The sequence below is a fragment of the Mesorhizobium sp. M0227 genome, from assembly GCF_040321855.1.
Classification (GTDB): domain Bacteria; phylum Pseudomonadota; class Alphaproteobacteria; order Rhizobiales; family Rhizobiaceae; genus Mesorhizobium.
In genome coordinates this window covers 1-57671 of record NZ_JAMYSJ010000020.1, presented here as the reverse complement: position 1 = coordinate 57671, position 57671 = coordinate 1, and the positions used below count along the sequence as shown (strand labels likewise).

The 57671-nt window shown below is 58.3% G+C and carries 45 protein-coding genes and 5 pseudogenes; 18 read left to right on the top strand and 32 right to left on the bottom strand.

Going from position 1 to position 57671, the window contains the following annotated elements:
- The first annotated feature begins 448 nt into the window (after positions 1–448).
- From NKJ00_RS23350 to NKJ00_RS23340, 3 genes are all read left to right on the top strand, one after another.
- On the top strand, positions 449–3013 hold the full coding sequence (locus tag NKJ00_RS23350) for a UvrD-helicase domain-containing protein (RefSeq protein WP_352631408.1): 2565 nt from the start codon (positions 449–451) through the stop codon (positions 3011–3013).
- A gap of 184 nt (positions 3014–3197) precedes the next feature.
- A complete protein-coding gene (locus NKJ00_RS23345) occupies positions 3198–3656 on the top strand; it encodes a Ros/MucR family transcriptional regulator (RefSeq protein ID WP_352631406.1) in 459 nt (152 codons plus the stop codon).
- Positions 3657–4225: 569 nt separating this feature from the next.
- Positions 4226–5017: a hypothetical protein gene (locus tag NKJ00_RS23340; RefSeq protein ID WP_352631404.1), complete on the top strand. Its 792-nt coding sequence runs from the start codon at positions 4226–4228 to the stop codon at positions 5015–5017.
- A 91-nt stretch (positions 5018–5108) separates the two neighbouring features.
- On the opposite strand, the gene NKJ00_RS23335 is transcribed toward NKJ00_RS23340, so the two are convergent.
- Entirely contained in the window at positions 5109–6428 is a 1320-nt protein-coding gene (locus NKJ00_RS23335) for a hypothetical protein (RefSeq protein ID WP_352631402.1), read from the bottom strand.
- A gap of 435 nt (positions 6429–6863) precedes the next feature.
- Between NKJ00_RS23335 and NKJ00_RS23330 the strand changes: the two genes are divergently transcribed.
- Positions 6864–7049 carry a hypothetical protein gene (locus NKJ00_RS23330; RefSeq protein WP_352631400.1) on the top strand — a complete coding sequence of 62 codons (186 nt, stop codon included), beginning with the start codon at positions 6864–6866 and terminating at the stop codon, positions 7047–7049.
- 19 nt (positions 7050–7068) lie between these two features.
- Positions 7069–7590, top strand: coding sequence for a hypothetical protein (locus NKJ00_RS23325; protein WP_352631398.1), 522 nt, complete (start codon positions 7069–7071; stop codon positions 7588–7590).
- 299 nt (positions 7591–7889) lie between these two features.
- On the opposite strand, the pseudogene NKJ00_RS32240 reads toward NKJ00_RS23325, so the two are convergent.
- From NKJ00_RS32240 to NKJ00_RS23290, 8 genes and pseudogenes are all read right to left on the bottom strand, one after another.
- Positions 7890–8018 (bottom strand): annotated as a pseudogene (locus tag NKJ00_RS32240) (IS110 family RNA-guided transposase); the annotation flags it as partial.
- Positions 8019–8172: 154 nt separating this feature from the next.
- The gene (gene istB, locus NKJ00_RS23320; protein ID WP_352631396.1) at positions 8173–8901 is read right to left on the bottom strand and encodes an IS21-like element helper ATPase IstB; all 729 of its coding nucleotides are present in this window, start codon (positions 8899–8901) and stop codon (positions 8173–8175) included.
- A pseudogene (gene istA / locus NKJ00_RS23315) lies at positions 8834–10400 on the bottom strand (IS21 family transposase). The gene istB and the pseudogene istA overlap by 68 nt, the downstream one beginning before the upstream one ends.
- A gap of 424 nt (positions 10401–10824) precedes the next feature.
- The gene (locus tag NKJ00_RS23310; RefSeq protein WP_352631394.1) at positions 10825–12321 is read right to left on the bottom strand and encodes a septum formation inhibitor-activating ATPase; all 1497 of its coding nucleotides are present in this window, start codon (positions 12319–12321) and stop codon (positions 10825–10827) included.
- Positions 12321–14666, bottom strand: a complete 2346-nt coding sequence (locus NKJ00_RS23305) for a phospholipase D-like domain-containing protein (RefSeq protein ID WP_352631392.1) — start codon at positions 14664–14666, stop codon at positions 12321–12323. The genes NKJ00_RS23310 and NKJ00_RS23305 overlap by 1 nt, the downstream gene beginning before the upstream one ends.
- A gap of 118 nt (positions 14667–14784) precedes the next feature.
- A complete protein-coding gene (locus tag NKJ00_RS23300; RefSeq protein ID WP_352631390.1) occupies positions 14785–14970 on the bottom strand; it encodes a family 16 glycosylhydrolase in 186 nt (61 codons plus the stop codon).
- Between the two features lie 366 nt (positions 14971–15336).
- A pseudogene (locus tag NKJ00_RS23295) lies at positions 15337–15614 on the bottom strand (HAMP domain-containing protein); the annotation flags it as partial.
- A gap of 117 nt (positions 15615–15731) precedes the next feature.
- Positions 15732–16498 (bottom strand): annotated as a pseudogene (locus NKJ00_RS23290) (IS5 family transposase).
- A gap of 109 nt (positions 16499–16607) precedes the next feature.
- Here NKJ00_RS23290 and NKJ00_RS23285 point away from each other — a divergent pair.
- From NKJ00_RS23285 to NKJ00_RS23270, 4 genes are all read left to right on the top strand, one after another.
- Positions 16608–16862 carry a hypothetical protein gene (locus NKJ00_RS23285; RefSeq protein WP_352631388.1) on the top strand — a complete coding sequence of 85 codons (255 nt, stop codon included), beginning with the start codon at positions 16608–16610 and terminating at the stop codon, positions 16860–16862.
- A 70-nt stretch (positions 16863–16932) separates the two neighbouring features.
- A complete protein-coding gene (locus tag NKJ00_RS23280) occupies positions 16933–20292 on the top strand; it encodes a WD40 repeat domain-containing protein (protein ID WP_352631387.1) in 3360 nt (1119 codons plus the stop codon).
- 8 nt (positions 20293–20300) lie between these two features.
- The gene (locus NKJ00_RS23275; RefSeq protein ID WP_352631386.1) at positions 20301–21341 is read left to right on the top strand and encodes a hypothetical protein; all 1041 of its coding nucleotides are present in this window, start codon (positions 20301–20303) and stop codon (positions 21339–21341) included.
- On the top strand, positions 21329–21913 hold the full coding sequence (locus tag NKJ00_RS23270) for a hypothetical protein (RefSeq protein ID WP_352631384.1): 585 nt from the start codon (positions 21329–21331) through the stop codon (positions 21911–21913). The genes NKJ00_RS23275 and NKJ00_RS23270 overlap by 13 nt, the downstream gene beginning before the upstream one ends.
- Positions 21914–21915: 2 nt before the next feature.
- Here the strand turns inward: NKJ00_RS23270 and NKJ00_RS23265 are convergent, their stop codons facing one another.
- On the bottom strand, positions 21916–22584 hold the full coding sequence (locus NKJ00_RS23265) for a hypothetical protein (RefSeq protein ID WP_352631382.1): 669 nt from the start codon (positions 22582–22584) through the stop codon (positions 21916–21918).
- A 409-nt stretch (positions 22585–22993) separates the two neighbouring features.
- Between NKJ00_RS23265 and NKJ00_RS23260 the strand changes: the two genes are divergently transcribed.
- Together NKJ00_RS23260 and NKJ00_RS23255 are read left to right on the top strand one after the other, a co-directional pair.
- The gene (locus NKJ00_RS23260) at positions 22994–24013 is read left to right on the top strand and encodes an IS110 family RNA-guided transposase (protein ID WP_352631380.1); all 1020 of its coding nucleotides are present in this window, start codon (positions 22994–22996) and stop codon (positions 24011–24013) included.
- A gap of 189 nt (positions 24014–24202) precedes the next feature.
- Positions 24203–25392 (top strand): IS3 family transposase gene (locus NKJ00_RS23255; protein ID WP_352631378.1). Its coding sequence is split into 2 segments (ribosomal slippage): positions 24203–24455 and positions 24455–25392, totalling 1191 coding nucleotides; the frame shifts between segments, so codons are not numbered across the junction.
- A 161-nt stretch (positions 25393–25553) separates the two neighbouring features.
- Here the strand turns inward: NKJ00_RS23255 and NKJ00_RS23250 are convergent.
- The 17 genes from NKJ00_RS23250 to NKJ00_RS23170 all read right to left on the bottom strand — a co-directional run bounded on the left by NKJ00_RS23250 (position 25554) and on the right by NKJ00_RS23170 (position 45574).
- Positions 25554–27245, bottom strand: a complete 1692-nt coding sequence (locus NKJ00_RS23250) for a Dyp-type peroxidase (RefSeq protein ID WP_352631376.1) — start codon at positions 27243–27245, stop codon at positions 25554–25556.
- Positions 27242–28627, bottom strand: coding sequence for a DUF8225 domain-containing protein (locus tag NKJ00_RS23245; RefSeq protein ID WP_352631374.1), 1386 nt, complete (start codon positions 28625–28627; stop codon positions 27242–27244). Before NKJ00_RS23245 ends, NKJ00_RS23250 begins: the two co-directional genes overlap by 4 nt.
- Positions 28628–28899: 272 nt before the next feature.
- The gene (locus NKJ00_RS23240) at positions 28900–30450 is read right to left on the bottom strand and encodes a tyrosinase family protein (protein ID WP_352631372.1); all 1551 of its coding nucleotides are present in this window, start codon (positions 30448–30450) and stop codon (positions 28900–28902) included.
- A 29-nt stretch (positions 30451–30479) separates the two neighbouring features.
- Complete coding sequence (locus tag NKJ00_RS23235; RefSeq protein WP_352631370.1) at positions 30480–31460, bottom strand: hypothetical protein; 981 nt, start codon at positions 31458–31460, stop codon at positions 30480–30482.
- Positions 31461–31473: 13 nt separating this feature from the next.
- A complete protein-coding gene (locus NKJ00_RS23230) occupies positions 31474–32490 on the bottom strand; it encodes an iron-containing redox enzyme family protein (RefSeq protein WP_352631368.1) in 1017 nt (338 codons plus the stop codon).
- A 53-nt stretch (positions 32491–32543) separates the two neighbouring features.
- Complete coding sequence (locus NKJ00_RS23225) at positions 32544–32723, bottom strand: hypothetical protein (protein WP_352631366.1); 180 nt, start codon at positions 32721–32723, stop codon at positions 32544–32546.
- Between the two features lie 399 nt (positions 32724–33122).
- On the bottom strand, positions 33123–34979 hold the full coding sequence (locus NKJ00_RS23220; protein WP_352631364.1) for a pYEATS domain-containing protein: 1857 nt from the start codon (positions 34977–34979) through the stop codon (positions 33123–33125).
- Positions 34980–35022: 43 nt separating this feature from the next.
- Positions 35023–36099: a caspase family protein gene (locus NKJ00_RS23215; RefSeq protein ID WP_352631362.1), complete on the bottom strand. Its 1077-nt coding sequence runs from the start codon at positions 36097–36099 to the stop codon at positions 35023–35025.
- Positions 36100–36107: 8 nt separating this feature from the next.
- A complete protein-coding gene (locus tag NKJ00_RS23210) occupies positions 36108–37634 on the bottom strand; it encodes a hypothetical protein (RefSeq protein WP_352631360.1) in 1527 nt (508 codons plus the stop codon).
- A gap of 138 nt (positions 37635–37772) precedes the next feature.
- Positions 37773–39266: a S8 family serine peptidase gene (locus NKJ00_RS23205; protein WP_352631358.1), complete on the bottom strand. Its 1494-nt coding sequence runs from the start codon at positions 39264–39266 to the stop codon at positions 37773–37775.
- Between the two features lie 17 nt (positions 39267–39283).
- Positions 39284–39613: a hypothetical protein gene (locus NKJ00_RS23200; RefSeq protein WP_352631356.1), complete on the bottom strand. Its 330-nt coding sequence runs from the start codon at positions 39611–39613 to the stop codon at positions 39284–39286.
- Between the two features lie 15 nt (positions 39614–39628).
- Positions 39629–40723: an FAD-dependent monooxygenase gene (locus NKJ00_RS23195; protein WP_352631354.1), complete on the bottom strand. Its 1095-nt coding sequence runs from the start codon at positions 40721–40723 to the stop codon at positions 39629–39631.
- Positions 40720–42198 carry a LodA/GoxA family CTQ-dependent oxidase gene (locus NKJ00_RS23190; protein WP_352631352.1) on the bottom strand — a complete coding sequence of 493 codons (1479 nt, stop codon included), beginning with the start codon at positions 42196–42198 and terminating at the stop codon, positions 40720–40722. Before NKJ00_RS23190 ends, NKJ00_RS23195 begins: the two co-directional genes overlap by 4 nt.
- A 26-nt stretch (positions 42199–42224) precedes the next feature.
- A complete protein-coding gene (locus NKJ00_RS23185) occupies positions 42225–43679 on the bottom strand; it encodes a ferritin-like domain-containing protein (RefSeq protein ID WP_352631350.1) in 1455 nt (484 codons plus the stop codon).
- A gap of 98 nt (positions 43680–43777) precedes the next feature.
- Positions 43778–44080: a hypothetical protein gene (locus tag NKJ00_RS23180; protein WP_352631348.1), complete on the bottom strand. Its 303-nt coding sequence runs from the start codon at positions 44078–44080 to the stop codon at positions 43778–43780.
- A 26-nt stretch (positions 44081–44106) separates the two neighbouring features.
- Positions 44107–44766, bottom strand: a complete 660-nt coding sequence (locus NKJ00_RS23175; RefSeq protein WP_352631347.1) for an acyl-homoserine-lactone synthase — start codon at positions 44764–44766, stop codon at positions 44107–44109.
- Positions 44767–44851: 85 nt separating this feature from the next.
- Positions 44852–45574 carry a LuxR family transcriptional regulator gene (locus NKJ00_RS23170; protein WP_352631345.1) on the bottom strand — a complete coding sequence of 241 codons (723 nt, stop codon included), beginning with the start codon at positions 45572–45574 and terminating at the stop codon, positions 44852–44854.
- Between the two features lie 322 nt (positions 45575–45896).
- Between NKJ00_RS23170 and NKJ00_RS23165 the strand changes: the two genes are divergently transcribed.
- Positions 45897–46256, top strand: coding sequence for an HAD family hydrolase (locus NKJ00_RS23165; protein WP_352631344.1), 360 nt, complete (start codon positions 45897–45899; stop codon positions 46254–46256).
- Between the two features lie 96 nt (positions 46257–46352).
- Here the strand turns inward: NKJ00_RS23165 and NKJ00_RS23160 are convergent.
- Positions 46353–47348, bottom strand: a pseudogene (locus tag NKJ00_RS23160) (aldehyde dehydrogenase family protein); the annotation flags it as partial.
- A 12-nt stretch (positions 47349–47360) separates the two neighbouring features.
- On the opposite strand from NKJ00_RS23160, the gene NKJ00_RS23155 reads away from it, so the two are divergent.
- Positions 47361–48284, top strand: coding sequence for a RecB family exonuclease (locus tag NKJ00_RS23155; protein WP_352631342.1), 924 nt, complete (start codon positions 47361–47363; stop codon positions 48282–48284).
- The gene (locus tag NKJ00_RS23150) at positions 48284–48901 is read left to right on the top strand and encodes a UvrD-helicase domain-containing protein (RefSeq protein WP_352631482.1); all 618 of its coding nucleotides are present in this window, start codon (positions 48284–48286) and stop codon (positions 48899–48901) included. Before NKJ00_RS23155 ends, NKJ00_RS23150 begins: the two co-directional genes overlap by 1 nt.
- A 119-nt stretch (positions 48902–49020) precedes the next feature.
- On the opposite strand, the gene NKJ00_RS23145 is transcribed toward NKJ00_RS23150, so the two are convergent.
- Complete coding sequence (locus NKJ00_RS23145) at positions 49021–49659, bottom strand: hypothetical protein (RefSeq protein WP_352631340.1); 639 nt, start codon at positions 49657–49659, stop codon at positions 49021–49023.
- Positions 49660–49716: 57 nt separating this feature from the next.
- On the opposite strand from NKJ00_RS23145, the gene NKJ00_RS23140 reads away from it, so the two are divergent.
- From NKJ00_RS23140 to NKJ00_RS23130, 3 genes are all read left to right on the top strand, one after another.
- Complete coding sequence (locus NKJ00_RS23140; RefSeq protein WP_352631339.1) at positions 49717–50916, top strand: IS256 family transposase; 1200 nt, start codon at positions 49717–49719, stop codon at positions 50914–50916.
- Between the two features lie 475 nt (positions 50917–51391).
- Positions 51392–51829 carry a toxin-antitoxin system HicB family antitoxin gene (locus NKJ00_RS23135; protein WP_198032244.1) on the top strand — a complete coding sequence of 146 codons (438 nt, stop codon included), beginning with the start codon at positions 51392–51394 and terminating at the stop codon, positions 51827–51829.
- Complete coding sequence (locus NKJ00_RS23130; protein ID WP_023760395.1) at positions 51826–51960, top strand: hypothetical protein; 135 nt, start codon at positions 51826–51828, stop codon at positions 51958–51960. The genes NKJ00_RS23135 and NKJ00_RS23130 overlap by 4 nt, the downstream gene beginning before the upstream one ends.
- A gap of 571 nt (positions 51961–52531) precedes the next feature.
- Here the strand turns inward: NKJ00_RS23130 and NKJ00_RS23125 are convergent.
- Both NKJ00_RS23125 and NKJ00_RS23120 read right to left on the bottom strand, forming a co-directional pair.
- Positions 52532–53254 carry a thermonuclease family protein gene (locus tag NKJ00_RS23125; protein ID WP_352631480.1) on the bottom strand — a complete coding sequence of 241 codons (723 nt, stop codon included), beginning with the start codon at positions 53252–53254 and terminating at the stop codon, positions 52532–52534.
- Positions 53255–53322: 68 nt separating this feature from the next.
- The gene (locus NKJ00_RS23120) at positions 53323–53709 is read right to left on the bottom strand and encodes a hypothetical protein (protein WP_031260607.1); all 387 of its coding nucleotides are present in this window, start codon (positions 53707–53709) and stop codon (positions 53323–53325) included.
- A 1971-nt stretch (positions 53710–55680) separates the two neighbouring features.
- Between NKJ00_RS23120 and NKJ00_RS23115 the strand changes: the two genes are divergently transcribed.
- Positions 55681–56616 (top strand): ImmA/IrrE family metallo-endopeptidase, encoded by a 936-nt coding sequence (locus tag NKJ00_RS23115; RefSeq protein WP_352486900.1) that lies wholly within the window; start codon positions 55681–55683, stop codon positions 56614–56616.
- A 589-nt stretch (positions 56617–57205) separates the two neighbouring features.
- Here NKJ00_RS23115 and NKJ00_RS23110 read toward each other — a convergent pair.
- The gene (locus tag NKJ00_RS23110) at positions 57206–57292 is read right to left on the bottom strand and encodes an NUDIX domain-containing protein (protein WP_245266724.1); all 87 of its coding nucleotides are present in this window, start codon (positions 57290–57292) and stop codon (positions 57206–57208) included.
- Between the last annotated feature and the right edge of the window lie 379 nt (positions 57293–57671).

Below are 57671 nucleotides of genomic sequence, written 5' to 3'. Positions count from 1 at the left end.
CACACAGATTCGCATCATTGGCGCGGCAGGACGTAAAATGAAAGTCCGGCGTTTGGTAGGGTGTAACTCGCCGCAACAATCTAGTGAGACCGTTGACGCGCCGACCAGGTTGCGTTGTTTCCCTTGATGGTCGACGAAAGAGAGCCGCGGCTTGCATCGCGGCCCGAGCAATGTCCAACCACGATGATTTGGAACATCTCAATCTGTTGCTGATATTCGCTCCTGAGGAGCTCTTGCCGACCGAGCGTATTGAACGTGGCCTTGACCAAATTGCTATCTGCTCGCTCGCGGATCTACCGCCCAGGTTTCTTTGCGCGGCTGTTTCCGGCGGGAAAATGGAAGCTGACCCTAGACCCGAAAAAAATCGGGACGTTTCCGGCTGGCTCAAGATAGCGAGGTAGAGCTTAGCTGCCTCGATATTGTGTCGATTTCCGTAAGCAAGGCCCTCTTGTGGCACACAGTGGAGATTCGCGCTCGTGGCAGAACAGATTCATTATCGGCATTGTCGGGTGACGCGGCCACACAACTGGCCGGAGACCTTCATTCCTTCATCAACACTCACCTCTTTGGGCTGATCGCCACCGAGAAGGATCGCCTGCACGAGGTCGACGAAAGGCTTCGTGAGCTTACCGAAGGCAACAGACAGTATCTTGCACAGGTCGATCTGGGCAGGGCTGTCGCCGAAGTCCCTGGCGCCGCAGCGGCGGCCCTATCTCACCCGCTTCTAAACCCGGACATGATCCCGGCAGGACTGAAGGCCTCCCTTCCGGCCTCGTTCGCGATGATAACCGACCCAGGCGTCCGCCATGCCTACAACGAGGCTTTCGTCCGCTCGGAATTTATCAAGTTCCAGTCGTTCTTCGACGATCTCGACCGGCGCTCGTTTTCCAACCAGCAGCGCGAGGCCTGTATTCGCCTAGAGGACAACAACCTGCTGGTGGCCTCGGCAGGGTCAGGCAAATCCGCGACGATGGTCGGCAAGGTCGCATACGTCCTGGACAAGCAACTCTATCGGCCCGACGAGATTCTGCTCCTGGCCTTCAACAGAAACGCAGCCGATGAACTCAGGACAAGGATCGCCGCCCAGTTACAGGTCGCGGAGGACGCCCTGGAGTGTCGGGTCACTACATTTCATGCGCTGGGACGCGGAATCATTGAGGAGGTCGAGGGTCGGCCACCGCAGCTCGCCAACTGGGTGGATCATCCCGCAGGCGAAACCAGGGTTATCGAGGCGATAATCCAGAACCTTGTCGAGAGCGATCCGGAATTTGCCCGGATGTGGGCCGAGCTTCTCGTCGTGCATCCCAAGGCCGACATCCCGATAGAGGTATTTGACGGGGAGGCCGACTACCGGCGCTACGTATCGGACACCCTTGGAAAGGGTAGCGCCACGATCGGTTCCTTGTCCGCGGTGATCGTAAAGTCGTTGCAGGAGAAGAAGATCGCCAACTGGCTTTGGCTGCATTCAGTCGCCTTCGAATACGAACGGCAAATTGACGATGGCAGCGTCCGCCATCTACATCCAGATTTCTACTATCCGCAGACCGAAACCGTGCATGAGCATTTCGCGCTCGATGCGGACGGATGCTCACCCCTTGCGGACTACGCCAACCACGCCGAGAACAAGCGGCAGGCATATCGCCGCAATGAGATCGATTTCTTCGAGACCACTTCGGCTCAAGCCAGCGACGAGACGCTGCTCAGCACGCTAGAATCCGAACTGGTGCGTCGCTCAATACCTGTCGAGCGCAAGAGCTATGCCGAAATCACCAAGGCGCTCGATCCGGTCGTTATCAAGCATTATCACCAGCTGATATCGACCTGCTTGAAGCACATACGTGCTAGCCACCTCACGCTCGACATACTGCTCGAACGCGCCAAGACCCTGCATGACAAGGAGCGCGCTAAGCTATTCGCTCGGTTGGTCTGGGCGATCACCCAGGGATATTCCCGAAAGCTCGAGGAAACCAGGCGGATCGATTTCGATTCGATGATCGCGGACGCGGTGCAGTTGGTTGAGAGCGGACGGTATCGAAGCCCCTATTCCCTCATTCTCGTGGACAAGTTTCAGGACATTTCCGAGCCTCGCGCTAACCTCGTCAAGGCGCTCAAACAGCAAAAGGCGTTCAGCAAGGTGTTCGCGGTCGGAGACGACTGGCAGTCAATTTATCGTTTTGCCGGATCGGACATCACCATCTTCACACGGTTCGAGGCGAACTTCGGGACCAGTTGGCAGGGGCGCCTGGAGCAGACGTATCGCTGTAACCAGCTCATTGCCGAGACAGCCGCCAAGTTCGTCCAGCGCAATCCCGAACAGATCAAGAAGTCCGTCCGCTCGACGCGTCCGGCCGTCTCGCGATCAATCCGTGTAATTCCCATCGATGATAAACGCGACAAGCCGGACTTTGCGGTGGCATGTCAGCGCCTGCTCGAACGGCTTGATGGCGCTCTGGGGGGTATTGCCAACCGGTGGCGCGACGAAAAGCGCGACAAGCTTAAGGTTCTGGTTTTGTGGCGCTACAACGTCCTCGATCCTTTTGAAGGAAGGCCGCCGTCCTTTGCCAACATTGAGGTGGCCGGGCTGTCGTTTCACCGGGCAAAGGGCCTTGAGGCCGACTACACGGTCCTGCTCGACGTCAGCGAGGGCAATTACGGCGTACCAAGCCGCATCGAAGACGATGAGCTGCTGAACTTGGTCATTCCCCGACCCGAGACCTTCGCCTACGCGGAAGAACGACGCCTGTTCTACGTAGCGCTCACGCGTGCCAGCCGAGGCGTCTACATGCTTACCAATCGCCGTCAGCCATCCCGCTATATTAAGGAGCTTTGCGAGATCGCCGGCGACGAAGTTCGCTTCGAGACGGTTGAGGGAGCGGAATTGAGCCAATGTCCAGCCTGCCTCGTCGGCCAATTGGTGGAGCGGCGCAACGAAGACGGATCGAAGTTTCGTGGGTGCAATCAATTCCCGGATTGCAAACACACTGAACCGAAAAGCGTAGTCCGTAGACGGTAACCGCCTGCACTCATTGTGACGGCGAACAGGGACCCTTTACGACTTCGCGCTCCTAACGAGCATTGAGCTGAGATGTGGCCGGACGGGGAAAGGAGGGGCTGGTAGATTTATCTCGGCATCGCTCAAAATTGCGATATACGAAAAGTGGGCGATGCGGATTTGACCCCATACCAGGAGCGGATACTTGAGTGATCAAAACGAAGCCGTAACGGCTGATCTGGTCGGGCTGACTGCAGACATTGTCTCTGCCTATGTCAGCCAAAACCCCCTGCCCGTCGCTGGGTTGCCGGACCTCATCGCGTCGATACATTCGTCGCTTACAGGCCTTGGTCAGCCGAATGTGCCCGAGCCGTCTCAGCATGAACCCGCCGTCAATCCGAAAAGGTCGGTGACGCCAGATCACATCATCTGCCTTGAAGACGGGAAGAAATTCAAATCGCCGAAACGCCATCTCGCGGTACACTACGGACTCACTCCAAACGAATACCGCGAAAAGTGGGGATTGAAGCCAGACTACCCGATGGTTGCGCCGAACTACGCGGCCCAAAGATCTACGCTAGCAAAGGCGGCGGGGCTTGGACGCAAACCGCAACCTACCCCGACCCGAAAGGCGCCTGCAAAACGAAAGCCAAGGGCTTCGTAAAGGCGGCGGGTCAAACCTCGGGCGCGCCGCGATGGGCATTAGCCTATCGAGAACGTGGGCCATGGCACCCAATTTCGAGCGATCTTCGGCGACGTTGCGAGCTATGCAGAGCGTCCCCGATAGCAGAAGAGTGCTTCCTCGATAGTGGGTCGCGCGACGTAGCGGTCTGACCGACTGGAACGCCGAGATAAGGGCTTCGATCAAAGTCGCAACACTGCGGATCGAGACCCGCCAATTTCCTTCATCAGCGCGCGCAATTCGGCTGGAGGCTCAAGGCAGAAAGTTCGAAAGCTTCCAACAACCCCAGTCGATTCGGATTCGCTTTCCTACCCTAAAACGGCAGAAGTTTTGCTATGGAACTCGTATTTATGCATTTAAGTCAATAGCTTAGACCGATATCGGGTATCCGCCACCTTCACGCAGATTGGAATCCGGCGCCGCTTGCGTCCGCAAGCCATGTAGCTGGCGCCTATTGAGCTAAATTTGATATCTAGAGCAGATTGCCCTGCCTTTCTGGTATATCCACGGCGTAGTGCTCCATCCCGGCTTCTCACATCAGAATCGAGTCCATGTACGTAGACGCACAAACACGACGGAAAGTCCTCGTCCTAAAAGATGTGGCGGTTGAACACTTCAAGCATGAAAATTGGCTGGAGCTTGGCACTCTCACGGGCTGCTACGACTTGATCAGCTCGCACTCCCGGCTCCTGCGCAGTCTCAGCTTCGGGGACGACGACTACGCTGGCTGTGCCTTGGAGGTGTTGATGCGCATTGTTGAACGTGAGGAAGCCAACTTTTCCGAAGTTGACAATTATATCGGCGGCAAATTTGGGGGCGGAGGCCAAACGATCTCGAGCGCCGCCAACACCGGGCCTCGCATCTATTTTCAGCCATCTGCCTTCACTTTGCCGGCAGAATTACCAGACCCCTATCTGGTTTCGGTGATGATGCCGTTCTCCGCCGGCTTGAATGGCGTATATAGTGCGATTCAGCAAGCCTGCAGCCAAAGCGGCATGAGCTGTGAACGGGCCGACAATATCTGGAAGGAGTCGGCCGTCATCCAGGACATTTTCGGTCTCATCTACCGATCGTTCGTTGTCGTTTGCGATTTCACCGGCAAAAATCCCAACGTCTTTTATGAAGCTGGGATTGCTCACACGCTGGGTAAGCACGTCATTCCGATCACCCAGTCTACCGACGATATCCCTTTCGACCTACGTCACCATCGGTTTCTTCCTTATCTCAACAATGGTGAAGGGCTAGCGGCTCTCACAAATGCTCTCGCAAGCAGGCTCAGAACGTTGCATGCCAACCGTGATTCAGCCACTTCGGCGGCCGCGAATGTGGGCGTTTTTGGCTGACGACCAGGCGCTGCCCGATAGTCCCGCAGACTGTTCAGCAAGCTCGGCGCCGCTCATGGCATCGTGACAGAGTACACCGCCGATCGAAAAGCTATAAATCGATCAAATACTTAACTCGCATAATATCCAATGTTAGATCACCGTGTCCCGGAGAGTCGGGGATGAGACTTCCCATGCCGTCAGCTAATCCCTGTTTGTCGCTCATCGTAGCCCGCAAGAGTTCGATGCCAGCCTTGCTGGGGACGCTATAACCTGCCGGTAGCCCTACTTGATGGATAGACCCCGCATCGTGCTCAAAAACCAAGGTTCTCCGCTCGGCCCGGAAATGTCCGCCAAGATGGTGTGCCGTCCCCCAATTGGCAATCAATTCAAGCTTCGCAGGTTGGAAGAAGGCAGGCAATTCGGCGAGGCGGTCGATCTGTTCCTCAATCCTCTCGAGCAGCACGGAAACTTGCTTGAGAAGCGTGGCCATGCCTTTGTTGCTGGTGTCGCCAAACCCAAATGCCAACCGCATGAAGCTGCCACGGGCGTCCTTCCTGGCATTGTAGCCGAAATAATGCAGCTTCTCGAATGCCGACATTGCACTGACCGGGTCAACGGCAAGGCTCTCGAACTGAGCGGCGATGTCCTCCAGGTCGCGACGCGGAGCGTTGGTAGACGAGAAGAAAGTACCGGCGCCGACTGACCCAATCGGGCGGGGTACTGTCTTATAGATTGGTGTCTGCGGTTTCCGCGGCGCCGCACCTTCCCGGCGCCAGCGCTTCCGCTCTGTTAATGTGGCTTGCTGCCAGTCTTCCATCTCCCTTTCATAACGGGCTTCATCCCGCGCTTCGGCTTCGAAGTCGCGCACCCGCTCTTCTATGTGGAGGATACCTCCGCTGCGCTCGGTCGCTGCCCGTAGGCCGCCCCATAGCCTCTGCATGCCGCTCCGCAGGGCTTGCCGGGTATCGCTATACTGCTGGAAGGCGGAATCCCGCTTCAGGTCTGCCAGATAGCGAACGAACCCAGGCAAGGCCTGTTTGAGTTTCGCTACTCTATGGAGAAGGGATGCACGATCTCTCGCCTGGGAATAATCCCGGTGCAACGCCTCAAAGTCTACACCATAGATCTTGGCCCCGCACCTATGGCCACATAGGAAGCGGCTGCCATCGTCAACGCGGATGACAAATCCCGCGAGATGATTGGGGTACTTGCAATGTGCACACCGGATCATTGACCGCTTTGAGCCTCGAAAATCGTATCCGAACTCCACGAAAGGCCGGCTATCGACGGGGGGAACACTTTGGATCAGCCCCTTCAGGCCTTCCGGGTCGTCGGTGGTGAACCTGATCCGGAGGAGTTCCTCGTCAGAAAGCCGACCCCAGCGGCCTGCCGGCTCGATAGGTTTGTTGAGTTGTGTCGCGGCACTCAATTCGATGCACCTCGCGAAAACTGATTCTCGCGACATCTGTACCATATAATGTGTCGTCAAGCCAATCGGTTGCCACATGTGGTGGGTGATGGGTATATTCACAGAAAGTGACCCATTTAGGTGTATCCGTAACGCAATGCGGCCTGTAGTTGCACAGCACAAAGACTGCCGCCGTCCCTTGGCCGAGGCCGTTCGATCACCTACAGCGTTATGGTCGGCAAGCCCCCTGGGGTCATTGAACCAAGTATGGCGTCAAACATCACTAGGCGCCACCTGGGGTTAGCAGAAATACGGCGTCATATTCTAACGCCGCCCCTTGTAGAACAGGAGGAGCCGGGGCCATCTTGATATAGTCGAGAATGACCGGAGGCATTTCTAACCTCTTGAGGTTGGCGCCTTCCGAGCAACACTTGTTATTTCTACCGAGGAGTTGAAATGACTACCGTTACTCTCGAAGAGACCCTCATCCCGGCCAATGCCAAGGCGCATTTTCCGCCGGATATGAGCGTCGCATCTAGCCCGGCAACGGCCGCGCCGCGCAAAACGCGCGGCCGGCTCATTGTCGCCGGCCCCACCACGCTGCTGGCAACCGGCAGCGTGGTACGGGAAGAATTTGGATGACGCCAGCAAGGGGGTTGGCTTGGTCGGCAAGGTGGTCGATTTCGTTAAGGGTCAGGACCAGACGGCTTCGGCCGAAGCTGCCTTCGACTCGAAAGTCGACGCTCTTTATGCAGACACCCTGAGTCCGGCCCTTGCCGGCGTGACGCCATCGATCCACATCATTGTCGCGGCTGCGTCAGATCCTAAACGTCAATTGGAGCTGGTCGACATGCGCCAGACGCGTGTCGACACCAGGTTGATGTCCAAGGTGGACTACAAGACCGCTGCGTTCGAACTTGTGAACGAGTTCGATGCCGATGGCGTTTGCCTCAATTCGGGCAAGCTGCAAGCCGGCAACCTGGCATGCGCAGTTCGACGACGCGTTTTGCCAGTTCCAGCGGTCGTACGGGCTGTTCGTTGTCAAGCAGCGCCAGCTCGTGTGGAGCTATGCGCAGGATTTCGAGAAGGCACTGGCTACAATCGACTGCAAAAAGGCTCTGACCCCGCCGGTCGCGTCTTCATGAGCCAAGCGCTCGCCACGCGTCGCTCATGCCGGCAATAAGAATGGCATCACTCTACGGATGTCCACTCCCGTGCCACAGAACTTTCACTCGACTGTCAAACGGCCCTTTAATTGCGGGTAGTTGTCAATCCGGATCTCGCACTGCCATCGCCGGGGTCATGGTCCTTTCCGAGGTCGAGTGCCTCATGATGATGTTCGGGTCGGACGCCTCAACGTTTCCAACGAGATGCAGATGAACTGCTGTCAGCCGTTTGACCGAGGTCGCCGCAACCACCGTCCCGGCGGGGACATCACGGGTTCCGGCAACGGGCCCGCGAATTGGGTCGAGCTCGGATCTGCTATGCCATCTTTTCGCAGCCCCACTCGAAGCTTGTGCCGTCAACCCAAATGCAATGAAGCAGAACCGCGATCTTCCTTGCGACCGCCACCTTTGCCTTCTTCAAGCCGATCCGCCTCGACAGACGCATACTGTCAAACGGCTTCCAAAACTGACCCCGGATCGGCGTCCAATTTTGACCCCCCTTATGTAATGCGCGGCGGTCAGCGTTCGCCCGGGCGGAGCTGGTCAGGGTTGCGCAGCCCTGGCGAGCGCGGATGGCGCTTGGCAGCTTGATGGGGTGATCAGGCGCGGTTCTTGAAGCGCCAGGATTCGTTTCCGGTCTCGATGATCTCGCAATGATGGGTGAGACGGTCGAGCAGCGCTGTCGTCATCTTGGCGTCGCCGAAGACGGCGGGCCATTCGCCAAACGCCAGGTTGGTGGTGACGATGATCGAGGTCCGTTCATAGAGCCTGCTGATCAGGTGGAAGAGCAATTGCCCGCCGGCTTGCGCGAAGGGCAGATAGCCGAGTTCATCGAGCACGACGAAGTCGAGCCGGGTGAGGTAGTCGGCGATACGGCCCTGCTTGCCGCCGCGGTGCTCGGTCTCGAGCCGGTTGACGAGATCGACGACGTTGAAGAAGCGACCGCGCGTTCCGTTGCGGATCAGGGCCCGGGCAAGGGCGATTGCCAGATGCGACTTGCCGGTTCCGGTGCCGCCGATGAGCACGGCGTTGCGCTGGTCGGCGACGAAGGTGCCGTTGGCAAGGTCCCGGACCAGCACCTCGTTGACCGGCGTGCCGTCGAAGTCGAACTCATCGATGTCCTTGGCGATCGGCAGCTTGGCGACGGTGAGCTGGTATTTGATGGAGCGGGCCTGCTTCTCGGCGATCTCGGCCGAGAGCAGATCGCCGACGATCTTCGGCGGCTCGTGCTGGCGCTTGATGCCTGTCGCCATGACCTCGTCATAGGCGCCCCGCATCCCGTAGAGCTTCAGCGTCCCCATTAGTTCCAGAACCTGCGTGCGTTCCATCAGCTTGCCCTCCTGAGGCTGTCGTAGCGGGCGCAGTCGGCCTGCGGCTCGTGTTGCAGGCGAAGAGCGTCCGGGGTGAGAATGGTGACGGCCGGCGCCGGATCGCGCCGCCGCGCCAGGATGTTGATGATGACGGCGGCGGAGCAGACATTCTGATCGAGCGCTTCCTGGCAGGCAGCCTCGACGGCATCGATGCCGTCGGTCAACACCGCGGCCAGGATCGACACCATCTGCCGATCGCCGTCATGCGCCGCCTTCAATCTGCGTCGGATACGCTCCATCGCCGGTGGCAGAGCCCAGTCCCGGAATGGCGCACCGTTGCGCAGTGCACCGGGCTTGCGGGCAAGGACTGGCATATAATGCCAAGGATCGTAGATTGTGTCGTTGCGGCCGAAGGAGCGGGCATGCTCGGCGACGACCACGCCGTCCTGGCGGATGACGATCTTGCCGGCATAGGCATGGATCTCGACCGGGCGGCCGATGGCGGTCGACAGCACCGAGTATTTGTTGTTGTCGAAGCGAACTGTGCAGGTCTTCGACACCGAGGCCGGCACCGTATGGAATCCGTCGAAGGGGCCGTGGTATTCGACCAGCTTGCCGCGCTCCTCCTCGAACACGTTCCAGATCGTTCGTTCCGGCTGTTCGATGTGACGGTGCGCCTTGGCGTAGGCGACGCACTTGTCATGCAGCCAGGCGTTCAGCTCCTCATAGGTCTTGAAGCGCAGCCTGGGCGTGAAGAAGCGCTCGCGCACCAGCCCGACCTGGTTCTCGACCTGACCCTTCTCCCAGCCCGATGCCGGTGTGCAGGCGACCGGCTGCACCAGATAATGGCTGCACATCTGCAGGAAGCGGCGGTTGTATTGGCGGTCCTTGCCAACGAAGATCGTTTCCACCGCCGTCTTCATGTTGTCGTAGATGCCGCGCGTGCAGGCGCCCCCGAAGAAGGCGAAGGCCCGGTCGTGGGCGTCGAACACCATCTCCTGCGTCTCCCGCGGATAGGCCCTGACGAACATCATGCGGCTGTGGCAGAGCCGGACATGGGCGACCTTCACGGTCACTGTCACGCCGTTGACCAGGACGATCTCGTGGCTCCAGTCGAACTGGTAGGCCTCGCCCGGCGCGAAGAACAGCGGCACATAGGCGTCCGCCATCGCCGACCCCTGCGCCTTCGCCCAGCTCTTCGCGTATCGGCGGACGGCGTCATAGCCTCCCTCGTAGCCGAGGCTGCAAAGCTCTTCGTAAATCCGGATCAGTGTCAGTTGCTCGCGCGCCGCCTTGCCACGGTTGCCATTCAAAAACCCGTCAAGCTGATCCTGCCACGGACCGATCTTCGGCTTGGGCTGCCGCTCGCGTTCGTAGGAGAACGATGTCTCATCGGATCTGAGAATCTTGCGGACGGTGTTCCGCGACACATGCAGTTCGCGGCAAATCCGCTTGAGCGACCATCCCTGCACATGGAAGGCGCGCCGAACCCGGGCAATCGTATCCACCGACTTCATCCCCACACCATCCGCTCGCTACGACGAGCTGATGGTCGCAAATCAAAGCATCAGGGGGGGTCAAAATTGGACGCCGATTCCCCGGCTTATGGGGTCAATTTTGCATGCCGATTCACAGGCTGACGTCGACTTCGAACTTCGTTGCACACGTTGAGGCGCCCAACCCGAACATCATCATGAGGCATTCGACCTCGGAAAGGACCATGACCCCGGCGATGACAGAGCGAAACTCGGATTGACAATCACCCGCAATTAAAGGGCCGATTCACATCCTGCTTCTTTACGCCACGCCTGGGTGTCTGGGGAGCGTCGCGACGCCGAGGCCAATGTCCTTGCGAAGACACGCAACGATCGATAGCTGCGTCGTATCGATGGATCCGCCAAGAGCTGTGTGCCGCTGTCAACGTCACCTAGACTTGCGCGCTCACAACATCTTGCACTCTTCCAGCAGGTTGATCGCGGTGTCGAGACGGTCCGGCGTCGCCTCTGGTGGATTGCCGAGAGTCGTGCCGGGCGTTTGAGTCCACCCCCCTTCGTCCATGACGATGCGCAGCCGAAGTATCGTCTTGCCGCGGCCGCGTGCATCCGACAGCCCACGATTGACGCACCAATAGGTATGCTGCGCCATGACCCACGTCTCAAGGACGCGTACGAAGAAGTCCCGTGGAGAAAGACCACGCCAGCGTTCGGCTTCCTTGCGGGCGCGCGCGAGCGGTAGACGGTCGAAGGTCTCGAAGTCGAGCGCCTCGGCGGGGGCTTCGTGAAGGCTGTGGCGCAGCCCGTCGATAACTGCTGCCGCTAATCCAGTACGCGCGTGCAAGGCGCGTTTGATCGTGGCCAGAACGTTGACTGGATTTTCTTGGGCGGCATTGTCAAGCAGCCATGCGCCTGCCGTTCTTGGTAGGCGTTTCTTTCCCAACTCTCCGATAAACTCATCGGCGACGGCTGAGCTGTACATCGGCCCATCGCCCAGCCTCTCCACGAACCAGAAGAAGAGCGCTTCGAGTGCAAGACGGAAAACCTGTCGTACCTGGACCGCGCGCCAATCAGCAGCGATCGGTGGGCAGGCGCCGGGATCGTCCCAGGCATGTGGCGGATCGGACATGCGCGCTCGTACTTCGTCCAACTCCCACTCTTGGCTGGCGAGCTCGTTGAAAGCAGCGCGAGCGAGGGCGATCCCGTGCTGGCGGGTGAGAGCCGCTAGTGGCCCGCCCAAGCGCTCAAACAACGCTTTACGCTCGATCGCGAGAGGTTTCCACATCGACCATAGCTTACCCCATCGCTCGGCGTCCTCGCGCTTGACCCTCACCGATCCGAGACGGTTGAACGCCGGGTGATCGAGCTCCACTTTGATCTTCTGCTCGAATGCATCGAGGACAGAATCCAATTCCGGCGGCGTCCGGAAGATGCCAGTGCCTTCATCTGCCCGCACGAGCCATCCCATGGTCTGCAGGCTCGGACCGTAGTTCAGCGGCGAGATCAGGCCGGTCGAATACCGGCGCATGTCGCGCCGGCGTTCCCATTCCTCCCCTCCAAAAACATAGCTTTTGACTTCGAATAGCTTCCGCATCGCCACAGCGCCTGGCAGGTCAGCACCTGGATCAACGAGAAACTGTGACCATGCGTAGAGCGCTTCGATGCGGTCGACAAAGTCGCGTATTTCGGAATCAAGCGCGCCATCCTTCTTGCCACGTTCGAGTACGCGACGGACCCGGCGCCACGCCCACGCCATTACGACATAAGGCCGAATGTGCCGCGCGACGTTGTTGAGGTTGGGCAGCACTCTATCCATTAATCCGAAATTGATCTGACGGAGCCCAAGCGGGTCAACGCCGCCCTGGCGGATGCCTATCTCGTCCAGAATCTGTGGCTCTCGCGTGGACGAGGCACTCTCGAGGAGTTCGCTGAGCGTCGCCGGCATTAGAGGGCCTTGCTCAATATGAGGCGCCCGCAACATGTCGTAACACCGAGTTGACGGAGGTCACCGGCTCTAGCTCGCGGGAAAGTCATGTGGCAGCGCGGACAGGCCGGCGGCGGCGTTTCGAAAATATACAATTTTTCGAACAGCGCTCGGTCGGTGAGGGCCTTATGAAGCTGCGGCCAGTACTCCGACTTCGCTAAGAAGCGGGAATCGATCAAGGCTGCTCCCGCGGTGGCGGCCGTAAGATAGGCGCACACTTCTTCACCTGCGGTCTTGGCGCCGCAGATTGCCGCGATGAACTCCGTGACGCCGAACCCTTGCCCGAGCAGATCTATGAAGGCCGGAATCGTCTCAAAACTGAAGGGATCGAGCGTGATCGGATCAACTCCGTGCTTCAAGAGGGTGCGCCTTACCCGCGAGGCGCCGTTCGGCGCACCATCGGTGCCATAATAGACGAGGAGCGACGCCAATGCCTGGTTGGCCATCGGCCCGCTGTACGAGGAGATCGCGGGCATTACCTTTCCGAGCCACTGCCGCACCTTGGCGGGGGACGGTCGGATTCGATCGGCGATAAAATGCATCAGGGCAAGAGCCAGCAAGGGATCGGCGCTCGCGCTTGTAGGGTCGAGCATTTTCGGCAAGAGCGCTTCAAAGTTCTCAACCGATTTTGTATTCTGCTGATCTTGCTTACGCGCGCGTTTTTCGCGTGCGTCCTGGTCATCATCGTCATCATCGTCGGTTTCTCCGTCGGCATTCCAGGCTCCGCGAGGGGTCGAAAATGCCGAGCGCAGGAGTGCCATCGCATGTTTCCACGCGACCGAACCGCCCTCTCCTACCCCTTGGTGGGTATTGCTTAGAGCCGCGCCTTGAAGGGCGCCAAGGTGCACAAATGTGAAGGCTTCATCACCGTCCTCGCCCGCAGATGTTCCTGAAATCTTGGCAGCACGGGGCAGCCTGTCCGGATCCTCGCGAAACCATGCGAGGATGGCTGCGACGTCGGCTGGGGTCTCATTGCCGGCAAGAATGGCGAAAATGCGGATCGCCATTGAACCCACACGCCGGACAAGCTCCGAGGCGGCTGAAATGGCGATAAAGCCTTCGAGCACCTTTTCGCCTTGCTCAATCCGAAGAACGAGGCGTCCGCTCTCCCAAGCCTCCTGTTCAAGTCCGGGTGCACCTATGATGAGGCGACCCTCACCATTAATGTCCCCTTGTCCCAACTCACGGGTCGTTCGGACGCTCCGCACGTAGACTGTCACGCTGCCCCGAATCGCTGGGGTGATGGCGGTCGCCTTCACCATGCCGCCCTCGAGCGAAGCCCGAAGGACACCCACGCGGTCGTTTGTCTCCTCCTCTTCGTCAGTGGTATCCACCTCGGGCCGCTGGGGCGGTGATGCCGATAACGGTTTCCAGCCTAGTTGTGCATTGCGCTGGATCCGAAGCACTGACGCCTCGACATTCGCCCCGAACAGCCCAGCGTGCGTGCTGTTGGCACTGCCGGAGATCAGCAACCTACCCCGTCGGCAGACAACTTCGATCGCCTTTGCGTGAAGCGGGCGGTCGTCGGCCGCGAACGGCGTCGCGACGTTCACAGCCTTGCGCTTGCGCGTTCCGTCGAACGGCCAACAGGCTGCGCCTAACCCGCGCACGGTTCCATCTGGATGAGCGTGCAATCGCACATTGTCGCAGGACAAAGCGTCAGACAAAGCGTCGACCCCGCGCCCGTCGAGGTCGTGATAGGGCGATACGACCGTGATCTGCAGAGCGCCGCCGAGTTCGTCGGCGAAACGTTGAATCTCCGCGGCGATCGAACCACCCACACTGTGAACCAGCCGAACATCCCCTGTCCTTGTCGCGGTACGGTTTGCGGCGCGAAGAGACTCTGCCACCCGGATGCAAGCCGGGCCGGCCTCTGTGCGAATTTGATCGGAGATGCTGAGTAGCTCGAACAGATCCGCCGCATCGTTGACCGCATCAGCTGCGAAACTCGGGTGGAGGTGTTCGACCAGCTCGAGATTGCCACCCCAACCGCCGAATGTCAGATTTCCCGAGCCAACCAGCAGATGAGCATCCTCCGCGGTAGCAAAGACGCTTATCTTCGGATGGAAAACGCCGGTAGTACAGGCGATCGGCTCAATATCATAATCGCGGCCCGCACGGCGGGCACCTTCCTCGCTCAGACCTGATCGTACACCTTCAGGATCGGCGAGGATTAGGGCCGATTGACCGCCGCCTCGGATCAGACGATCGAGAACGACAGCTTCAAAAAAAGACAGGCTCAACGCATAGGTCGTGAACGTAACACTCCGCCATGGTGCTGCAGATACCAAATCTAGCGGATCCAATCCCTAATACTCCCCCGCCCAAAAACTCGACGCGTTTGGCATCCCCGGTAATCAGTTATAAACAGTTCGTCTTTAATCTCCAACCTAGACTGCTTTCTCTGGCAGGATATCTCCACCGTCAGCCATCGGTGCGCTCCGCAGAAGGATCTGGGCGCGATTCAACGCTGCGGAAAAGGACGCTCCGAACCGAAGAGGGGCCCTGCCGGGCCCGGCGCGCGACTTCGACTTTGTCGAAATACCAGACCAACTCGTCCGCAGTCCACAGCACGCCGTAGGTGTGGGAAGCCTGCGGTGCCCGAGCCATAGGGCGTCGTCGGCCTGAGCTTGTTTGGATTCTGGGCGGTCATCTCGATAACCCCCATTTCCGGCGGGCGGAGCCGTCTGCGGTAAGCAGCCAGAGCGCCCGGCCATGGACGGAATTGGTCAGCGCGTGGTTGGCGTCTAGATACCCCTGAAGCTGGATCGCCTGCGACCCTACGCAATTATTTCTAGTTGTTTTTCCTCGGCTCTAGCCACCGATTTATATCACAATAGGTATCACAACACGTAGCACATTCACTGGTGCTTCGTGGGCGCAACCAGAGGTACGCGGTCGAAGCCGCCGCTAAATAGTGACGGTCGAGACCTCGGCGATGGCGCGCACCTGGGTGGTAAGATTGGCGGCGAGCTAATTGACGTTGTCGGTCAGGTCGCGCCACAAGCCTGCCGCAACCGGCACACGCGCCTGTCCGCCAAGCTTGCCCTCGATACCACCTCGCGGGCGACATTTGTCACCTGATCGGCAAAGGTGGCAAGCGTCTCGATCATGCCGTTGATGGTGTCGGCGAGTGAGGCGATTTCGCCCTTCACGTCCACCGTCAGTTTGCGCTTGAGATTGCCTTGCGCGACCGCTGTCACGACGTCGGCGATGCCACGCACCTGATTGGTCAGGTTCGTCGCCATCAGGTTGCCGGGGCTTCGAGCTTTCGCGATACTAGCTTCGCGCCCCTATCACCGTCGGTTCGAAAAAGAGAAGCGCCGGGTCGTCCCCGCCGCTGAATTTCCAAAACGCTTTAAAAATGCCTGCTAGGGCGTAGACTCATTATCGCGTAACCAGAGGCGGACTGCGACGAGTTTGAGAGCGGCAAGATAGTTTTCAGCCAGCTTGTCGTAGCGGGTTGCGATGCGACGGAACTGCTTGGCCTTGTTAAAGAACCGCTCGACGAGGTTGCGCGCCTTGTAGAGGAAAGGGCTGAAGCAGATAGGGTCCTTGCGGTTGGCCTTGGCCGGGATGTTGGCCCATGCCTTTCGCTCGGTGACGACAGTGCGCAAGGCGTTGGCATCATAGCCCTTATCGGCGAGCAGCATGGCACCCTCGGGCAAATCCGTAATCAAGTCCACTGCGGAGGCGATATCACTCATCTGTCCTGCCGTGAGCATCAGCTTGATCGGCCTGCCTTTAGCGTCCACAAGAGCATGGATTTTGGTTGTCAGCCCGCCTCGGGATCGACCAAGACAATGATCTCGATCCCCCTTTTTGCCGTCGCGCCCTGCTGATGGACGCGAACAATGGAGGTATCGATCATTTGCACCTCGCCGTCATGGGCTTTGGTAATATTGGCCATGAGGCGGTCCCATACACCTGCTTTCCGCCATCGGACAAAGCGATTGTAGCAGGTGGTGCGTGGGCCGTATCGCTCTGGCAGATCGCGCCATGGCGCACCGGATCGCAGCACCCAGAAGATGCCGTTGAGCACCCGCCGATCATCGACGCGCGGCACCCCTCGCGGCTTGTTGGGCAACTGCGGCTCTATCACACGCCACTCGAAATCGGTGAGGTCGTATCGGTTCATGGGCAGTCTGAATCACAAACTTGCGCAACATGAAAGCCGCAGGGTTGCGCGAGCACGGTGGAGGCGGACATTATGCCAATCCGCAAATGGACCTGTGAAGAGGTGGCAGATGCAATACGCGACAGGGCAGACGATGAAAGTTGGCGACGAGATAATTGCCGATGGGATGAGAGGCTTGATTGTCTGCGATTTTGATAACCGCGAGTTTGCAGAAGGCTATGAGACTTGGGACATGCCTACGATCGAAATGATCGGCGGCGGCACTCTGTCATCCGGCGTCATGATCGAAACCGCCGAAGCAGGCATGATCCACTATGTCCAAGGAAGTGGCGTGATCGACCACATCTCATCCCGAAGCCGGTAAACCGCGGCTTATGAGTTCACGGCCTAGAAATCCAGTGCGATCCACTCGGCCGAAACGTGAGATAGTAACTGTGAAGAAGTTGCTGATAAATGGGTTGGCTGTAATTGGCCTTGTCATACAGTCTTTTGCTGCAGTTGCGAGCGAGAACCCCTTCGAGTTGGTGGTCCCGTATGGTCACACCGGCCAAATCCAAGCAGCGGCAGCTAGTGCTGATGGCAACTGGCTGTTCACTGCGGGAACGGATGGCACAGTGGTCTTTTGGCGGCTGGACGTCGGTAAACCTGTGGCACGGCTCAAAGTCGGCGATGGTAAGGTGGCCGGCCTCTCGACAAATCAAACGGGATCCGTCGTCGTTGTCAGGGCAGAGGTGAAGAACCGCGGCGAGTACCGGTCAGCGGCAATAGTCTTGAGTTCAGACACCTTTACGGAGATTGGAAGAATTGAACGCACCGACAAGACCATTTTGGAAGCGGCGATTTCATCCGATGGAACCAAGTTGGCGACGGCTGAAGACGCCTTCCGAGTAACCATCAATGACGTTCGCAGCGGCGATCTGTTGGCGGAGACTGAGCATCTGTCAGGCCGCCCAGGCGACCTTCGATTCACTGACGATGGCGAAGCGGTGGTTGAGTCCGAGGAGGGCGTGGGCGTCCTGGTCCGAAACGCAGGTGACCTGACAATCATTCGCAAGAAGTTGCTTGCGCAATGGCAGGCACCGGTTACGATTTATGACCGACGAGCGGGCCTCACCTATATCTTCGATTTCAACTCGAAACCTCCTTCGCTGCGGGCCTATGCCCCGGATGTTTCGAAGCCGGTTGCACAACCTATTCCAATACCGCGGCGGTCACCAACCAGCATTTCGTCGACCCAAAATGGAGAGCAGTTCGCTTTTGGAGACTTTTTTGGGCGGGTCGACATTACGAAAAATGCCTCTGCTATACCCAAACTGACTTTTAACGCCGGACTCGGCGTGTTCGGGACGAAGCAGGTGCTGCTCCTGTCCTATCAAGATCCAACCCATCTTCTAGCCGTCGTTGCCGATGGTACCATCGCGCTCTGGAATACGGAGGACGGCACATTATCGAGCCAGCTCAATCCGGTCGGAACCTTTGTCCGGCAACGGGAAGCATTTTTTCTGAGTGGGGGAAGCACGCTCGTGACATCGCCCGTCGTGGAATTCGACCCCGGCGGACCGCCACCGTCGATCAGTTCGACCGACCTCACGACGTGGCGCGTCACCAAGGTGCCAGGGTACCTAGCAATTCCCCTCCCCACGTCCGACACGTACTTGGCTGTGGCAGCAGTTGCCGGTGAGGAACAGACGCAGCGTGTAAGTGAATTTCATGCGGGCGCCGCCGATCCCGCGCGGACCTTTGACTTCAATGAGTATGCGGCGGCACGCGCGACGACCGATGCCCAGGGCCGGCTTCTGCTCTGGGTCGATAGGTATGGGAAACTAAGTCTCTACGACCGCACCACGATGCGACGGATACGTGAGTATCATAACGAGTCTGAAGACGTTGCATGCCTTCGATTCTCGCCGTCTGGGGATCGTTTCTTGGTATGTGGTGATCGAGGCGCAAGCGTCTACGACGTGAATAGTCCAACGCCCGTATGGACCACACTGCTTTCAACGCAATCTACCGCCAATGATGGCGTTTTCGCTCCCGAATGCGATTGCCTTGTCCTTGTCGGAACTGGTCGAATTGATCAGTTCGATGCCCGCACTGGAGCCTTCCAGAAAACTCTCGCTATCGTGGAAGACCCGTTGGTCCAGCCGGGCCAAGAGTCGGTGTACTCAATAGTTCGTTCTAACTCCGGGGCGCTGCTAGCGAGTGCAGAAGACGGCAAACTACTAGCATTTAGGCCAACCAACCGATCATTCGAAGAGTACAGCGTAGCGGGTGGCGACCCCGAAACGGTCCGGCGTCTAAGTCTCACCGGCGACGGGCATCTTATTGTGGGCCTTGGGCAGGGGCTGACCCTTTACTCTGCGGCCGATTTTTCACGCGTAGCACAGCTATTCCAGCTACCAGACGACAGATGGGTTTTGGTTGCAACTGATGGTCGATTTGACACCAACGACTTCTCCTTGGTCAACGATTTCGTTTGGTCGTTTCCTGGACAACGACGACAGCCCTTACCTGTTGAGTATCTTGCTCAACCGCTGTTTATTCCGCACCTCCTGTTTGACATCGTTACAGGCGCGAAATCAGACGTCCCATCGATCGGCACCCTAAGTTCCGCGCAACCAACTGTTCAGCTCAGCGTCAAGCTAGTCGATACGCAACGGGCTGAGGCGACCGTGACCGTAGTGGGCACCAAGGACCAGAGAACCGGCAAGCTCAGTAATGTTCAAGACGTAAAGCTTTTTATGGACAACGTGCTCATCGAAAGAGTGCGCAGTCTCGATCTGGGCGTCGATGGAACGGGATCTCTGACGTTCGACGTCGCACTCCCCACCAGGCATGGGGGGCAGTCTGTGGAGTTCACTGCGTACGGCTTCAGCAGTTCTGGTGTGAAGAGCCGAGACGCTACCATTTCGCTTAAACTGTCCGATGACGTGGGGCCCAAGCGACCTAGCAGAGTTTGGCTGGTGACCGTCGGAGTGGGCGACAACGGTCCCGTTGACTATCGGCTATCGTACCCCCCAACCATCGCTCGAGCGATCGCCTTGTTCTTTGGCGGGTTGCTGGTGCAAGACCAGCCAAGTCGAAAATTCGTTCCGATATCGCTCATTTCGGAGCGCGCTAAGTATGGTAGGAATGGCGCAGCGGCCGGGGCTACTCTTCCAAGCCGAGACAACATTTTGAATGTACTTAAGGCACTTGCCGGCAAAGCGAAGCCCCCGGCTTCGCTCACCGAATGGCCGCTCGACCCAACGGGACAGCCGTCGAGCGTCGGTCCCGATGACATCGTCATCCTGTACTACATGGGGCACGCCGATCGCGAGGACGGGCAATTTTCCTTAATACCCTATACGCCCAATAGCGCTCCGGACCGGATCTCCGAGTCAGAGTTGGGCAACGCGTTGGCCAAAATCGATTCTGGCCCGATGATGCTGATCCTAGATACCTGCTTCTCGGGCAGCGTTGCAGCAGACGAAGGATTTAAGCCTGGACCTTTTTCTGTCCCAGGGCTGTCGCAAGTACTCTATGACAAATCGATGATTGTGGTCGCGGCCGCCGATGCTAGGGGACGTGCGCAATCCGCTGGAGACACCCCGCTAGCGGCAGCAATCCTTCGCGGAAGATTCTTTGACGAGACGAAAGGCCCTCATACGCTAAACGAGTTTCTCAATGACGTCGAAGATGAGGGCGCGCAAGTAGCTGCCCGACGCAACGTACCATTGAGCCGCCCCAACTTTTTTCGCCTAAATCGTGCTATCGTCCGCACAGCGGAGGGAATTCTTGCCACGAAGCCATAGGAGATACTATGCGGGCCATCACTATTCTGGCGTTCTTGATGCTTGTGGTGCCGTTAGCGGCAGCGAACGGGGAGGATTTCAAACTTGAGGGCTTACCCTTCGACTTGGCAACCAAGGCCGGCCCCATTCATGGTAGCGACGCAGAAGTCGGCGTTTCGTTTCTAACTCCCAAAGACAGAACCCCGAAGGGCTGGCGGGACGGCCTAAAGGAAGCTCTAGAAGCACAGCACATCTTCTTTGACGGAGATGCCGTCGAGTTGGTCTTCCGGATTAATCACGTCAGTACCTTCGAGCAGTTTGCCGCTGCACCCCTTCGGCAGTCGATCGTCGTAAGACGCAAGAACGATTCAACCGATAGCATCAACGTCCTGCTAGACGCCGAGCTAAAGCAACGAGTCTTGGACAACCTCAATCGGGTTGACACCTCGTTTGCCAAACTGGATCCACACGTCAACCTCCGGGCCGATACACGCAAAGATTTTATCGACATCACCGAGGTCTATCGCGCCTATGTAGGCACAATCACCGAGGCGACCAAACCACTATCAAAAGCCCTGTTAGATCAGTTGGACAGCGAAGCCGAATTCCTACTCTCACTGCAAGATGGTATTAAGCAGGGACAGGGCCTGTCTGAATCTCAGGTCGCGATCGTCCGAACCATCTCTTTGGATAATCAGGTCCGTTTCACGTCGTTGCTTGAGCCTCTTGGCCCCGCCGCCGTAAATTTTAAAGGAGGCAACGGTTCGATAAACGTCGAGGTATCGCTGTGGTTATTTGACAAGGGAGCCAAGACCCAGCGGGATGGATTCCGGATACGGTTTAGGCCGCTCACCCGAACTCAGTTCGATGAGATGCCGAATTTCACCACCCCTGCGCGCGGATCTGTTCCAGAAGCCTCCTTATGCTTCGTGGCGATAGATCCTCAGACAGGCACTGCTGTCAGCGATACCTTTTTTGGAGCCATGGACGTGCTCGTCGGCCAGGACCCCGCAAAGATCGACCTTTCCTTTACGAAGAAACCGGGAGTCTCATCCAGATGCACCCAATAGTTGTTAGAGGAGCTCAGGTCGTCGTCGCAGCCTTTGGCTTGTTCGGAGGATTCATTGCAAATATTTCGCCTCCCGACCACATCGCATCGACAGGGCTCGCGAGCATCTTGACCCTAATCGCCTTCCTATTGATTGTCGCGACTGCTCGAGGTCAGGATCTCACGGCGGAGGTGCAGCGGGATTGGATAAGGATTTCTGCGAGATTTTTTGCCGGGGCGTTGATACTCTTTCTCATCTACTTTTTCGCGAAGGGAGCTCTCGTATTTGCCATGCCCTCAGGTCAGGAGGTCGTGGGCGGGCTTTGGTTTTCGGCGAGGGCACTCGAAGTAATGCATAGCCAACAAGTTTCGGACCCAGCGGAGGTATTGGGCATCTTCGGAGGCGTGACGGCGCTGCACGACGTATGGCCTTTTTGGTCGCACTCGCTGGCGCAGCTGCTTCTTTACGCCTTGTATGTGGCAAGCGTTCTGAGCACGCTCTCCGCATTATTCTGCGTTTCAGAAGGAATCTTTGGCGACGCGGGGGGTTCTGCTGATGCCAAACCAACGTCGGATGATCCACCGCTCCAGTGAATTTATTCGACGATGGTACCTTCGGACTTGGAGTACTCGATGAAGAACTCAAAGCTCTTGGTATTGTCACTCCAAGTTACACGATTGCATCCGACTTCGAGCAGATTTCCGTCTTGGTCAAGAAAACGGTATTTGGTAGTTTGCTGAATTTGTGGGAAGGGTTCATCGGGACTCTCCCCACAATCGCCACCGATTAGGGAGCACTTATCGGCAGTCAGGACACTGTTTTCGATTGGATTGTCATTTCCCGCAGGCTTGAACTTGGCTTGGAACAGTCGAACTATGTTGGCAAAGCTTCCGTTGTCACACCAATTTGTCGTGGTCCGTTTAAAATTTTGAATTTCGACCCGATTGAGTTTCTCACTTTTGTCAAACCCGAACAGTGCGGAGAAACCCAAGGCCTCGCCGTTTATGGTGAGGCCGAGGTAGCTTGGAAGATCGATGAAATTCCAGCTTTTGCCGTCGGGCCGTGTGTATGTGCCCAAGGCGAAGCCTGATGTTCTGGCGGCCTGCTCGAGACTCGGTCGGTCAACTCCGAATACGAACGGGAACGGTCCGGGGAGTGCAGGTTCGGAGGCTATGGCAGATGGCGAAGATCCGCAGCCAAGAGTGAGCGTGGTAGCGATTAGTGCAGAGTAACAGGTTAATTTCTGCGTTTGCTTGGAAAGCATGGTCCCACTCCAACACCAGATCCGATTTAGATATCAGCGTATCTCATGTTCCGACACACGGCGCTATTCGAAGTTGCTCGCTGATTTTTCGAGCGCTCTCGCTGCGAGAAGATTGTCAGGAGGCGCTGGATGAAAGCGTAGGTATGGGCGGTCGAAGGAATATCCCGATCGCTCCCCTGGCCTCGAAGGCTTTATTGCGTTGATTTTATTGCGTTTCCCTTGACCTGCCACTGAGAATTTCCTCCATCTGAGATTAGAGTCCGGGCCTTGATTGAAGGACGGACTGATGAAGAGAAAGCGGTTTACGGAAGAGATGGAGTGTTCGGTTCAGCTCGCTGAACGCCTGGCCCCTTTTCGGATCATGGCGTTTGTCTGATGCTCAGAGCCGACCTGGCAAGAGGAGATCGGCATGAGCGTTTATGCAGGACTGGATACTTCACTCGACGCTGTAGCTATTTGCGTTGTCGCCGAGACCGGCGAGATGCTGTGGCAGGGAAAGGTGCTCGGTGACCCGGATGCTGTGACGGCTGCACTTCAGCGATGGCGGGACGATCTCGTTCGCGTTGGCTTGGAAGCCGGTGCGACATCGGAGTGGATCGGCGGACACCTGGTCGACGAGGGCTTCCCTGTCGTGTGTCTCGAGAGTCGACATGTCAAAGCGGCTCTGGGTGCGATGACGGTGAAGACGGACCGGAATGACGCGCAGGGAATTGCACAGATTGTGCGCACAGGTTGGTTCAAGGCAGTTCATCTGAAGTCCGCTGCCGGCCAGAGGCTGCGCACGCTCACCGCCGCGCGCAAGGCTGCCGTCAGGGCTGTCACTGCCAACGAGCAGGTCATCCGAGGCTTGTTGCGTCCCCTTGGGCTAAAGATTGGCGCCGTCACGCGCGTTCGTTTCGACGCAAGGGTTCGACAGCTGGTCGGAGCGGATCGGCTGTTGCTGGGTATCTTTGAACCGCTCTTGCGGATGCACAGGTGTCTGCGCGAGAATCTGGCGGATCTGCACCGGTTCATCCTGAGAGCGGTTCGAGTCGATCCCATCTGCCGTCGCCTCATGACCATGCCTGGCATAGGACCCGTCACCGCGCTCACCTACAGGGCAACGATCGATGATCCCAAGCGCTTCCGCCGATCCAGATCGGTCGGTGCGTATCTCGGCCTCACACCGCGAAGATACCAGTCTGGAGAAGTCGACAGGGTCGGTCGCATCACCAAAGTGGGTGACAGTGAGACGCGAACGGCCTTGTTCGAGGCGGCAAACGTCATCCTGCGCCCGACGACCCGATGGTCGAGCATGAAGGCTTGGGCGATGAAGATTGCCAATCGACAGGGTGCCCGACGTGCGAAGGTCGCCCTGGCCAGACGAATGGCAGTCACCCTTCACCGCATGTGGGTTGACGAACAGGATTTCCGTTGGTCGGCAGCTTAGGCTGAGCTGTCCACGGAATAGCGAGCGCTCGATGCAGGGCGCGGTCCGGACGAGTTCGCATGATCTGTCGTTGCCGGTTCCCGAGCACGCTGAAGAGCTTTGAACCGATCGGACCCACGGACACCATCATGCCGGCGGCTGCGTGCCGACCGCGAACAGAAGCAAAGAACCTGCATCGAACGTCACATCTTGACTGGGGGACACCGAATACAGAAGCAGATCATCGCGGTTCTGCGCGAGCATGAGGCGGGTGTAAAGGCGGGCGATCTTGCCCGCAAGCACGGGGTCTCGGAGGCGACGCTGTATAACTGGAAGGCCAAGTATGGCGGGATGGACTTCTCTGACGCCAAGCGGCTGAAGGCTCTGGAAGACGAGAACGCCAAGCTGAAGAAGCTGCTCGCCGATCAGATGCTGGAAGCCTCGGCGCTGCGTGAGCTTCTGTCAAAAAAATGGTAGGGCCCGCCGCCAAGCGCGAAGCCGTCGCGCATCTGCAGGCCGTCATGGGTCTGTCGGAGCGTCGGGCCTGTTCCTTTGTGGGCGCCGATCGCAAGATGATCCGCTACCGGTCAAGGCGTCCGCCCGAGACGGAGCTGCGTGGCAGGTTGCGCGACCTCGCCAATGAGCGCCGACGCTTTGGCTACAGGCGGCTGTTCATCCTGCTCAGGCGCGAGGGCGAGGCATCTGGGGTCAACCGCATCTATCGTCTGTACCGCGAGGAGGGCCTGACGGTGCGCAAGCGCCGGGCAAGGCGGCGAGCGGTCGGCACGCGGGCGCCGATCCTGGTCGAGGCAAAGCCGAACGCGCGCTGGTCGCTGGATTTCGTGCATGACCAGTTCGCCTGCGGCCGCAGGTTTCGCGTGCTCAACGTCGTCGACGACGTGACGCGCGAATGCCTGGCGGCGATCCCGGACACCTCGATCTCCGGCCGTCGGGTTGCCCGTGAACTGACGGAACTGATCACCCAGCGCGGCAAGCCACGCATGATCGTCTCCCATCACGGCACCGAGTTCACCTCGAACGCCATCCTCGCCTGGTCGAAGGATTACAGGATCGAATGGCACTACATCGCGCCGGGCAAGCCGATGCAGAACGGCTATGTCGAGAGTTTCAACGGCCGGATGCGCGATGAGCTGTTGAACGAGAGCCTGTTCTTCGGTCTCGACCACGCCCGAAGCGCCATCGCCGAATGGAGGGAGGACTTCAACACCGCGAGGCCACATTCCTCGCTCGGCTACCAGACCCCGGCAGCCTATGCCCAGGTCATCACCGCAACCGGCTCCGACGCTGTGCTGATGGAAGGCTCCGCGCCTCCGCCGGTTGCTCAACCCGCGCCACAAGGCGTAACAAAAACGGTCGAGGCTCTAATCGCAGCTGGATGACAGTTCAGTAGCAGGTCACCCTAGACATAAATCTGAAGTCGTACCGCATCCAGCGCTTGCTGTCCCCGATCAGGCTTGCATGACCGTCGAAGTCGTTCTTCTTCACCTGCTGCCCGACACGTCTACAGCCAGGTTCCCGCCGCAACGCCTCCGACACCAGTTTATCGTCGTGACGTCTTATGTCGCTTTTTGGTTGAGCGAGCCGACTTTTGTGGCGCAACCTTGCCAAGGACATCCGCGATTGCGCTTCGGGACGGCGAGAAGAAATACCCTCCAGCGGTTGGGTATACCCATTCCACCCCTTTGGGCGTGTCAACACGAACCTGATCGCTTCCAACGATCATAAAGCGGGAACGAGCGGGCGATGTCCCCTGCCCAATGATCAAGTCTTCGCCCGATTTTCCGGTGAGCTGAGGCGTAGGTTTGCCCTCGTCGTTTGCCCAGAACGATTGCAGGAATTCGAACTGGTCGCGAATAGATGCCTGATAGCCGAGGAACAGCAGTCCGCGGTCACCATCAGCAGGATCAACTTCGCTGGCGATAGGTAGCGGATCACCGAATGGAATGCCGCGCCGCAGAATGCGCCTGATGAGGGAATTGACCTCGCCTCCCTGGTCTGTCGCCAGCGCCCGTGGATTGACCTTCCTTATGTGTGATGCCGCAGGACATAACTCGCCCGACGGGTCACCTATCGCTGGCGGGAAGCCATCGGCGGCAGTGCCAGCACTGAGAAAGTCGAAATCGTTGTTGGCGCCTAACGTCCTGGCAAGACGCTCGTCGTCCTTGGCCGAGGCACGAAGAAGCGGAGCTCCGCTGCGCCATCTGCCGACCACCATAGCTCCAAAATGCTCCGGGGTGAGGCCTGAATATTCCGGGCGCGACGACAGCTCACGCGCGGTCCTGCTCAAGAAACGATTGAACGCAGGGACGTCCTGGTTGAGCCTACGGTAGACAAGGAAGGATCCATTCCTGGCCCAAAGCGGCCCGATTGGAGGAACGCCAACAACCACGTCATTGGCCTGGTTACCAAGCGGCCAGGGCGCAGCCGCATTCCGACCGCTGGCTACGCTCTGCCTGGGATAGCCCAGCACGAACTCGCCAGGACATATCAGGGGGCGCCCAGGAGAGGCAAATTCGATGGTGGTGCCGGCAGGGCTTGAGCCATCGCGCGGCGCCAAATAGTCGCCAATACCGGGGGACAGGCGGCCACGCACCGCCGGCTGAGACACGCCGTCTTTGAACCCAAAATGCTCCCGCCCGCGAGGAAAAGACCCCGGGGCCCCAGTGTGGCCGAGGTCGCGGCCGTAATCTATGTGCATCTCGACAAGACCGGCCTGCTCTACCAGCGCCCGCTCGCTCGCCAGCCTGTCCAGCAGATCCTCTTCCCGATCAGCTGCAATAATCAGAAGGATGTCAGGGATCTTTCCAGAGGCACCAAAAATCCATTTGGAGATGTGCCCGCGCACATTTGGATCCATAGGGTCTCCAAGCCTTCCGACCGCTGCAGCCATTCCACCGGCGAAGACCGGATCGAACTGGGTAGCATCGGGAACTAACCGGAGAAGGGCCGGATAGGAGAGCGCGATATTCATCCAGATTGACGACAGGTTGCCAGGGTCCGCCCCGGAGGTGCCGCCCGCAAATGCTCTGAACTTCTTTTTGAACGATGCGACTTCGTCAAGCCACGTCAGACGCGCGGCACAATCATGCAGCCAGGATCGCGTCGAGACAAGATCGTTCTCGGCCATCCGCAGAAACATGAAGACCTGCAGGTCCTTGTTGAAGCCGCCGAGGACGTTTCCCTGAATTTCCTCAGCCTCCAGCACCGGCTCGAGCGGATAGCTTAGGCTCATCGCGTAAAGTTCGGCGTGCGTGAGTAGCGGCGGGAACCGTCATTTGCGTTGGCAGGGAAAAGCTGTTCCCAATGAGTCTTGAAATGTGTGTCGCGAGCGGTCAGCAGACTGGTCATCTGCGGCGACACGCCGCCAGCTGGGCACGTCTGACCGAACGGTATGGCCTGGATGAAGTCCGGATGAGTCGCATCCCGGCAGGGCGCGAAAACGCAAGCGACGGGATCTTGGGCAGGAGCACCCGGGATGGAAAGGGCATAAAGTGTCATTGTAACGACATCGGCGAGCTGCCCTCCGGTCACAACTGCCTCGCCGTGAAGGCTAAGGTCACCAACACGGAGTTGTTTGCCACTTACCGTGACCCCGTCAGGGACGCGGAACTTTGCGCGCAAAATCATGTCGCTGACATCCTTCGGCTCGGGCCGCAGCACCGTCCAGCAGCCTTCTTGCTCCTGGAAAGGTGTGCCATCGGCCAAGGTGAAGATGTTAGGCTGGATGCCCCTGATGTAGAGACCGATGGGATTTCTCAATGCGACGCGGCGCTTCAGCTGGATGACCTGAGTGTTGACGCCCGAGCCGATCGTCGGATCGCTCATCCTGTTGATGCCGCCGTAGGCCGCACAGCAGACGAGATCAGGGTCGCTCGTGACAGGGACCGGATTGCCGTAGGGCCGCGTTGCTAGGAGGGCGAGGTAGATCTCGGCCCCCAGCGTATTGGCCGGGTGTGTGAGATGCACAGCATGGGCCGCGTTCCAGCGATTGTACCGGTTGTACGAACCTTTGGGAAACCGCTCTGCAGCATTGCCGCCGCTATAGGGATTGAGCCAGGTGAGATCGCGATCAAACCGAAGGTCATCGAGGGCTACTGAATTGTCCTCGCAGATTTCTCGATAAAGCCCAAGGAGAAGCTTTTCGTCGGTTGCAATCCGGTCCCAATATTCGGGCCCTTCGCAGGTGAAAACGACTTCGCTGATGACGCCGTCAGCATCACGCTTAACGGACCATTCGAGATACTCATCCTGGGATCTGTAGAGCGGACCTTGAAAGGGCTTTCCAGCAGAATCGCGGAACGGATCGTAAGCGCGCAAGTCTACGGGGTCCATTGCGCCGACGGGGCGTGGCTCATCCACCAGTTTCGCAGCAGTGGCTACGGACGGCCCGACGATCCGCTTGATGGTCCGGGGCAGCCCCGTCCATTCGGGGCTCGCCTGCCTCGGGTTGCTTCCTGCGGGAGGATCTATGGAACTGAATGCCGCGGGGAAATCTGTTGCTCCGCTTCCTGCGAGACTATTCATTTCGTTGTGCCAGTCGGCGTACAACTGATCGCGTGCCGGCGATCGGTCGAAATCCTTCAGGAATGCGGGTGGAAGGAATGTCTGTGCCATATTTTCCCCTCGGAGTTCTCCAGAAATCGTTGTTGAACGAGACCGCGCGCCTTGCCTGGCATACAGACATGCCTAAAAACGCCCGGCACAATGTTGTGATTTTGCCGACAAGCCGCAATTTCATCCATGGGATTCATACGCCCCACGAACGAACCGATTAAGTGCCCGCAAGTCTCCATTCCCTGTCACCGTGCCGGCCTTATTCGCGCAATTCTCAGCCTTTCCGCTGGCGAGCTCGAGAAAGGGCGTCCAGAGCGGCGCTTGCATTGTTGCTAGCCTTCGCGGCGGCCGGTTGATTTCCTGCGGCCCGGCGTCTTGGGTTTCGACGCATCAGGAGCAGCGGCTAGGTCCTCTGGTTCGACAAGATAGCGGACATTAATGGTAGGCTGACCAACTTTGGAGAGAGGAAATCTCGTTCCGATTGCCCGTTGCCCAGGGACATGGATCTCGATGGAAAGCCGCCGGTCAAGGACCTTTGCCGGAGCGACGCGAAAATCGACCGCCACCTTGGCGTTCTGGCTGCAATTCTGGCACATGCCCGGATTGGTCGGCTGGAAGAACGCCTGGCGCGCAACCTCCTTCCCATCGGCGAGAAGATGGACGACGAAAGTACCGGGTATCGCAGCGCGATTAATGTCCTTGACCCTGATGGATAGCGGTGCAGCGCCGTCGATCCGGAACGACTTCACGGCGGCTACGTTGCCGCCCATGTTCTCGAAGGTCATGGTCGGCACCCCCTTGGCTGGCGGAGCGTAGTCGACATCAGCCATCGCGATCGCATCGGAAACGTGGGCTTCAAAGGGAGGCAGCACGCCCAGGGCGGGCACGTCGAGCCATGCCGTCGGTTCGAGGCAGGTCGACTTAAATCCCGCCAGCGTGGTTGCTTGATGCTCTTTTTGCCATTGCAGCCAGATCCGATCGAGATTGCAATGATAGAACCAGAAGCTGGGGTCGAACGAGGAGATGTCCTGGTTTTCCATCGTTGTCCCACTCGCCACGTGACCGTTGTCGTGAGCTGGCCAGAAAGTCCTGTTGAAGGCTTCCCAGGATGTTTGCTTCAGCGAGTTGGCGATCTGAAAGGAGATGTTGTAACCCTTCATGTTGGTCATAATATCGGCAGCAGGATAGTGACTTGTCGTGAGCGGATCGTACCCATGCCCGATCTGGCCCTGTAGGCGATATTGCGCGAACGGCTCCTCATAGAGGAATGCGGGAGGTTTGGTCGTGATGTCCCAATAAGGCAACGTCAGGGCGCTGCAGCCTGGCACCGATCGAAGCGCATCTTCAAAACGCCTGAGGTGGATACGATGCCACGCCAGAAAACGGTTCTCATGGTGCAGGCAGTGGAAAAGCGGGTTCTGGTCGATCGCTGGAAACCAATGGACGCCTGCAAGGGCAAAGTAGCTCTGGGCGTCGGACGGGTCACGCGCCATGATACCTCTGAAGCCATCCTTGAGCTTTCCGAGTCCTTTTGTGCTCAAAGCCGAAACCTCGGTGCGCACGCGTGCCGGCGGCCCCGCCATGGCGAACGCATTCACCTGCCCGGCGCTTTGCACAAGGGGTTTGCCAAGAGGATAGTTGTCGGTAATCCAGTTCAGAAAAGTCTGGACGCGGTTCTTGCTCCATTTTGCAGCGTCGAGCGGCATGGCGCCCGACTGTGTCTGTGAATAGATAGATACCGCATTGGTCACGACACCATTATACGTTCCGAGATCGATGCTTTTCTTGAGCATGTGATCGATATCGACCGGGGTGAAGAAACTCCGGATTTGGCCAAACCAGTTCGGATGATCAACCAGAGTATCATTGTCGGTTTCTACCATCGCGGCCGTCCCTCTGGCTAGGAAAAGTCTCAGTGAACGCGCTCGCCCGATGCCAAAATTGCCCCACCAACTGTCGGAACCTGCCGGTAGCTCACACTTAATTCATTGCCATAATACGATTGGATGCCGCTAAAAAACATGTCGAAACAATCAGAGGTGCGTCTTATCGACTTGAATATACTTTGCATCTCATGTGCCGACAACATGCCCCTGTCTCGCATCAATGGTTCTATCGACAGATGTGAATGTCCAAGATCAACATCAATACCGTCATGAGTCTGAAATGCCTCAAATAACGGCGAGGCAAATGGATACGACTTCTTTAGGAATCTGTATTTATCCACAATGCTCTCGCTCGTGGCCGGCTCGGACAATGGCTGCATCAGCGCAAAAACGCTTGCGTACTGTAGCTCCCCGCCTTCTGCTGCCTCCCAAAGGTGATTGAGCAGGCCCATCGTCGATGGCAGCGGAACACGATTGTTGATATTGCCTTCCGAAAGGCCGCATCGGATTAACCCACGGCGAAATATCTCGTCATGGAACGCTTCCTCCGCGAAGTGGCTCCACAGGCCGCCCAAGGATGCCGTCGGACCGTCAATTCGACTTGCACCTCTGGCCATATACTCGCGTGCAGCACGCACAAATATATAAAACTCGATTCCCCAACCCAGCACCTGATCCCGGATAGCATGGGCTCCAAACAGAGAAAGCGGGAACCGCTGGCACATAACGTGCTTGTTCCAGAACCGGCCAGCACTCCGAACTCTTTCGATCGCGCTGCGCGCGTCGGTCATCTCTCCGAAAGACGCATTCAGGACAAAATCTTCCGACGAAAGCATGTCCAACAGACTGTTCACGCTCGCAATCGAATATCCCGTTTGAGAAGCAATTTCCTCAACGCTTCCGACCTTTTCGATAGCGTCGAAAACGGCCGCGCACAGCATGGCGCTATCCCCCGAAAAACGGAGACGGACTTCCGCATCCTCAACAAGGCAGCTGTCTTCGATCATTGTGAGCGCGACGTCAGGATGGCGAATAAACATACCGGTCCCTCGGTGAATTTGTTTGAACAAACCGGTATCTTATGCCTGCCCGGTACGGTGACGTATAGTAATATCTTTCAATTTCATCGAACCACATAGAGAGCGTCTCGCGAAACAGGCTAACAGTTTGCAATATCGTGTTTGCTCTTTCTTCCTCAATATATTCTATAGGGTTAAAGACGTCGGCCATTACATCGCCATGCTCGAACTCCTCATCGAGATCAATGTGCCGCACCATCGGTTCTACAAATCCGCTTTGATCAAGGTCGTAATTTTTCTCAACCAACCCGTAGAATTCTCTCGCTCTGCCTGAATCACTGCCCGTGGACTCAAGAAGGCCCGAGCAGGCGGCGTAAGCCAGGGGATCGATCCGCGCGGCACGCCGAGCCATATTCAAGACAGCTAGAGTAGACGGCAATGGCCCCAATTCATCAATATGAAGAGGATCTATCTTTCTTCTTGAGAGGCTCTCCGCAAAGAATTTGTAATGATCGTACTCTTCCGAATAGTGGTGGGCGAAAATCGATTTTATACGCTGATCTTGGCATAACGATACAGCATATGACAGGCGGGCGTTTGCGCCGCGAATGAAATGATAGGATTCAATCAGCCAGCCATCCACGACGCCAGATCTAGCGGTGCCATCAGCAAGCGAGGTCCAAAGCCGATGAGAGAAGAGCGTGTCATTCCATTGCTTGTAGCAAGAGGACAGAACAGCAGAAATTTGGCTGCCCTTGAAAAAGGGTAATTTCTCCGCAGTGACGAGCTTCTCTCGGGAAAGGGTCAGCAGAAACTCTCGAACAATATCGATATCAACATTATACCTTGCCGCCAGATCCAGAGGCGAAGCCTGATCATTAATATCCCTTATTATTGAAAATCCTATACCGGGAGGAATCCCTTCGAATTTTATCTGTTCCTGGCTGTTTGACAAAACCAAGGATTTTCGAAAAGAGTCCACTGAAAGAGGGAAACTGAGCGAGACGTTGCTGTCCATTTCAAAGTGCCTTGCCAAAGAAGCAGACGACGTTTGAGCCGTCTGCTCCTTGCCTACTTAACGATGACGCCTATTGCCTTGGAAACCACGACCTTTCGTTCTCGGCTTACCTGGATCGTGATATCCTGGCCGCGGCCGGAAGGGTCCGTTTCGACAATCTTCACATTCTTGGCGGTACCAGGGGGAACGTGAACGATGACATCCTCACCGGTGGCAGTCTTTTCTTCTGACATTTTCTCCTCCATTAGATGCAAGAAGAGTTTCTGCCTGTCAGCTTTTGGAGTCAACAAATTTACGTCACAACTTCTAAATAACTCAATATATGCGTTTTATACACGCGATTCTTACCCCGCAATCTTGTATCGATGGCGCGCTCGTCGGCTCGGCCGACAACATCTCGTCAAAAATGCAACTTCACGACCATTTCGCAGCAGATCACGTGCTACTTTTTCAGTGGCCTATTACCGGATTTCATGCCCTCGTTCGCGGCCTCCATTTCTGCCGAGGTTAGGATACAGACGTGCCGGTTTTGCCGGGTGTTCCTACCCCAGATGGTTCAAGCTTCAGGATGGCGACCGACGCCGTCCCGCATATCGGTTCCCTGGCCGCTCCCGTGTTTACGATGCAGTCGGTCAGCGCCCCCGGAACCAGCCCGGCAGACGTTTGTCTTCTGCAAGATCCAGTTCAACGCGCAAACCATCGCTAGTCTCAACACCGATCGTAAACGCGCCCCAGGCGTAGCAGGAGAAAGTCGCTTGGCCGTCGATCACGCGTACAATCTCGGAACTCGGCGTGAAGGTTGGATGGAGATAGAAGGTCACCGGCCCAAGCAGTGGCTGGCCGGCGTTGTGGCTGGCCACCATGAGACGGAGTGCCAGGATCTCCTGGCTGACGGATTCCTCAAAAGACTTCAGCGACAGGGTGATGCCTTTGTAGTTTGCGCTTCCACCAAACCGGCCCTTATGGGGGTCGTCGTCGAGAGCGCTCGTCATGCTGCCGCTCTCGACGAGATCCATCACCTTAAGCGCTGCGGCCCTGACCGATGGTGCTAACGAAGAGAGTGGAGTGGCTAGCGATGATGCGAGCTGCCGGACAAGCGCGCTATCCGGCTTTAGCCACCGCTCCGCCACACCGGAACGCAGTATGGCCTCAATGACAAACCCGGCTGCAGGCTCGATATTCGACACATCGAACCTGCGAATCGGCTCCCTTGAACCGAAGCCTTTCGCAACCTCGGGAGACCGGCTGAGTATGTTATTTAGTCCATCAACGAGCCGGGCCAGGTCGATTTGGATCTCGCTTACCGAGCCCGTCGCAGGCCCCGCGCCGGTCCTGGTAGGCGCGGTGCCGGCAACAAGCCATGGAATCGCTCCCGGGTTGGCCCTGGCGGCAGTCGCGGCGATCAACGGATCGACGGCCATTGCCGGATCACCCACGCTGTGGCCGGACGCCCAGCGCCAGGCAATCTCCAGCATGGGCGCGACCAGCAGCCCCGGCGCGGACGGCAATGCTCCGGGCTGATCGGCTGCCAGCCTCCAGCCCAGGCAGCGCACGTCCGGCCAGTCCTTGTACTTCGCGAGCTTGTTGTGCAAGGTTGTGGCCTCGTTGATGCCCGCCGTCAGTTTGCCGGGCGCATCCGAAAGCACGGTCGTAAGACGCTCGACCGCGCTCCCGGATATGGCGATCACGGCAGCCGCCGCATAAAGATGCAGATAGGGATCGTCGTCATCGATAATCATCGCGGCAACCGAAGGATCAAGCGGCGCGGTCCGCGTGCGCAGCTTGTGCAGCAGTGTCTCCGCCGTGGCGATCGCTTCCGCTAGACGGTTACCTGCGGTGCCTGCCGCCAGCGACACCATGGTTGTGCGTGCAGGATCTATGCCGCGCCGCTTGCGTATTCGCGCATCACCCTTCTCCTGGGCAATGACCGAGGTTTGTGCATAGGACAGCAGCACAACTGTCCTTCGGCGCTCAATTGCATAAACAGTCTGCTCGACAATCTTGCGCTCGAAAGTCTCATAGCGCAGAACAAACGGACCGGGCGCAACGGAATGCCCGACAATCATCCAGCTGGCCGCCACACCATTGTAGATGCGCTTCTGGTCACGGCTGATCCTTCTGCCGTTTGGATCGCGCAGTTCGATATTCTGGCCAAGATCTGTCTTGGTCTGGTCGTCCGTAGCCAGGACAGCGACAAGGATTTCGGCGCCGCGCGTCAGGGTTGGCTGTGCCGCGATGGCGTTGGCAATCTCCTTGAGCCGGCCATCTTCAGGCGGACCGTCGCTTGCACCGGAGCCGACGTCTTCGGGTATCCGCAATGTCGCACTCTCCCGAAGCCGAACGATCCACTGCCGGCCGCGCTCGCCCGCGGCCCATCGAACAGTGTAGACACCCTCGGAAAACGCCTGGTCGAGCAGTGTCACGCCGCTCGCAACTCTGGAGAAGCCGCCGTCGGTTACCGATATCTCAGCGCCCAGCGGTGCGGTCACCACTAGGCGCCCACTGCCTCGCCTGCTGGCTGTGGTTGCCGCTTCAGATGCTGACATGGGTATCTCCCGGACCAACATGGGGGAAGGCCTTGAGTTCCTGGCCAGCAGCGGTTTCCAACGCATAGACACCTGGCACAAGCGGTATCGACTGCGGCTGCAGCGTTCCAGTCAGGGGCATACGGATATTGGCGGGCCCGCCAACCAGCATGATTCCAACACCGAACGTCGCCTGCGAGAAAGTAACGACCAGATTGGAGCCCGCGCCGATGACGGGGCCGGAGGCGAGCACAAGTTGCCAGGGCCGTGGCTGTTCATTGAAGTCTGGATACTGGGAGGCCGGTCTCACGAGATCGACTATACCTCCCGACACATAATCATCGAGATCACGAAAGGTCAGCCGGCCTCCCTTGCGATGCTCACGCAGACCGTTGACGAGCAACTTCGAGAATGCGCCGCGGCTAGGCGCGTCGTGCGGAACCTCATAGGCGACGGCCTGAGGCTGGGCACTGCGCGCTATTCCGCAACGCTGGTGATGGCCGGGGTCCGCGATGCGGTCCCAGAGGCCTGCGGGACGCGACACCTTGATCGATGCATCACTACGGCATGCGTCAAGGAACAGAACCAGTTCGGGCGGGCCCTGCGCCTTAAGCATCCGCATCATGTCGTCGCAAGGCACCAAGCCCGCGGTCCGCGTCGTCGGGTGATAGTTGCCACCAACAAAACAGGTCTGGGGGTCCTCCAGATAGGACTCCGGCCGGGTCTGGAGACCGTGCCCAGCGAGGAAGACGTAGAGCCGGGACGCGCCAGCCGCAAGGGCGGCGGTCGCGACGAGCCCGATCGCCATGTTGATTTCCGACGCGGTGGGAGGTCGCCCGAAATCTGGCGCTACCATAGGCCATTTCTTCGGCGTGAGCATGAATTGATGAAGCCGCTGGAGGTGAGCGGTTGTCGGCGATGGACATGTCCAGAAATAGAGATCGTTCGGCTGGACATTGCCCCCATCAGGGTGAAGTGCCCATTCAGCGAACTCCCCGGCGTCCGCAACCGCACCGTGCAGCTTCTCCATTCCCGAATCGGTTGGATAATCATTGATTCCGACGATGAAAGCCCAGGCCGCCATCGGGGACCTCAGGCGAAAAACGTCGCCACGCTCTTTAGCGTAGCGATCTCGTCATCGAATGCCCCGTGCGAGACGGCGTCGCAATTGAGGCCATCTCCTCCAGTAACCTTGGAGAAGACCATGCGATCCGGTCCAGCGGCCAGGAAGGCTCTCACGCGCTGGAGCGGAGGACCCTCCCTAGCATCATTGAGCCAGCTCGAACCGGGATCCTGGAAGCGCTGCATCCCGAGCAGCGGCGCATCGGACATCTCGTCTGATGCGCCTTGCTCAAACAGGCCTGAGACAAGATACAGCAGAGATGACGGATATATGAACCCGAGCCCGGTCCCCAACAGGGCGTCTCGGCGCTCGACCGCGTCCTGCATTGCGAACATGCGAAATCGACGGATGCGCGCCTCTGACGCCCCCAGAGCGGCAGCAAACTTCAGGGTCCGGACGGCGGGAGCCAGGAACACTAGGTCGGTCTCGAGATCAGGTTTGTGCTTGTCCGCCCATAGCAGCAGATCGCTTGCGAAGATCGATCCTGCACTGTGCGCGACGACAAGCAGCTTGGCCCGCGGATTATCCGCGATAGCGGCAAAAAGGCGGCTGCCGAGACCTGTGGGCTCGAAGTGCTCGGAGGCGTTGTCCCTCATCATGCTCCAGATCGCCGATCCGATGACGCCGGCGTACAACTCCCGTGCGATTTCCTCAACGATGGTGGCGTGCAGACCGTGATCGTGGCCCTCGCGATACCGATTGATCGAGCGCATGCCGATTTTCACGCCATGTGTGATGATCTTGCGGACGATCTCGCCGGAGATGATACCTCGTGTGGAGGAAAGCGTGGACGCCTGCGCCTTCAGTTCCTTCTGGATCTTCGTGTCGAGCCGGTCGAACGATTCCTTTCCCAGGGCAGCGTCTCCCGACGAACCTTTTCGGGCGACCTTGGGATGACCGGCAGCAAGGCTTTCTTCAATACCGCTCGCCACCTCCTCGATGTCCGTATCGAGTTGCAACTCCAACTTCAGCTCGCTCTCCATGTCAGCCTCATCAGCCACTCCGATTGCGGACCTGCTACCTGTTGGCGCGATATAGAGGGCGTCGACATCACCGAACGGATCGTCGCTGCCGGATGCCAGTCGAGCCTGAATGTTCGCCGGGGTCAGCACGCGCTCCTGCGCCAATGACCGTCCAGCAATGGCGCTTACACGAACCTTGCCGCTCACGAAGCTGAGCAGCCGCTTCAGGATCGCTTTGTAGAGGCGATCGTTTGTCGCAAGGTCCTTCCACTTCCGGGCAAGTGTCTCAAAGGTGCCGGTACGCCAGACGACATAGACCTGCTCCCAGTCAGCCGGCGCATTGTAGGCGGCATCGCCCGTGCCGGAGAGCCGGCCAGCCATATTCTCTGCCGAGGCCTGATCAACAAGGCCACCATGCAGATGCACCAGCACCTTGGGCGAGCCCTTGCCGATCCGTTCGATGAGAGCATTCAGCGCCTTCTCATTTGTCCTGTCGAGCTTGCCACCCGACGTCCGAAGTATCGTCACCCCCATGACTTCTCCCTCTCGTGACTTACCGCTGGCAGAATGGTTCGTTCAAAAATGCATCAAGACGAGCGAAGGCATGGCAAATGGCGGAACTGTCTCGCGCTCAACGATATCGAGCGATGCGTTTTGCGCGATCCAGCTTCGCTAGAATTTTGAGAGCGCGTACTGCAGGGCAGCATCCAAATTCACCAGCCCTGCTCCCGTTGCCAAATCGATGCCCGGCCCTGCCGGGCTGTTGAAGCGCTGAGGAAAACTACGCCCCACGACCACATCGACCGCGGTCTCTGTTAGCGCTTCAATTACTTGAGCGGGCACCAGCGCAGGCTTTGCGCCCAACAGTACGGCTGCGGCCCCAGCCAGTTGAGGAGCCGCCGCCGATGTGCCAGAAAACAGTGCCCACCCGTCATCGGCCAGGGTTCCGTCAGTAGAAGGATCGTCATCATTAGGCGCGGCTTCGTCAAGATCGATCGCGCAGCCCGGCGGGACGGGCAACATCAGATACTGGGCCCGCGGCTGCATGCCCACCAAACCACACACTGTGGGAACGATATGTTGGTCAAACCAGGTGCTCTGGTAGCCACTTGCATAGTCAGAGGCTCGCAAGTTGCCGTTCTTGTCCATGTTGACGCCACCAGCGGCCAGGACCCCTTTCACCTGAGGCTCCACCGAAAATTGGCCGTTGCCGGCCGAGAAAACGACCAGGGTATTATGCTCTATGGCGTCTTGAATTTCGGCTGCCAGCGCCATATCGGCCTCGTCGGGGAGGCCAGGCGGCGGGTACGTCCCGTCCCCTCCCCACGAGCAGGTTATGATCTTCGCGCCTATTTCCTTAGCCTTCAGGAATCCTGCTACGGCACCTACCAGGTCACCGTTGTTGTTGCTTGCCCGTATCGGCTGAAGCTCGCATTCCGGTGCCAGGGCAAAGACGTTAGCAGACTCGCCAGTGCCGTGACCCTGAGGGTCCTTGCTGCGATTTGTTCCCTCCACGACCGCCACGGGCGTTCTGATCTGGTAGCCGTTGGCCGTAAAGAAGGGGTGGCGATACCATCCTGAGTCCGGCATCGCGACCAGAACATCCTTGCCTTTGAAGCCCTTGTTGTGTGAGGCGATCGCGTTCAACGTGAGAGCGACGTCGCCTGGAACACGCAGGTGGTACTTGGGCGAGGTTGGAGGAACCGGAGAAGGGAAAACGGCATGATAGATCCGCGGTTTTTCAAGGACGATGCCATCGATCTTGAGGCTCTTCGACTTGACCATCCCAACGCCGAGGGCCATTGGTTGCTTGTCACCGACAATATCAAGATGCGTGACGTACTGGCTGTAGCCGCCGGCGGAATAGACGAACCGCTCCTTTGCATGCAGCTTAGCGCCGGTAATCGTTTCGTAAGCGCCGCCAGGAGCGGCAACCGAAAACCCGAGCAGGCTTTCAGCAACGATTGAAAAGCCGCTCTTCTCAAGTTCGCGGCGCACGGCATCGCGATCGCCCTTGGTAGCGCGATAGGCCTGGGACGTGGTTTTGAGTTTTTTGTTATCCTCCTCAAAAACTGATGCTTTTCCTCGCACAGACACATAACCCATCACCATTGCTGGGATTGGGTTGTCAGATACGGTTTCGATCGGGAGGCCAAAACGGGTCATCGTGCTCTCCATATCTCTCAGTTATGATAGGAACGCGGCTCAAAGAGTGTGACGCTTTCGACGTGGCTGCGCAGTTCCGCCGGCAGCGGCAGGGTAGCTGCAGGCGCGATTTCATTTAGGGAGACGGAAAAAGCTTTTTCGATTTTTGATCTCGATCCTGTCAGCAACGCGCCAACCTTCATTGGAGCGACCGAAAGCCCATGCTGCTCAAACCAGCTGTGGACGACCTCGGTGTCCGCAAGCGGATTAAACCTCACGAAAAGCTCGACGTGTTGGTCTGTCATCGTTTTGAATGATCTACTTTGTATCCAGAAGAGGGCCCTATCGTAGCAGATCGTCGCGGACATTTGGTATGATCCTGTTCAGATCCCGTTGGATGACACGCCTGATAAGCGTGTCATCCAGAATGGATGGCTCTTCCAGCGCCGTTCCATCTGATAAATCGCTCGCCTTTTCAGAAGCGCTTTCTGGAATGTCGCTGCGCGCTGCCTGGCATACGCCCGCAACGGCGTGTCTGTCCCATGGTCCGCAGATGCGGAAATGGCTGTCGCGGCAGCCACCCCATCGGCAACCGCGCGCTCGATTCCGGTCCCGGATACCGGGTCCAGCGATAATGCGGCGTCCCCCACAGGAATCCACCGACCTCGCCACAGCAAGCTGCGCGCGGACGTTCTTGCGCTGGAAACCCTCAAGACAGCAGCACAATCCCATTGCGCTCGGGCCTTGATAAATCTGGTCAACGAAAGTTGCTCAGGCACGAACTGGTCACGGCGGAGGCCAGACACAAGGCTGGCATCCGTGAACAGGCAGACAATCTGGCGATCGAAACTGATCCGGCAGGCATACCACCATCCTGCGGTACAGGATTCCACGATTGCTCCCTCGTCCTCGAGACCGGCACAATCCGCCTCGAAGGAAAGACAGACCTGGTCATCGAAAAAGAGCCTTGCAACATCACTGTAGACAATCGACTTGGTTCGTGGTCCGACCGCCTCGATAACGAAATCGGCATCAAGCTCGAATTCCTCGTCCCCGCATACTCCGCTTAGACGCCACCGATGCCCGTCCCATCCACAAGCAGATGCTCTGTAGCCGTCCAGCACGTCCACGCCGATCGATTTCGCTGCATCAAGCAGGCACCGCTCAAACGCGGACCGGTTCAGAACAATGGCTGGTCCAGCCGACCAGAACTTGTACGAATGTCCTGCCAGTTCCGTCGTCCCCCAGCACGAATGGAAATAGGACAGCGGGTATGCCGCCTCTGAAGGCAGGGCGATGCCGAACGTGCTGGAGATATATTGCACAAGCTTCGGCCCGCACACTTCCCCTGCCCGCCACACTGCTGGACGCTCGCTGTTCAGCAGTGTCACGGCATACCCGAGGCGACCCAGGGCAAGCGCACAAGCGCATCCTGCCGGTCCGGCCCCGACGATCACGATACGGCCGCCTCTGTTCATGGCGTATTTGGCATCGCGGGATCTCTTTCGGCTTCCAGAAATACCTCGTTTGCACCGTCCTGCACTATGAAGCCTAGCCGGGGAAATCGCTCTACCAGCAAACTGTGCTTACTGGCCCCGCGGACCCAGTTTTTGTAATTATCGTGATCCTGGAACGCGGTATCTGGCCTCTGGCTTGGCCACCAGTTGGTATTGCATTTTAGAAAATCCGCCTGCCAGGGCTGGGCCATCAGGGCCGTCAGATCACCGGCTGCCACCGTCGATTGGTCAATGCGGAAGTCAAAGGGGGAAGTGTACAGCGTCGTATCGAGGACTATGATTCCGGCTTCGATGCCTGGGCAGAAACCCTGTCCGACCGCGCCCTCGAGAGCGGCTCTTGTCAATCCGTTCGCGGTTGGCGTTGGACCATGTGAGGTTGGCGTATCGTCAAAATTTCCTGCTACCCACGCCGCGAGATTCGATTTCTGCGCTTGCCTGATTTCAAACTTTGGCCCTGCCGGATCGGTATGACCTTCAAGCAGTTTCTCTGCTTTCAGGATCAGCGCTTGCACCGTGGCACGTAGTGGCTGATCCGAGATGGACCTGCTTCGCAGCTTCGGATCTTCAAACGACGGGTCTTGCCACGTCGCTTCATCCTGCACCCAGCGATAACGGCGTGCTCGCTGGATCAACGGCAGGATGTCGAGATCAAATGATGGGACCGCAGCCGGAGGCGCCAATCCCAGCTGGTCGATCCCGACTTGCCGGATGACATCATAGAGCGTGACGATCCCGCCAATGCCCGGAGCGTAGTCCGGAGGCGCCACGACGACCCAAGCGCCGCCCTCGGCATATACGGGAGCGTCGCCGGCACCGATGCTGATTTTCGCCGTAACCGGTCCGTCAGAAACATCGTCATACCATTTGGGATTTCGATAGTAGCTCCCTCCGATCGGGGTGCCAGGCGGTGCGCCCGATATTCCATTCCCCCCAAGCAGAATGAGCATGCCGTTGGCGTCTGTGCGAAGACTGCCAAGCTCGACCGGGACTTCAAATGCGGAACCGTTGGCGGTTGTCTTGAACATCCCAGCCAGTGTCGGACCGATCGCACTGGCGCCCGCGACGGACTTCGTGCCTCCCTTGATGTGCATTCCCGCTGCTGCTGCGTCGAGAGCGGGCCGTGTGGACTTGATCGGCGGGTTGGGCGGTCGAACAATTGCTGACTTTTTATTCTCAAGGGTCACGGACCATTCCACCGTCGCTGACGGAGGCAGATTTGCCGGCGTCCAGGTAACCCCGTCCTCCGATTCGAACAGGTGAAACCGCGCACCCTGTTTGCGCAGTCTCGTCTTATCGGCATTCTTGAATCTTGTCACAGGGGCGCCGGTTGCAGCCTCTGTCGGCCCGCCGCCGGGGATCTCTGGCCCCAGGAAAAAATCCTGGTCCTCGCCCAGCCGGGCAATACCGATCGCAGGAAAGATCTTGTACCGGGGCATCCGTTGGTCCTCTTCCAATTTAGGATTCAAGCAGTCGGAATGGGTTGATTTTCGAACAGCTGCCGACGCAGCTTGTCCATATTTCGGAGATTGGCGACCTCGATGCGGTAGTCGGAATCTTTTCCGAACTCCGCACTGTTCTGAATCTCGATATAGAGCGGTTCGAGTTTGTCTAGCAGATCGATTTGGCGTGCGGGCAGACCGGCCGGATCCGACACAATCAGGTCTGCGGGATCCAGGTCAAACGGCGGGCCGGCAACCTGCGCGCCCCCGTCCTCAAGTGGAAGGTTGGCCAGTATAGCCGATACAGCCTCGACAATCTTGCGCATGCCGCGCATTGCGAGGTCAGCGATTTCCTTTCGCAAGCCAGGGTCCTGCGACGTTCCCCGCGGAGTTCTGATGGCGTGCTGAATGGTCAGCACGATCAGTGTGTACTGTAGGCTAAAAACCTGACCCCAAAGCTTGGTGAATGATGACGTGATCAATGTAGGTCGCTCTGCGCCATGACCCGTGCCCAGGTCGGGCGAGGTTGCTATGCTCTTCGTTCTCACCTTTCCGGCCTCAAACGCATCGAACATTTCGATGAACTCGTGAAAATGCGACTCCTCGTTTCCTTCAAACCCTTCCCCCTGTTCCGCAATCAGCCTGATGGCTGCGACCGCCTCCTGCCTGCTGCGCGCCGGCTCGATAAGCAGGGACGGCCAGTCCGCGGCACCATCCCATTCCTCCTTGTCGGCCTGGTAAGCAGCAATATCGGCGGGCGTTGAAAGGTCGGCATCCGTCAGGTGTGGGTATTTGCCCAGTTCGGGCACAAGGGCTACAAGATTGAGAAAGCGGACGGCGTCTTTTTCCTCCATGAACAACCATTCGAGCACCGTATAGATCGCACCAACGCGATGTGGCTCGATACCGGAGTCCTGCTTGGCGAGCGCAACAAGCTTTTTCACTTGATCTGCAAGCTGAGCAGGCGGCTCCGCTGGCATTTCTGCAGCAACATATTTGGCGAGGACCGTGCGGGTGAGTGGTTCCAGTATGAACGGGATCGGATTTTTGTCGCTGTTCGCGCGATAGACATCGCGCTGAACGTAGACGGCGTCGGGCCCGCCTAGCAGTACCAGAAGGTTCTGCACCGTTGCGAAATGGCCCATTTCCTGGATGGCGATGTTCAAGATTTTCCGCTGGTAATTCTCCTCTCCGCTGCTGCCGGCGACGACCGAATTGGCTGTATAAAGATACTGCACCATAAGGGCGTGCTCCACCTCAGCGGCCACCCTTAATAGGTCAATTGCGTACTCCTTGGCTGTTTCGGCCCCCTCTGCAATTGGAACGCCGATCTCCGCCAGAATACTGAGCTGCCTTTGGTGGGAAGCAAAGGCCTTGGATCTATCGGCGTGGGAAAGGTCCAGGTTGAGTGTCTTGATGTCGGCATCTATTGGCTTGCGCCACCTGATGACACGAGGCTGGATGCCGGCGATATTCAACGGTTCCTCCGATTGTCAGAAATTGCCGGCAATTCATATCTTCGCGTTTCGAATAGCCTCATCTCTGCGCCATCCGGCCTTGCGTAGACCCAACTCGACTATTGTGTGTTGGCGCAGGCCTTATCGGGATCACTTTTCCATTCGGCAGCCTTGAGAAGAACGCCCTGCTGGCAGGTATCTGCGTCGCCCGATGCGGTCCCGGTTACGGTGCCGTAGGTTCCTGCCACCGGCTTGGGGCTGGCATGCGTGATGTTGTAGAGCTTGTCGTCGGCTTTTATCATGACGCACCCCGCTTCAACGCCGGCTTCCGCGCATCCGGAGGCCGTGACCTGCTGTGCTTGCGTCCCAGACGAAAGCCCAATAATCATACTTGCGGCGATGAAGATGACACGTGACCTCATGCTCTCCTCCTGGTTCCGATTGCTTGCTATGCAGGCACGTTCTGCAGATTGCTGCTGCTTTCGATGAAAGGCCGCTGAATCCCGCGACGGACCAGCAGCGAGTGACCGATGCCCAGTATCCTGCGAACGCTTGCCAGAGCCGCCGCATCCACTTCGATGTAGGCGACGATGTACCATTCACCGTTTTCTTCCCTCGCCATACCCAACGGCTCGGCCCGCCACTTGAGCGCACCGTGGTGGGGCATGAAGTAGGTTTCCTGAACGCCGCCGACGGCGCTCAGACCCTCGTCCAGGGCGTATTCCATCACCGCGCAGCACAATTGGGTCAACGTACCCCGCAGTCCGGTTGCGCGTTTGTCGGGGACGACGAAAGTGCGCGTCCATTCGGCCCAGTCGGGACGCCTTGGAACGCCGGACTTCTCGCACATATGAGAGAATACCTCCGAAACCATGTGCGGCTCGCTTGTTGGTATCAATCGGGCCGAGGTGACCACGCGGCCATCTTCGATACCAAGTAGGTAAGTGGCCGCGTCCGTATCGAACTGATCCATTTCGCGACCGTCTGGGCTCGCGGGGCGCCACCGCTTCTGGTGTACGAAAAAGTCGTGCCGCCGACGCAAGAACTCGTCGAATTCGGTTTCGTAAAGATGCTTGTTTTGCGCGTTGACGATATGAGCAGTGATCATTTGCGCGATCCCCCGATCGTTCTTGGGGGAAATAGTTGCAGTCGAGCTAAAATACGTCACCTGTCCGATCGGACAGTTGACACAACTATGGGTGAATCAAACGCCGGCGGACCGCCTCGACGACGGCCTGGGTGGTCGTGGCGACGCCGAACGCCTCCCGAGCCCGGGTGGAGTGCCATTTGACCGTGCGCTCGCTCAGGCCGAGGATTTGGGAGGTTTCTGACGATGTTTTGCCGGCCGCCGCCCACAAAAGCACTTCCTTTTCCCGATCGGTCAACGGACCTTCATCGCCGTCTTCGCTGTTCGACAAAGCCTGGATCGACATGCCAGCATAGACCGCCATCGTCACCAACTGGACCTGCTGGCGCTGCGAGAGCATGCAGGTCTTATGCGAAGAAGCAAACGACAATACTGACTGCCAATGGTGGACGCTTAGCATCGGCACGGCAAAACCGCTGCAAATGCCGAACTCGGTTGCTTCACCCGCAACGCGTCGTGAGCCTTCCGTCTCGGACCACTTTGCCGGAACGTCGGCCCACAGGAATGGCTTCAAGGTTTTTGCCGAATAGATGCAAACGCCGTCAACAGCAGCATGCTCGGCTTCGACATAACGTTCAAACCAACCCTCGGGCCAACCGTTCAATTCAACCATTGGCCCCAGCTTCTGCCCCCCGAGAGGAACCCCGCTGAGGATAAGGTGCTCAAAGCCGAGATTCCTCACTGTTTCAAGAAGGTCGCCGAGAAGCGTCTTGGCCAAGGAGTGCTTTCGGCACCGCTCGACAAAGTCAAATACATCAGCATCGATCATTTAAATGCCCCTCCCACACAATTCGTTACAAGTATAGCCGGAATCAGGACGTCGGAATAACAAAATCGAGTCGTTCCAGGACCGGCTCTTGACGCTACCGCGTTCGCGCAGTTCCCGGTTCAAGGTAGTGAAAGCCGAGGCGACATTGCGATCGGCGCCCCGCTCAGCAGCAAGGGCGGGCTCGCCTTTTTGTACGCCAGAGCATCCTATTTGTAAGACGGCAGAACTGAATGGCTTTTCAAGGCGCACTGCCTTTGCATCTTATGCCTCCGCAACCGCGGCGCCGTTTTTGTTCCCACTCAATCAAACCTTGGAGACAGCGATGGAAATCGCGCACCTAATCGACGTGGATGGCGTTCTCGTGCGTGCGGGATCACCTATCGAAGGGTCTGTCGACTTCATCCGGGCCTTGGTCGAAGACTCACGAGCATTTCAGATTTTTACCAACAATTCCAAGTACACACCGGAGGATCACGCGCATCGCCTACGCGGGATGGGTTTTCCCCTGGAACCCCGAACATTTACCCCGGCTCGCCCTTCCCGGGCCAGGTTCGATTCCTGCCGGCATCACCATGTTTTTCAAGGACTTAGAGAATTACTTCCGTCTCACGCAACGGTCGATACCTACATTCAGCTAACCGCGAGGTTTAAGAACGAAGCTGAATTGCACGGCCGATCGTAGGGCAGGATGGAGACGAAACGCACGCCCTGAGGTCCAAGCGCTATGCATTTTGGTCCTTAGGGAAAAAGCACGTCGCATCCGGCAACGTCATCGCCGCTAGTACGGCGCCTCGATCTTACCCATCGCCACATAGACCGTCTTCAATTCCGAATAATGATTGATCGCGGCCAGCGAATTCTCCCGCCCGAAACCCGATTGCTTCACACCGCCGAACGGAATTTCCACGGGGCAGAGGTTATAGGTGTTGATCCACACAAGCCCAGCCTCGATTTGGTCTACCACCCGATGGGCCCGCGCCATGTCGTTGGTAAACACGCCCCCGGAAAGGCCGAATTCGGTGCCGTTGGCTCGCTCGATCACCTCTTCTTCATGATCGAAATCGGGTACGCACATCACCGGTCCAAAGATTTCTTCGCGTGCAATTTCCATGCCGTCAGTTACATCGGCAAAGACGGTGGGTTGGATATAACAACCTTCGGCGGAAACCGAATTCGGGATCGAGCCGCCGGTTATCAGCGTCGCATCCCCGGCCTTACCTTTCTCGATGTAGCCTAGAATTTTCTCCTGATGGGCGCGCTTAATCAGCGGACCCATCTGGGTCGCATAATCCTCCGGATCGCCAATCATGATCGCCTCGGTGCGCGACTTGAGCCGCTTGAGGAACTCACCCTTCACGCCCCTCTGGACGAAGACGCGAGTGCCGTTGGAGCAGACCTGGCCGGTCGAGTAGAAATTGCCGAGCATGGCGCCGCCCACTGCGCCGTCGATGTCGGCGTCATCAAAGACGATCAGCGGCGACTTGCCGCCGAGTTCCATAGTGACGTGCTTGAGGCTACCCGCAGCGGCTTCCGCCACCTTGCGGCCTGTCGGCACAGAGCCTGTCAGCGAGACCTTATTGACATGGGGGTGGTTGACAAGTTGCAGGCCAGTGGAGCGGTCACCCTGGACTACATTGTAGAGGCCCTTGGGCAGGCCTGCCTCGACCAGGATCTCGGCGATCTTCAGTGCACCGAGCGGCGTGTTCTCGGAAGGTTTGAACACCATGGAATTGCCGCAGATCAGCGCCGGCGCGCCCTTCCAGCAAGCGATCTGCGCGCTCTGAGCTTGCCGCAATCCGCTACCTCACTGCGGCGGCTGTTGCGTGATCCCTTGGGCTATGTGTGGCTAAGAGTGTTGGGGATGACCGCGCCTGAGCTCGCGGTTCAGCCGCTGCAACTCGATGCGATGACCTTCGGCGAGCTGGTGCATGAATTGCTGCGCCTCGCGGTCGAGCGCATGCCCAGCCTTGTCAGCGCAACGCCAGGAGAAATCGAGAGCGCGCTTGAGGCAGCAGCCAACAGCATCGCGGAGCACTGGCCGCTTGCCCGCGCAGTGCCGCCGAGCCTGCTCTGGCTGGACACGATCGAAGAGGCACGGCGACGGGCCCGCCGCGGGCTGACGGTCGATGACCGCTTCGGTCCTGGTACCCACAGCTTCAGCGAGGTGCCATTCGGCACGCCTGAGTCGCAGGCAAAGCGTTCCGATCCCTGGCGCGAAGACCAAGAGGTCCTGATCGGCCGTTTCGGCATGCTCTTGCAGGGACGCATTGACCGTGTCGACGTGAAGTCCGACCGCCGTGGCGTCCGGATGTCCGACTACAAGACCGGCAAGACGCCGCGCGATCTGCGCGACGTCATCCTTGGCGGCGGAGCGGAGGTTCAGCGCGCACTCTACGCCGTCACCATCAAACAGCTAATCCCCGAGGTGAGCACGATCATCTCCCGTCTCGTCTACCTCGACACCATGGAACCTCCGGCGCGTCTTGAAGGCGACGTGCTCGAGCAAGCGGAAGAGACGCTGCTGCGCTTCATCGATATCGCGGTCGAAGGGCTCAGAGCTGGGATCGCCTATCCGGGACCAGATGCGTTCGCTGGCTACAATCAACTCAGGATCGCGCTGCCCGCGGCGCTCGACCGGTACCAGGGGCGCAAGGATGAAGGTTTCAACGCCGCGCAGCACAAGCTCGCGCCCCTTTGGCGGGAGCGGTGATGCTGAGCGATGCCCTCGAGCGCAGTCGCGTTCTCTCGGAACTCGACAGGACATTGCTGGTCGAAGCGGCTGCGGGCACGGGCAAGACGTCGCTGATTGCCGGCCGCGTCGTCATGCTGATGTTGTACGGTGCGCCGCCCCACAGCATAGCCGCGATTACGTTTACCGAACTGGCTGCCAGCGAGCTGTCGCTGCGCATTCGCAAATACGCAACCCAGCTGCTGGCCGGAGAAATCCCGAAGGTCCTGCGCGGCGCTGTAACCCTTGAGCTGCTTAACGAAAGGAAGGCTGTCCTCAAGTCGGCAATCGGTGCCTTCGACGAGATAACCGTGTGCACGATTCACGCGTTCTGCCAGCAGATTATCATGGCCTATGCCGTCGAAACGGGACTTGATCCCGGGTCGCGAATGATGGATGGGCCTGCGGCCGACGCGATGTTCGAGAGCGTCATCTCCAAATGGCTGTTCGAGCGTCTGTCCCTGCAAACAAGGGAGGGCGAGGATCCGGTCGCGGTCCTCTCCAAGTTCGAGCCCTTGAAGGTCGTCAAGGACAGCTTCGACCTTGCCAAGCTCAAGCTTGAGCATCCGGGGGCTGGAACGGTTTCGGTCGACTTCTAGCTCCGCAAGGATATCGAATTTGTCGAGAGCGTCCGTGCGTTCCGACGCTGGCAAGCGGACTATCCCAAGGAACGCCGCACCTGGACCCTGGTTGGAGAGTTCGAAACCCTCGCCGCATTCTACGAGAACTGCTTCGAGACGCAGCCGAGCTTTGATCGGCTACGCAATTCCTCAATCGACACTTTGTACTGCTGCGAGCCATATGCAAGCGCAGCACGATCATCGGTAAGCGCTGAATTGAGGCGTCGACCTAAACGCGTCAACTGAGGAGCTGTGCATCCGTAGTCTTGGTCCCCGACACGAAATGTCAGACGGCTCAACATCGTTGTAATCTGATCGACGTGGTCGGGGTCTGATGGGTCAACTAGAAGGTGGATGTTGACGAAGTTGCCCCTAGTCGTGCCAATCCCAAGTCGCATTTCGATGTTGGGGAATATAAGGTCGCAATCGGGCAAGCGGTTCTGCTGTTTGTCGGCCAGCACACGCTGATACGTACTGATCCCGTAATAGTCGGCAATTCCGATCGCCTTTAGAGCCGGAGTTACGGCCTCTAGTGCTGAGAGATAAGCCTCCCAAGAGTCTGCACCAAACTGATCGTTGAAGATCGTTCCGGGCGCATGAATATGTGGCTCCCAACGAAACCACTGCGACCCTCGTTGGTCGTGTCCCATGAGGTGGTGTAGCTCGGCGGTAGCGAAGCTGCTCGCGAGCGCGCCGTTGGTAGCGCTGTAGCGAGCGAGCGGCTTTGCGGTGGTCATCGGCGCTTTCCGGTAGGGTTTGGTTGTTGACGCCAACCCATTTCGGAAGGACCACCGATGACCGACGACATGATGAACCTGCGCGCGCTCGTGGAGAAGACTCCGGATTCCGATCTCTTGCGCGAGATGATCGGCTTTGCCGCCGAGCGGCTGATGGAGTTGGAGGTTGGGGCCGCCACCGGCGCCGCCTATGGCGAGAAGAACCCGTTGCGCACGGCCAAGCGCAACGGCTATCGCGAGCGCGACTGGGAGACGCGGGCCGGCACCGTCGAACTGCGCATCCCCAAGCTCAGGAAGGGCTCCTACTTCCCCGGTTTTCTCGAACCGCGCCGCATGGCCGAGAAGGCGCTGACCGCCGTCATCCAGGAGGCCTACGTCCAGGGTATCTCGACCCGCTCGGTCGACGATCTGGTCAAGGCCGTGGGCATGAGCGGCATCTCCAAAAGCCAGGTCAGCCGGCTGTGCGAAGAGATCGACGGCAAGGTCAAAGCGTTCCTTGAAAGACCCATCGAGGGCGACTGGCCATATCTGTGGATCGATGCCACCTACCTGAAGGTGCGCCGCGGCGGCCGCATCGTCTCGGTCGCCGTCATCATCGCTGTCGGCGTCAATGCGGACGGCCGACGCGAGGTGCTGGGCATGGAGGTCGGCACGTCTGAGGCCGAGCCGATCTGGACGGAGTTCCTGCGCAAGCTGACCCGCCGTGGCCTGCGCGGCGTCAAGCTCGTCGTCTCCGATGCCCATGAAGGCATCAAGGCGGCCGTCACCAAGGTGCTGTGCGCGACATGGCAGAGGTGCCGCGTCCACTTCATGAGGAACGTGCTGGCCCATGCCGGCAAGAGCGGGCGCCGCGTCGTCTCCGCTTTCATCGCCACCGCCTTCGCCCAGGAAACGCCCGGGGCCGCAAGCACGCAATGGCGCGCCGTCGCCGACCAGATCCGGCCGAAGGTGCCGAAGCTGGCGACAATCATGGACGACGCCGAGCCCGACGTGCTTGCCTACATGACCTTCCCCAAGGAGCACCGCGCCAAGCTGCACTCGACCAACCCGATCGAGCGCCTCAACGGCGAGATCAAGCGGCGCACCGAGGTCGTCGGCATCTTCCCAAATGATGGCGCCATCGTCCGCCTGGTTGGCGCTATCCTGCTCGAACAGAACGACGAATGGGCCGTGCAGCGCGCCAGATACATGACGCTGGAAACCATCAGCCAAATGAGCGATGATCCTCTGATCAGCCTGCCAGCCGTGGCACGCTGATCAGCCCGGCCCCATGCCGGAGAGCGCGGCGACCAAGCCGTCAGCTACACCACGCAGCGGGACACGATCCCCTCGTTCAAGCATGACTTTGATCTCCCTGACCATTCTATCAGGGGTTTCTCGTTGTCTGGCAAGCAACTTAGTCGCAATCGAGAGTTCTGTATGAGTAGCGCTTGACTTCATCGAGCGTCGCCTCATCCGGTCGACGGTCGCCCGAAGGTATGGTTTCCGGTTTTGGTGTCGGTGGCTCGGCCCCAGCCCGCCTTTGCAGCATGGCTTAGAAGCGCAGCAATGCTGTGAGAACGAGAGATGGCGCGGACCATTAAGACGATAGAGCGGCGTTGAACTTTACGCGCACAATCACTGATAAAGGACATTGTCACATTGAGTCATGCTAAATCAGGTGACGGCAAGTGTTGACAGGTGACGGCAAGTCACCTACCTTATCAGTTGACGGCAACTGATGGAGCGCTTCATGCGTCCGATAAAATGTAAGCGGATTATCGATGGCAAAACCTACAACACCGAAACGGCAACCCAGATCGGCGGTTGGACCTCCAATGAGGAGTGGTGGAGCTATGGCGATTACCTTTACCAGACCCGCCATGGTGCATTCTTCCGCTACAATTTCATGGATGGTCAGAACGAAGATGATCACGACACGATCACACCGCTGACTCCGGACGAGGCCCGTCAGTGGCTCGAAAAGAATATGAGCTGGGACCCCGAGCTCATAGAGAAACTGTTCGGTGAAATGCCTGAAGCCGGCTCGGGTGAGGTGAAATTCACTTTGCGAATGCCGGAGAGTTTGAGGACGCGGTTAGCGGCAAAAGCTGAGGCAAACAAACAGTCCCTCAATGCCTGGATGGTGCGCTGCCTCGAAGGCTGCGCCGGCGATGGAGACAAGCCGTGAGCAAGATTGAGATTTCTGCCTCGCGTGCCAGCCTCAAGGTCAGGCTGACGGCCGAAGGTGCGGTCGCCATAATCATTGCCATCGCGGCAGTCGCGATAGGCGCGTATTGCGCTTATCGGCTTATCTCATAAGCTTCATCACACATCCGAGGGTCGCTCCCAATGAGCCACACCGCTTTTTCACAACACTTCGATCGTGAGCTCGACTCCAACCGCGCCACATTCAAAACAAGATGCTCTTGCCCGTCCTGACTAAGCACCTCAACGGAAGGGTCGAACGGAGCCGAGAATAAATCCAGCCAGTTGCGCCGCTCGGCTCCATCAGCCCTTAGAAGTAGCCGCACCGGTTATCCTCGCGGTTGTAGGGAGCTAATGCAGTCTCCGTAGTATGTGATGACGTCATTCCCAGGCGCGGCTATTGAAACAGAGGTGGGCATTCGAAGGGAAAACGTCAGCTCCTGTGCCCCTATTTCGGCAACCATCAAACTTGATCCGACGCTTAACGAAACGGGCGGGGTTTGTCCGACTTGCAGAGTATTGTCGTTAGCTCCCATCCCGCCACGGAACGTTAGCAGCATCGGAGGCAGGTGCTCAAACTTGCAGGAGACCACAGTCGGTTCTCCCGCCGCAAGCGCAACCATCTGAAAGGGCAGGCACAAAGCCACAGCCAGTCCAATTAGTCTCGCTGTCATCGTCGCCATTCCTAGCATAAGGTTTCGCACGCCTGCCCGTCGCCATCCCGGTCGAGCTTGCCGCCCCACGGACAATTACTGAGATACCATTGAGCCTCGTCGCACGAGCTGATTTGCGAGCATTTCCGCCGCGGCTGGCATGAGTAGCTTTGCGCTACCTGTTGACGGCTGATGGTGCCGAGCGGTTGGCTCACCGCCGGTTGGGCATTGTCTCCATGCCCGGCGCGCCGTTCCCACGGCGCTTGGAACTTTCCGACCCACAGCCCGACCTTCGCCGCTTCCGCCTTCCCCTGCTGCGCTGCATAGGCACCATGGCTGTAGCGGGGCCAGTCGATCGCTTGGCCGTGCTCGACCATCCAAGCGCCCACGCTGGCGCCATCGGCACGCTGGCAGTCGCCGACAAAGCGGTGATAGCGATCCCAGGTCACGAATGTGCATTGCACTGGCTTCGACGCGGCCAGGAAGGTGTCAAGCGCCTGTGCCGATCGCCGGCCGCAGGGATAGTCGGCCCCGCTCGCATTTTTACAAAGCTGCTGGCTCTCCGGCGCGTCGATGCCGTTGAAGCGGATGCGCTGTCCGTGGATTTCGATCGTGTCGCCGTCGATGACGGATGCCACGCCGGCAATCGTCGCCAAGCCCGCGCTGGTCCAGTTCGGCAGATGGAACTCAGGTATGCGGTCGCTGTGTTGCATGGCCGTTTGCGCAGCCAGAGCGCCAGCCGCGGCCACCGTCACCAAGATCAGGCGCCTTTGCACCACGCCAAGTGGCCTCCGGCGAGGCGATCGCATTCTACGCAGCATTGCTAGTTCGCCTCATGTCCGGTGCGGCCGCCCGGTTTCGCTTCGGCGGCACGTTCACCGCAAGCCCGGCCTAGGCTGTCAACCCCATTGCGCAGATCGCATGGATGATTGCCAGAGTCCCCGCCGCCACCTTGGCGCGCACCTTGGCCTGGCGGTGTCAGCGGGATTCCGCGAAAGGCCTGGATGACTCCAGCTGTTCGCTGGCCGTCGCCCTCGATATGCGTGTTCTGACTGTTCGGGTTGAACGGGTCGACTGTCTGGGCGAGGCTATTGGCGCGATTGGCGTCGCCGGCAGAGAGCGTCACGCTGTCGTAGTGATTGAGATAATCCGCTGCGCAGCCGCTCAATGCCAGAACGATGCCAAGGCAGATCGCCAGGTTCCACTGCATGGCCCCTAGACCGGCGCCGGGTTTATGCCGGCGGCTCTCAGTTGCGCACCAAGCTTCGCTCGAGTCCCACACGCGGCCTTGTCGCCGGCGACGCACTTGTTATTCGCGTCTGACCAGTCCAGCAGCGCCGTATTGATCCAGCTGCCAGGTGCGCGCTGGATCCCATAGGGTGTCGGTGGCGCGCCACCAGCAACGGCTGGAGCTGCCGTGGCACTCTGGCCATGCGGGGCACGCTTCCACCCGCTTAGGATGAGGCAGTTCTTCATATACTGGTCTTCGGCAGCCAAGTTGCCGAGGGCATTGCCGATTCCGGCCCCCGCAACAAAGCCCGGGGACCCGATAGCAATATAGCCTTGGTCAACCGACCCCTTATGCATTTCGCATTGAGCGTGGGCGACGTCGAAACTAGGCCCGTAGCCTATTTGCATGTAGTCAGCTTGATTGCTTGTTTGGCAGCCGCCCAGCGCTGCCGTGGCACCAAGTGCCACAAATGCTTCTATTCTCATCCCCCAGCCCTCCCAAGGCCGAGTTAGCATCTCCTAAAGTTGAATTTGGTGCAAGAGTGATGAACAAATCTGGTAAATTCTGCCAAATTCCACCTACTGGCAGTTCGTAGACTTCCCTATTCCGACGGATATACCCCGTTATTTTATCCATCATTCCGTAGGAATGAAGATGCGAAACAGCGAATTGGCGCAACGGCTATGCAAGGGCTGGACCCCATGGGCAAAGGGTCCAGGCGACCACGATATTGAGAAAATATGATGGGCGGCCCGCGTGCTGCATTTTCCGAAGCTGAACTTTTCGACTTGGTTCGAGGGCTCGGAAGTCGTCGGCACCTGGCATTGGGGATTCGTCAGGAGCGGCATGCTTCCCCCTCTGACCCGATCGTGCATCTCTTACGGGATGTAGAGCTACGGATTCCGGCTGACGTCCGCGACATGCGCCCGCAGAGCGGAGTGAACCTCTAACATGGAAGGTGGAGGTTTTTGTCCTCCTTGGGCGATCAACGCTGGAATTTCGGCGGGGGGCGCTCGACCAAGGATGCCGAGACCGAGATTACGCCTTTTGAAGGCGTGCAGAATTGACAGAAAGGGCAGTTTCAGGTCATGCGGCCGGCAGCATTCGCCATAGCGCCGATTTGATCCGCAGCTGCAAAGCTCGGCCTCCTTAAACTGAGTTAGCCGATAATAGGGATCAGATTGGCCCAGTTCATCAGGCATCGCATACTGGCGTCCCGGCCACCGATCAAACACCACCAAATGAAGGTGACGAAGCGCCCATACGCTATAAAGGTCGAGCAACGTGCACAAATCACCACCTGGCGACCAAGCTTTGTCGAGCATGGGGTGATAAGCGCAGACCGAGCCGTCAGGGAAATTGGTATGTCGCGGGCCGATCCATTCGACCTGCCCATCTTGCTCCCAGAACGCCCATCCACGCGGCTCGACCGCTGGTGTTTCTGGTAAGGCAATAAGGAATATGGCTTCTCGCGCTAAACCATCTATGACTTGGCTGCGAGCGAGAAGCCATACTCCATGGTCATCGGGGAGGAGAGTTGCTCCGGGGTATGCCCGTTGCACATTCTCTAGCTGCCCGGCGTAGTTGCCGGCGAGGCCGACGATCCGTGATCCGGCACGGGGCGCCCGTGATCGATCGGACGACCTTTCCCGTCTGGTGGACCCTTGCCGTGATCGGGCTGCGGGTCCTCCCGCTCCTTGCTGTTGCTCATTACTTTTCTCCTGGACAGTCGGTGATGTGGGCTGTGGGCCGAGAATTACGATTCCCCGGTCCCTTACCCCTACGGGCTGGCGCGCGTCCAAACCGTCGCCAATCCGCTGCAACTCAGCCCGCGCATCGTTGGTCAACAACACTTCCATTTTGCTTGCCGATGTGCGAGTCTGTGTCACCAGCACAGGATGCATTCTGGAGCGGAGTGTGTCAAGGTGTGCTGATCGCACAATGGTGAACATGAACGAATTCGAAGAAAAGCTCGTCGGGGCGGTCCGCGAGAAGCGGGAACGCGAAGGTCTTAGTATAAGGGCATTATCGGGGATTGTGGGGATCAGCTTCTCCACGCTGGCCCGCATCGAGCGGGGCGACGGATCGCCCGACAACAATTCCAAAATTAGGCTGCTCGAGTGGCTCGGCCCTGATGCCGATGAACACGAGCTTGGCTTTGATCGGGTGGCATTCGTCCACTTCCGCGCTGGCAAAAACGCGTCCTCCGGGACTGTGCAAACCCTACTGCACGCAGCCGTGTGTCTTCGTCAGCACTACACTAAGGGTGATATATCAGAACCGAGCAGCGCGCCGATAGATGCTGAAGTTATCGCCATGTCTAAGGAGGAGCTAGAGCAGACGGCCGAAGATTTCCGAAAAGAGTTAGGGTTGAAGAAAAGCGATCCGCTGGATCCATTTTATTTGGTTGTTGATTCTGTTACGGTAGAACGATTGCGGGAATCCACCTGTATTTCCGGAAAGGCAAAAAACACGCTTGCTGGACCGTCGCGCGGCGAGTGGTCCGCTATGAGCGTTCCCTTGAATTCCGATCAGGATAGCTGGGTTGTCTTTTTAAACGACTACCATACCGTTGAGAGACAAAGAGTGACGCTACTTGAGGAGTATTGGCATATTCTTGCCGGGCACAAGCTAACCAAGATAGCTAAGATTGCTGGCTGCTTCGGTCGAACATATGATAGCGCTGAAGAGCACGACGCTTATTTCTTGGCATCGGCAACTTTGCTTCCACGAGACGCGATCAAGCGTATGGTCTCGGATGGCAAAAGTGCCCCCGAGATCGCATCCTTCTTCGGGACCTCACCGGAACTTGTTGAATATCGAATAAAGCGGCTCGGCTTATGGCGCGATCATATTGGAAAGAAAGTGAGTCTCGCCAAACCCTAACGATGCCACCCGTCGACCGCCAGCGGCGCGTGGTTCAACAAGGTTCCGATTCGCAGTTACGCTTAGGCAGTGCAAAGCCGGTCGGGAAATGTCGACCCTACTACAAACTTCAAAATAGCGCCTTCTAGCTCCCCTGACCTTTCGATGCCGTCAAAGAAGGAGACCGGCGAGCGCGTCATCCCCCTCGGCAACGAGCCATTTCTGCCGGAATGGCTGCTTGTCCGCCTCCAAAGCGAATCTCACCGCCTCCTCCACCCTCTCATGTGCATCATCTGCAATCGCCCAGAGTGTCGGGTTGAGAGCGTGTCTTTGCCTAGCATCCTCCAACAAGAGATCGACCATGCGCGGCAAGTCGGCAATAGTGGCGGCTCTGATAATAGCAGGCATATCGTTCCCACGTCGCAATGCGGATTACGCCAATCCTGTTGGCGGCGCCACGGCACCGAGCACCAAGAGACACAAAGCTGCCTTAGCTGCTCTCGCAAATGAACTCCCGCTCGGCTGTGGAACTATCGGCCCGTATCAGGAAGAATCGCTCCTCGGCGATGACATGTTCGCCGTCGGGCAAATGAAGCACAAATTCTCGCTCTCACACCTGGGGCGCGACGCGATCCACAAGGATTCCGGTTTCCTCGCGCAGTTCGCGGATTGCGGCCTGTTCGAACGTCTCCCCCATGCTGCAAGCCTCCACCGGGCGTCGCCCAGTAGCTCTGCCCCGCGAGCGCGCCTTTAGATTGTGCTTACTCGAGAGAGACTTGCCCTCCGCGACCGAAGGCGGCATCTTCGCTGACCATGGGAGACGGTGCAGCCAAAAAGCCGAAGGTATATGGATCGGGAATGACGCCGTTCGGCGTCTTTCTTTTCGCCCAAACGTATCGGGCGAACGCTGATGCTCTTGCCTTGGTCTCCCCCCAAATTCGGCCGAGCATTTCCGATCATCCTCGCAGATTCCTCTACTTTCAAGCGTTAGCAGGCTGTTGAAGAAGTGTCCCGTTTGGCTTTGAGGATGGCCTCATCGCCATTGTGATAGGCGAATGTGATCTCGATGGAGCCGT

What these genes read in the sequence shown, in the direction of transcription:
- NKJ00_RS23340 (WP_352631404.1), top strand. Translation starts at nt 4,226, where the DNA reads ATGTACGTAGACGCACAAACACGACGGAAAGTCCTCGTCCTAAAAGAT.
- NKJ00_RS23330 (WP_352631400.1), top strand. Translation starts at nt 6,864, where the DNA reads ATGACTACCGTTACTCTCGAAGAGACCCTCATCCCGGCCAATGCCAAG.
- istB (WP_352631396.1), bottom strand. Translation starts at nt 8,901, where the DNA reads ATGGAACGCACGCAGGTTCTGGAACTAATGGGGACGCTGAAGCTCTAC.
- NKJ00_RS23310 (WP_352631394.1), bottom strand. Translation starts at nt 12,321, where the DNA reads ATGCCGGCGACGCTCAGCGAACTCCTCGAGAGTGCCTCGTCCACGCGA.
- NKJ00_RS23300 (WP_352631390.1), bottom strand. Translation starts at nt 14,970, where the DNA reads ATGGCTCGGGCACCGCAGGCTTCCCACACCTACGGCGTGCTGTGGACT.
- NKJ00_RS23285 (WP_352631388.1), top strand. Translation starts at nt 16,608, where the DNA reads ATGCAATACGCGACAGGGCAGACGATGAAAGTTGGCGACGAGATAATT.
- NKJ00_RS23275 (WP_352631386.1), top strand. Translation starts at nt 20,301, where the DNA reads ATGCGGGCCATCACTATTCTGGCGTTCTTGATGCTTGTGGTGCCGTTA.
- NKJ00_RS23270 (WP_352631384.1), top strand. Translation starts at nt 21,329, where the DNA reads ATGCACCCAATAGTTGTTAGAGGAGCTCAGGTCGTCGTCGCAGCCTTT.
- NKJ00_RS23265 (WP_352631382.1), bottom strand. Translation starts at nt 22,584, where the DNA reads ATGCTTTCCAAGCAAACGCAGAAATTAACCTGTTACTCTGCACTAATC.
- NKJ00_RS23260 (WP_352631380.1), top strand. Translation starts at nt 22,994, where the DNA reads ATGAGCGTTTATGCAGGACTGGATACTTCACTCGACGCTGTAGCTATT.
- NKJ00_RS23250 (WP_352631376.1), bottom strand. Translation starts at nt 27,245, where the DNA reads ATGAGCCTAAGCTATCCGCTCGAGCCGGTGCTGGAGGCTGAGGAAATT.
- NKJ00_RS23245 (WP_352631374.1), bottom strand. Translation starts at nt 28,627, where the DNA reads ATGGCACAGACATTCCTTCCACCCGCATTCCTGAAGGATTTCGACCGA.
- NKJ00_RS23240 (WP_352631372.1), bottom strand. Translation starts at nt 30,450, where the DNA reads ATGGTAGAAACCGACAATGATACTCTGGTTGATCATCCGAACTGGTTT.
- NKJ00_RS23235 (WP_352631370.1), bottom strand. Translation starts at nt 31,460, where the DNA reads ATGATCGAAGACAGCTGCCTTGTTGAGGATGCGGAAGTCCGTCTCCGT.
- NKJ00_RS23230 (WP_352631368.1), bottom strand. Translation starts at nt 32,490, where the DNA reads ATGGACAGCAACGTCTCGCTCAGTTTCCCTCTTTCAGTGGACTCTTTT.
- NKJ00_RS23225 (WP_352631366.1), bottom strand. Translation starts at nt 32,723, where the DNA reads ATGTCAGAAGAAAAGACTGCCACCGGTGAGGATGTCATCGTTCACGTT.
- NKJ00_RS23215 (WP_352631362.1), bottom strand. Translation starts at nt 36,099, where the DNA reads ATGGCGGCCTGGGCTTTCATCGTCGGAATCAATGATTATCCAACCGAT.
- NKJ00_RS23210 (WP_352631360.1), bottom strand. Translation starts at nt 37,634, where the DNA reads ATGGGGGTGACGATACTTCGGACGTCGGGTGGCAAGCTCGACAGGACA.
- NKJ00_RS23205 (WP_352631358.1), bottom strand. Translation starts at nt 39,266, where the DNA reads ATGACCCGTTTTGGCCTCCCGATCGAAACCGTATCTGACAACCCAATC.
- NKJ00_RS23200 (WP_352631356.1), bottom strand. Translation starts at nt 39,613, where the DNA reads ATGTCCGCGACGATCTGCTACGATAGGGCCCTCTTCTGGATACAAAGT.
- NKJ00_RS23195 (WP_352631354.1), bottom strand. Translation starts at nt 40,723, where the DNA reads ATGAACAGAGGCGGCCGTATCGTGATCGTCGGGGCCGGACCGGCAGGA.
- NKJ00_RS23190 (WP_352631352.1), bottom strand. Translation starts at nt 42,198, where the DNA reads ATGCCCCGGTACAAGATCTTTCCTGCGATCGGTATTGCCCGGCTGGGC.
- NKJ00_RS23180 (WP_352631348.1), bottom strand. Translation starts at nt 44,080, where the DNA reads ATGAGGTCACGTGTCATCTTCATCGCCGCAAGTATGATTATTGGGCTT.
- NKJ00_RS23175 (WP_352631347.1), bottom strand. Translation starts at nt 44,766, where the DNA reads ATGATCACTGCTCATATCGTCAACGCGCAAAACAAGCATCTTTACGAA.
- NKJ00_RS23170 (WP_352631345.1), bottom strand. Translation starts at nt 45,574, where the DNA reads ATGATCGATGCTGATGTATTTGACTTTGTCGAGCGGTGCCGAAAGCAC.
- NKJ00_RS23165 (WP_352631344.1), top strand. Translation starts at nt 45,897, where the DNA reads ATGGAAATCGCGCACCTAATCGACGTGGATGGCGTTCTCGTGCGTGCG.
- NKJ00_RS23150 (WP_352631482.1), top strand. Translation starts at nt 48,284, where the DNA reads ATGCTGAGCGATGCCCTCGAGCGCAGTCGCGTTCTCTCGGAACTCGAC.
- NKJ00_RS23145 (WP_352631340.1), bottom strand. Translation starts at nt 49,659, where the DNA reads ATGACCACCGCAAAGCCGCTCGCTCGCTACAGCGCTACCAACGGCGCG.
- NKJ00_RS23140 (WP_352631339.1), top strand. Translation starts at nt 49,717, where the DNA reads ATGACCGACGACATGATGAACCTGCGCGCGCTCGTGGAGAAGACTCCG.
- NKJ00_RS23135 (WP_198032244.1), top strand. Translation starts at nt 51,392, where the DNA reads ATGCGTCCGATAAAATGTAAGCGGATTATCGATGGCAAAACCTACAAC.
- NKJ00_RS23120 (WP_031260607.1), bottom strand. Translation starts at nt 53,709, where the DNA reads ATGCAGTGGAACCTGGCGATCTGCCTTGGCATCGTTCTGGCATTGAGC.
- NKJ00_RS23115 (WP_352486900.1), top strand. Translation starts at nt 55,681, where the DNA reads ATGAACGAATTCGAAGAAAAGCTCGTCGGGGCGGTCCGCGAGAAGCGG.
- NKJ00_RS23110 (WP_245266724.1), bottom strand. Translation starts at nt 57,292, where the DNA reads ATGGGGGAGACGTTCGAACAGGCCGCAATCCGCGAACTGCGCGAGGAA.